The sequence below is a fragment of the Ruegeria sp. HKCCD9138 genome (assembly GCF_057220975.1).
The window spans coordinates 1-56,385 of record NZ_JBWVAZ010000016.1; the positions used below are offsets into that span (position 1 = coordinate 1).

A 56,385-nucleotide genomic window follows, 5' to 3' on the forward strand; every position below is an offset into this window, starting at 1 on the left:
GCCTCTTTGTGCTCGAAGAAAGTTATTTGTGTCCATGCTTCGTGCATCGCACGCTGAGCACCTATTCTCAATGTCAAAGAAGGGCTCGAAGCGGACCAAGCTGCCGTTTGCCCGGACTGAGTACATGATAGTCGAGCGGCACTAGTCCTCATATTTTTGAAAGTCGCTGCGAAAGACACTCAATATGTTCTCACCCAATTCTGTCACCTCAGTACCTTGGTTGTGATGATACTCAATTATTTCGTGCGGTGCCTCAATTCTGATGCCCCAGACTTCGTCGGCAGATGAAAAACCGAAGAAGACAAACTGTGTCGGATTGACGTCAGTTAGACGCCAGTATTCTTGTTCAACCCATAGCCAACGCGTTGTTTTGACGAGCGAACCTATGAAGTCGTTTTCAGTTAGGGACAGGAGGTACTTTGCATTGCCCATAGGCTCCCTAAAACCGTCACACTCAAGATAGAGGTCTCGAAGAGGTTGTGGAAATCTGACCCCCAGCAGTTTTTCGGCGGCGCGGATTTCGTTGACTGTCGCCGGTTTGGACATTCTTGCATTTGGAATTGTAGATTCAATAGACATTCGCTTGGACGTGACCAAATGAGTTTCCCATTAAGGTAGTCATAGCGACTATCTGAACCGGTACAATGGGCTCTAAGCTGTCATTCGAGAAATCGGCATGGATCGTGGTTTTCCCTACCCGGGGTATACCCGGACCCGCGTATACCCCGGGTAGGGAGAAAAGCCCTATGTAACGTATCGTATACGTAGACGCCCTATGTAATGTAACCCGCCTATGTATACGTTAAGGGGGTTGGCCGCGCTGAATGCCTTACCTAACTAGACGCAGCCCATGGTTTGGTTCCTGCGCGCCTACGATTGTATTGAGCCGTGCGGCGTTTTCTTCTGCTGCCTGCCGCACCGGATCATCGGCCAGATGCGCATATCGCATCGTGGTCTGAATCTGGCTGTGGCCCAGCAACCGCCCGACCATCTGAATGGGCATTCCCGAAGATACTGCATTTGACGCATAGGTATGGCGCAAGTCATGAATGCGGACATCATTCAAACCAGCCCGCTTACGTATACGACGCCATGGCTTTTGCAGGTCGGTCGCGTAGTGGCCGGGAACAGCCCCGGCAATCACGTGGGGATTGTCAGGAAGCCGTGGCAGGGCGCTCAGAACCGCTCGGGCCGCTTGGGGCAGGGGAATGCGCCGCGCGCCTGTTTTGGTGTCTGGAAGCTCCATTCCTGCGTCAGTGATGAAAGACCATTGAAGGGTCTGGATTTCACCAAGGCGACACCCGGTCAGGATCAGCAACCGGAAGGCGGCAACAACAAAGGGCGACTCCGAGCCATCCCGTTCCGCGTCTGCCAATACCTGCCCGAGCCGTTGCAGCTCGTCTTGGCTCAGAAACCGTTCCCGTTTCTCTTCGCGATATTTTGGGACATGGCGACAGGGGTTTGATCCGTCAGGCCGCAAGCCCCAGATTTCCGCCAGATTGAAAATCTTGGACAACACGCCCAATGTCCGATTGGCTTGATAGGGTTTGTCCCGAAACTTGTGATGCAGTTCGGCTATGTCTTTCCGTTCCACGTCGACCACTTTGAAGCTGCCGATGGCCGGAAGGATGAATAGATCAATCGCCCTGCGATACTCCCCTTGGGTGGACGGCTTGCAGCGTTCCTTGACGTGGGTGTCAAAGAACCGCTCACACAAGGCCGCGACAGTGGGTGCACGGCGATGCTGGGCAATCTCTTCGGCTGGGTTCTCACCCTTAGCTACTTGCCCCATGAGTTCCTTTGCTAGCTTCCGCGCTTCGTCGACGGTAATCTTGCCATGTCGTCCAATAGAAACGCGCCGTGTCCGTCCGCCTTTGCGATACTGTGCTTGATAGGTTTTTGCCCCGGAGGGCATGACGCGGACACCAAACCCTGCAATCTGACTGTCCCAGACAAAGTAGTCTTTTATATCTATCGGCAGGGCTTCTACAGCGCGTTTGGTCAGTTTGGGCATCACTCATCCTTTCTCTACCGTCGCCCCGTGGAAGCATAATGGAAGCAACTGGAAGCGGTTCATGGCGTAAGAGGTAGGAACGGAGCGTGCCGGTCGTCAATAATAAATAAACGATTCCAATACGATATGGTAAATCAGCGTTTTCCAGAGTAGTTGGTGCAGGTGGGCGTAAGCTATCTCATAACCTGAAGGTCAGAGGTTCAAATCCTCTCCCCGCAACCAACATCCAAACAGCCCGTTCGATCTACAAACAGTCCACTGGACTGTTTGCTTTACGATCTCACCTCGTCAGGCTCATAACCTGAAGGTCAGAGGTTCAAATCCTACTCCCGAAACCAAACTGAACGGTCGGAAAACAACTACTTAGCCTCGCAACCCGCAGGGCTTTTTGCATTCCGCCAACACAAGTGAAAGCACTGTGGAAGCAAGTTGTGAGTTGCAGTTTTGCAACGTCGGGGAAAACCGCGAAAATAGTATGTCAATCTGACTATCTGCGACCCGAAAAGTCAGCGCGTGCCACGCGCAGTTGCATTCAGGGCTAATGTGCCGAGTGTCGAGGCAACGCAATATGCTGGTTGCGACGCCTTGTTTTGGATTGCTGCACTCATCCGGCGCGCATCTTCTCAGGCGGCAATTTGATCGGGAATTTGGAGCGCACCTCTTCGTCCATCTTGCTACCAAAGTAATTTGGGTAGTGGTTGGACAGAATGTCATCCACAACGGATCGGCTCCGTTCAAACAGGTCCTGCCGACCGGCTTTCTCCCAGGTATCGGTCAATTCCCGATCCATCAGGGTTGGATAGACATACTCGATCTCCATGTACTGCAAGGTCTGCGCGTTGCCGAGGAAATGACCCGGATCAATTGCGCAATCATGGATGACGTCAACCGAAAGCGTGTCGTCGCTCACCTCGATTCCTCGAAGCGTCCGGGAGATCATGCCCGCTGCCTCGTTGTCGATGACCATCGATTCAAAGCTGCAGCCCATCAGGCTGCCGAGCATCCCGCCAAACTCGCACAACCGGTTTGCCCCAGCATGGGCCGCCAACGCGAAAGTCAGCGCTTTTTCCAGCCCATATTGGGCGTCGGGGATTTTGGAATCCGTCATGCCACATCCGACGCTGGTGGGCAGGTTGTAGAAATTGCCCATCTGGATTGCTGCGGCGGAAATCAGTGCCTGCTCACCGCTGCCCCCTGTAAACGATCCTGTACGCAGATCGGTGATGAAGGGCCATGCCGCAAACACTACCGGGGTCCCTGGGTTGATCAAGTTGGCGATGGCGACGCATGACAAAGTCTCGGCCACCGCTTGAGCCAAGGTTCCAGCCAATGGCGCAGGAGACGTCGCCCCAGCCTGCGGAGGAACGGCAAGGTCACACACAAGGCCCATCTTCGCTGTATCAATCAGGATTTCCAGATTTTCTTGCCCGAACCGGAGCGGTGAGACGATGGGGCACCCGCCAAAGATTACAGAGGGCTTTTTTAGGAATTTGCCCTCGCCACCCGATGCCAAATCGAACAGATGGATCGCGTCTTTAATATGCTCCCGCGTGCGGAACGTAAGGCAGGATGGTTTCTCACTACCCGCCAGAATTGCGTAGAGCATGCTCATATCATGTTCGTAATCTTGCGGGACATCCGTCGCCAGAACCGTGTCGCCGGTCATATGGATGTTGTCGAGCCGATCGACCAGACGGGTAAAGTCGTAGATATCCTTGAGCGTCGAGGGCCGGTAACTGCATGTTTCCGCGTCGAACGTTGTTACCGCGGTGCCGGAGTTTGCGTAATACACCTTGTCCTTGGTGCAGTGCATGTCGTCCTTACCAGCCCGCGATCCACGAGCATGGACATAGAATTCGCTGGCCGCCTTTGCCAACAGGTCTTCCATCAAGGCGCGGGGGAAGCACAGCCTGCCATGCTCATTCACCGTCGCCCCTTTTGGCAGCACGAGGTCAAGGATTTCCTGCGTGGGATCGCCCACGCCTGTACGCTCCAGAATGCGGAGGGCGGCATCGTGAATGCGCGCCATGTCTGCATCGGACAGCGGTTTGTATCGCCCACCCGGGATGCCCGGCCAGATTGCCTGCGAGGCGGCGTTGCTGGTCCGCACGGCCGCCCGCGCTTCACGCCCGCCCCCGCGCCGCCTTGATCTGCGCTGAGTTAATTCTGTCATGTTTCTTCTCCGAATTCTGAGCGTATCAGATCATGCTGAAGTAATTGCGATAGAAGCCGGGAATGCTCCATTCCATCTCGGACAGCGGTCCGGGTTCGAATCGGTGTGAGTTCACGCCTTCCTGATTGTGCCGGATGATCCGTTCGTCATCGAGCGATGTGACATGCCAGAGCCATGTCAGGGCGTCCCTGTCATAGTCGCGCCCCTCTTCAGCGTCGCCGCGCACGTACCATACGATCTGAATATCCGTTTCCTGCAGGGAGCGCGGGACAAACCGGTATCCGACGACATGATCGGCATAAACAAGGAAATAGTTAAGAGTGCCGATCCCAAGATCAGTGGCCCCGCCGTCATGTCCCTTAAGTTCACCCAGAGGCGGCGCCAAGGGCGCGCCGTCCTTGCTGCCGGTCGTGTAGCCGGGGAACAGCGGGTAGCGCCGCCAATAGACATCTGCACCCGGCGCAACCGCATTTTCTCCGGTCAGGTCGAGCTGCTCAACGGGTACTCCGGCTTCTTGCATTCGCTCATGAAGTGCGCCGCTGAACTCCAGAACCTGAGCGGGGTCTTTCAGGGAATGGCTGCGCGAGTAATCCTGGTGGGACGGGGCGCAATGATAGCATTCCAGATAATTCTCTAGTGCCAGTTTCCAGTTCGCCGGCACTGGGTACGAAGCCTCATGAGCGACCTTCAGGTTTTCAAAGTCGAACGGCTTTGAAAGGGGGGCCAACTTTTCCAATGCTGGGTCCAGCGGCGGAGCGTTTTCCGCCGTGCAAACGAAGATCAGACCCTGAAAGATATTCACCTGAACCGGGAACAACCCGTATTCGCCCGGATCAAAATCCGCTCCCATTGACCGCCCATTGCGCAACCTGCCGTTCAGATCAAAGGTCCAGGCGTGATAGGGGCAGATGAAATTTCGGGCCTTGCCCTTCTGTTCAGTGCAAACTCTCGATCCCCTGTGGCGGCAGACGTTCAGATGCGCGCGCACCTCTCCCGCGCGATCCCGCACGATGATCACGGATTCGGGGCCGTAATCAAACAGGAAGTAGTCACCCGGTTCGGCAACCTGACTTACATGGCCGACCCAGATCCAGTTTCGGTTCCAGAAAGATCGGATGTCATTCTCGTAGACTGCCTGAGACGTGTAAAAATGGCGAGGCAGGGCGAACCCCTCGCGCTGCGTCTTCATCAAGTCGCGCATCACTTGCAAGTCATCTTTCGGCATAGCGCACCTCATGCAGTTTCTAGGGATATGAGTTCCCGACGGAAAAATTCGCGGTCAATATCAACCGCATTACGTTCGAAGTTGCGGGCCGCCATGTGGCCCGAATAAACAGCGTCGGCGATAAGCCCGGGATTTGCGGCATCGCCAATCAACTCCAACGTTTTCAGAGGACTGTCGGTCAAACCGCGCAGTTCATCAAAAAGAGCGGTCTCGCGTGACCGTTGCGTTACTAAAAGAACCGACCCGCATTCGATGTTCCGGGTTCTGTTCGTATAAACGCATTGTACCGTCGCTCGCCCGGGGCCTGCGTCGGCAATGGAATGTGACGTGATTATGCGAACACCTTTTTCCAGAAGGCTGCGCTGCACCCGGGCCTGTTCCAGGGTCAGGTCCGTGAAAGGTGAAACCATCGAAGCCGGGGTAACAATGACAATCTCTTGACCCGCTTGCGCGAGATGATCTGCCAACACACCGCCAAGATACGCCTGATCATCATCGTAGATCAAAACCGGGCCGTCCCCTGGCTGTACGCCCGACATGATGTCGTCCGGTGTGTAAACGTTCGATCCTTGCTGAATGTCGACACCCCCAAATGCGGATTTTCCGCGACCGTCTCTGCGCCAGGTTGCTCCGGTCGCGAGAAAAACGTTTGGAATACCCAATTCAATGACATCGGCTGCAGAAAGGCGACTTTCAGTGAACAACTGAACGTTTCCGCGTTGCTGCAGATCAAAAACCCGATGATCTGCGACTCTTTTCCAGGCTGACAGCCCGGCCAATGACGACTCAAGGGCAACACGCCCGCCTAGCTCGGAACCGGCCTCTGCAAGCATTACGTCATAGCCACGTCGCGCCAATTGCATGGCACATTCCAGGCCGGCAGGTCCCCCTCCGACAACGAGGGCCGCTTGTTCGTCGACCTTGTTTTCAATGATCTCAGGGTGCCAGCCGCGACGCCACTCTTCGCCCATCGTCGGGTTTTGCGTACACCGTATCGGAATCCCCAGTGAGTCGGACGACACACAGATATTGCAGCCGATGCATTCGCGGATCTCCTCGATGCGGCCCTCTTTGATTTTGTTGGGCAAAAACGGGTCCGCTATTGACGGCCGGGCCGCGCCGATGAAGTCCAGCACGCCCTTTTTCACCAATGACACCATCAGATCCGGAGACGTCAGCCGGCCAACACCGACAACAGGCTTGGAAGTGACCTGTTTGACGAACTCGATATAGGGCGTTTGAAATCCGTCGCGCGGCTCGAACCGGGTGGTGGCGGAATCGTTGCTCCAGTTCGCGACATTGACGTCCCACAGGTCAGGTATGTCTGCCAGCATTTCTACAACGGCGCGGCCTTCTTCCTGCGCCTGCATGCCATCCGAACCCAGCATTTCATCTACTGCAAAACGCAAGGCGATGGCGCAGTCGTCACCAACCTCTTCCTTGGTGTCTTCCAGAAGCTCACGGGTCAGCCGTATCCTGTTTTCCAGCGATCCGCCGTATTCATCGGAACGATCATTGAACTGTGGAAGCAGAAAGTGGTGTGGCAACGTCATGTGATGGCCAGCGTAGATGTAGACAATGTCAAATCCGGCCTCACGGGACCGGCGCGCCGCGGCACGGTGCCATTTTCGGAACTCGCGAATGTCGGCTTTGTCCATCGTTCTGGCCTGTTTTGGATAAGGTGTTTGTAAAGCCAGTTCCGATGGGCCGAGCAACGGTGCGCGGCTCAGGTGGTTTTGCGCATGGTGACCGTTGTGCGCCAATTCGATGGCTGCCAGAGAGCCTTTCTGGTGTACAGCGTCGGTCATCAAGCGCAGTGCAGGAATATCTCTCTCATCCCAGATGCGGTTTTCGGCATAAGGGGATAGGTCAGACGTGGGATGAATCTCTGTCTCCTGATTGGATACGACGGCCCAGCCGCCCTCGGCTTTCATCGCCCGCATGGCGGCCTCGGCCCGCGGGCGCAGGTGCCCCATGCCGTTACAGTGAGGCACCTGATAGAACCGATTTCGGGCCGTAACGGGCCCGATTTTCACCGGTTCGAAAAGAATAGAGTATCCGTCAGCGCCTGACATTACCGCGCTTCCTCCAGAAAAATCGGAATTTGTTGATCGGAAATGGGCAACCTTTGCGGATCCGCCCATCCCGGTTTTGCTGGCTTAGAAACCTGCCTTGATGCGCTCGAACTCCTTCAGCATCTTGGCTTCCAGCTCGGGGTTCACAGCGTCGAAGAACAGGCTGCCCTCGAAGAAACTGTCGACGTCCGAGAACCCGTAGGCTTCGATCAGTTCCGGGTCTGCCTGCGCAAAAGCGTCCTGATTGGCGTGTGCATAGCCCCAGCTTTCGATGATGTACTTTCCGCTGTCGGCAGAACTCAACGCGTTGAGCATGTCGTAAACCTGCTCATCCGACTGCTTCGCGGATTTCAGATGGACGTATCCGCAAACCCATGTGGCGATGCCCTTGTCCACGTCACGCATCATGACCGCAGGAGTTTCGTTCCAGATCAGGTTCAACTCTGATTGGTTCCATCCCCAACCCATCGTGACCTCGCCGCTGGCAAGCGCCTGATCAAGCTGACCGGCGTCTGACCAGTAGAACCGTACATTCGGGTGAATCGCGCGCAGATAATCCGCGGCTTTCTGGAATTCCTCGTCGCTCATGTCGGTGTAGCTGGATGCCCCGGTCGCCAGGGCCGCCATGGCAAACGCACTGGACGCAGCATCAGGAATGGCGATTTTGCCCTGATGTGCCGGGTCTGCCAGCAATTGCAGCGAGATATCGTCCGCAGGGATCATGTCGGTGCGATAGATCAGTCCGGTGTTCCCCCATTCGAAAGGAACCATATAGGTCTGGCCGTCGATCGTGATGCCATCGACCTCCTTGATCTTCGGCATCAGCTTGTCCCAGTTCTCCAGCTTGCTGGTGTCGATGGGCTTGAGCATGTCCGCCGCAACCCATTTGCGCAGAGCGTCTGTGCAGGGGTGGGCCAGATCCGCTTCGAAACCGGATTGAAGCTTGGTGAACGCCTCTTCCACGCTGCCGAAATAGGTGTAGCTGGGCGGGCCGCCATATTTCTCGACATAGGCGCCGAAGAACCCCGGGTCTTCGTAACCCGACCAATCGAAAACGGTCAGATCGGCCGCGTTTGCAAGCGCCTGACTCGCTGTGAAGGCAGCGATCGCCGCTGCGGTAAACGTTGTAGTATTAGTCATTTCTCTCCTCCCACAGATTCATGATCCACGCTTTCCAAGATCGATTACCGAGGCGTTTTGAACGCCCAGCCAAACGGTGTCGCCACGGCCGTAATCGACTGTATGAAAGTAGTTTGGAACGGCGACCGAGATACTTTCCGCCAGACCGTCAATTCGAACGTAGTAGTGCACGCTCTCGCCATAAAAGGCGACGTCTGACACCTGGCCTTGGACATAGGCGTCGTATCCGTCCGGTTTGTCTGCCGCGACTTCCAACTGCTCGGGCCGAATTCCGACCAATAGCTTTTTGTCATGCACCCGGACATTTGGGTTCACCCCAATCGTCATTTGCCCAAACCCCTGAACGTCAACTTCCAGCGTGTCCTTGTTTTCGGCGGTTATTTCGGCGTTCAGGAAATTCATTCCGCCAATAAAGGATGCGACTTCGCGGTTGCAGGGTTGGGAATAAAGCACCTCGGGTTTGTCGACCTGCTTGAGCTGGCCCGCAAACATCACGCCAATCCGGTCAGACATGGTCATCGCTTCGTACTGGTCGTGTGTGACCATGACGAAGGTGATGCCAAGTTTCTGTTGAAGGCGGCGCATCTCAAGCTGCATGGCTTCGCGCAGGTTTTTGTCGAGCGCGGACAATGGTTCGTCCAGCAGCAACACCTTAGGACGCATGACAAGCGCGCGGGCCAGCGCCACGCGCTGTCGCTGGCCACCCGACAATTCATTCGCCTTGCGGTCCTGCAATCCGCCAAGTTCAACCATCTCGAGGGCTTCGGCGACTCGTTCCTTGATCTCTTTCCGAGACAGCTTGGTCTTTCGCAGGCCGAATCCGACATTGTCACCAACGTTCAGGTGCGGAAAGATCGCATAGCTTTGAAATACCATATTGGTGGGGCGCTTGTTCGCCGGGACATCGCCCATCGTGCGCCCATCAATTCGAATCTCGCCCTCTTCGTGATCCTGAAAGCCTGCGATGATGCGCAGGGCCGTCGTCTTTCCGCATCCGGAAGGGCCAAGCAGCGAAAAAAACTCGCCCTCCTTCAATTTGAGGTTCAGGTCGGATACAGCCACAAAGGTTCCAAAACGTTTTTCAACGCCCTGAATTTCGATGATGTTCTGTTCACTCATCTTGTTAGTTTCCTTTGGCTTCAATCCGAGGATTGGGTTGAACGGCGGCGGAAATACTCGGCGATCAGCAGCAGCAGAACCGAGGACATCAAAAGCAGTGACCCGAGCGCGAGCGTATTGGGGAGCTTTGCCGGAAAGCGGATCTGGCTCCAGATGTAGACGGGCAGTGTCGGGCTGTTGCCGGACAGGAAAAAGGCCAGAACGAACTCGTCGAAGGACACAGTGAACGTGACCAAAAGGCTGGCGATAATGCCCGGCGCGACAATTGGCAGAGTGACACGTCGGAACGTTCCAACGACGCTTTCGCCCAGATCAAAAGCCGCTTCTTCCAGTGACTGATCGAAATCGTCAAAGGCGGATTTCATGATCGAGACAGCGAAGGGTAACGCCACAAAGACATGGCCAAGGATCACGGTTGTCAGCGACGGTTTCAACCCGATGCTGATGAACAGAACCAGCATGGAACTGGCGACGATGATGCCGGGAATGACCAATGGAAGCATGACCAGCCCTTCGGACAATTCGCGTCCTTTGAACCGATAGCGGACATAGGCACGCGCAGCGAACAGGCCCAGAGAGGTCGCCATCAGGGCGGTCACACTACCGACAATCAGTGAGTTCACCATTGCCTGCAACAGCGTGTCCTGCTGACCAAGTTGTGCGTACCATTTCAGGGTGAATCCCTTGAGCGGAAATGCCACGATGGTTCCGTCATTGAACGAGAAAAGCGGCAGCAGCAGCACCGGCAGATAAAGAAACACCAGATAGGCTACTGCATATACAAGCAACCAGGGGATCCGAATGGCTTGAGTCATCTGATCCTCCGGCCCAATGCTGTGACGAGCACCACGAACAGGATTGCAACGCAGCCAACCGAAATCATGGCAAGCAGAGACAAGGTTGCGCCCAATGGCCAGTTATTGGCAGCGCCAAACTGCACCTGAATCAGATTGGCGACCATCTTGCCCTGAGATCCGCCGACTAGAGCCGGGGTAACGTAATCACCGACCGTTGGGATGAAGATGATCAGGCAGGCTGCGATGATCCCCGGTACGGTCAGCGGCAGTGTTACACGCACAAAACGCTCCAGCCTGCTACAACCGAGATCCGTGGCCGCCTCAAGCAGGCTGCGGTCGATCTTTTGCAGGGACACGTAGATCGGCAGGATCGCAAAGGGCGCCCAAGCGTGCGCGAGGGTCAGCACTACGGCAAACTCGTTGTAGAGCAAAAAGGTCAAGGGTTCCTGTATGATGCCCAGCGAAATCAACGCCGAGTTCATTACACCGTTGAACCCCAGGATCAGCTTCCAGCTAAAAACGCGCAGCAGATAGCTGCTCCAGAAGGGAATGGTGATCAGTAAGAGCCATAGGGTTTTTTTCTGCGTCCGAAAGGCAATGAAATAGGCAATCGGATATGCAAGGCACACGGTTGCCAACGTCACCGCGCCCGCAATTGCCACGGATCGGATCATCAAGTGACGCACCAAAGGGTCGGTAAACGCCTCGTGATAATTCGCCCAGGTCAGCGTGCGATCGACCTCGACATACGTCTGCGTCCAGAAGCTGTAGGCGACCAGAATGCACAGCGGCACCGCGACAAGCAGACCCACATAGAGCGTCGCAGGCGCGCTCAATGCCAGGCCCTTGCCCGATTCACTTCTTATGACTCCAGCCATTCTTCCCTGTCGAACTTTGCTTTCGGTGACGTGCCGACCTCCATCACAAAATGGACAATCGTCCATTTAAATCTGGAATTTTCCGGCAAGCTGTGTCAACTGATAATTTCAATGGTGGATCTGGACGGTTTACCAAACTCCGCTAGAACACAATGCAAGTGACTGAAAACAAATAAGACCACTGGTTGGAATGACAGGAAAGCGCCAACAGATACGCGAACGAAACCGTCTTTCACTGATCGAAGCGGTCCTCGACTCGGTTGCCGAAAAAGGGATTTCGGAGACTTCGGTCAGCGAAATCATTCAGCGTGCCGAGCTGTCTCGCGGCATGATTCACCTACATTTCGGCGGCAAGGATAACCTCGTGGATGAGGCCGCACGATATTCGTCCGAGCAGTATTACAACGGAATTTACGCGTTGCTGGAAACGACCGGCCAGACCGGCCAGGAACATATCGAGATGATTATCCGTGGCGATCTGAGTGAGGACATCCTCAACAAGAAGAATGTGTCGATTTGGTATGCCTTCCGTGGTGAAGCCCGCAATAGGGCGGCTATAGCCGCGTTCTCGGACACGCGGGACGCGAAACTTCGGAACATGGTGTACAACGCGTTTGTTCGCATCGCGAAAGAAGCAGAAGCCGATTTGCCACATCAGATTGCACGTGACGCGACCCACGGCACGCTCGCCATGTTGGAAGGCATGTGGACAGACTACCTGCTGCACCCGGATTCATTTGATCGTTCGGAAGCACTAAGAATTGTTTTCCGGTTCTTGAGCGCGATGTTCCCGACGCATTTCGATATCAATGGCGCTTTGTGCCCACGTTGAATCATGAACTTATGAAGAGGCCGGATTGTGCTCGCAAAACCGCGCTCGCTGACCAAAAATCGCAGTAATTGTGAACAGAGTGATGATGTACAAGAGCAGCTGAGGTTGAACCATCTGGGAATAAGATCCACGGATACCGTCGGACAACTTGAAATCTAATAAGCGGCGCAGTGACCATTCACTCTGGTCTAACCGAAGCTTGGATAATCATTGCATAGAAGGCCGAACACGGTGAGGAAAGGACTGTGAAGATACTCATTCGGGAACATTGCGAGGCAATGCCAGCCGCGTGGTCGGCACCCTGACTTCGAAGCGCGCCGCAGTTCTGGTTGCATTGACTGCCTGCTACTGGTCAATTGGCTGAAGGCCGCGCGCAGCGAAACACGACGCATACCAAGGTTGGCATATATGGCTTTGGCATGTTCCCTTTTGTGATGATCGGCAAATAGAAAGACGACTCAGATCGGGTCAAGGTGGATCGGAAAATGGCAACACCCTCTGGTTTGAGCCTTCGGCAATTGCAGGCGCTGGAAGCTGTCGCACGCACAAAGAGCTTCACCGCCGCCGCTGTTGAGCTGGGTGTTTCGCAGCCCACGGTTTCTAACCTCGTCGTCTCAGCAGAGCGACAGACAGGGCTGAAATTTCTGCATCGGCAGGGCAATCTGATCAGGCCGACCGAGAATTTTGAAATCATCCGCCCAAAGATACGGGCATTGTTGGCGTTGAAATCCGAGGTCGATCTGCAAGTGTCGGATCGGTCGGAGTTGAAGTCCGGTCCATTTTGGGTCGGGTACTCGACCCAGCAGATTGCGATGCCGTGTATTGCCAGATTCATTCATGCCCACCCAAATGTGATGCTGAATGCGCGGTCGCTGGCGTCTTTCGACCTGTTTCCGCTGTTGCGCAATGGCGAGATTGATGTGGCATTTATCACCGCGCAACAACCGCCGGAGGATTTTCATTGTCTGGAAATTGCCGATTGCCGTATCGGCATTGTGACTCCGGCAGATGGGCCATTCGGTGATACAGACCTGTTGAGTTGGTCGGACCTGGACGGAGTAAGACTGATTCAGCGCGAGCCGCAGGCAGGAACGCGGCGAATTTTCGATGATGCCGCTGTTCAGGCCGGCGCAAGCGTTCAGACTGTCCTGGGGCTTGGCTCCTGGGGGTCCATTACTTCTCTGGTGCGCGAGGGAATCGGCCACGGAATCGGTTTGGACAAGGAGATGACGCGAACCGATCGGGATTTGCGTTTTGTACCGATTGACGATGAACTGCTTCGTGCCCGACAGTATCTGGTCACTGTCCCGACGATGGCAGAAACATCTTCGGTGCGTCTGTTCTTTGAAATGGCAGAGAAATTTTGCGCAGAGCAGACGTTGGACGATGAGCCGTAGAACTCAGCTCTGGGGTTTTGGATTTTGTTTCCGTCACTTTCTTTCGCTAACAAACGGCTGCACATGATGCCTGCCCGTCCAGGTTAACCTTAAACTTGGGGGAATTTCTCTGACTGCCGCGAAAATCGGTTGAGATGGGGTAGGGAAACGTATACGACGACCATAGAGATAGGCTATGTTTTTAACAAAGTCATGCATGACATGAATGGAAAGATGATGCCAGAAACAGCACTGCCAAGGCCATCTCAGGGTGAGCCCTATCTGTTGACACCGGGTCCTCTGACGACGTCGGTGCAGGTCAAGCAGGCCATGCTGCGTGATAGGGGCAGTTGGGACGGTGATTTTCGCGCAATGACCGCGGAAATGCGCCGGCGTTTGATTGCATTGCTGGGTGAAGGACACCAGGACTATGACTGTGTGCCTCTGCAAGGCAGCGGAACATTTGTTGTCGAGGCAATGCTGTCTTCCTTTGTGCCGAAAGATGGCAGGGTTCTTGTGTTGTGCAACGGAGCCTATGGCAAACGCGCTGTCGAAACGTTGGGCTATCTCGGTCGGGCGTGTGCTGTCATCGACATGGGCGACTACCTTCCTCCGCGCGGAACTCAGGTTACCGAAGCATTGGCCGCAAATCCGGAAATCACGCATGTGCTGGCAATCCATTGCGAAACAAGTTCGGGTATTCTGAATCCCTTGCAGGAAATTGCGGATGCAACTGCAGCCGCTGGGCGCAAGTTGCTGATTGACTCGATGTCCGCCTTCGGGGCAGTTCCGCTCGAACCCAACAAAACACCATTTCAGGCGATGGTCAGTTCAGCCAACAAATGTATCGAAGGCGTTCCCGGCTTCGGGTTTGTCCTGGCAGAAAAATCCGCATTGAAAGACGCTAAGGGGAACAGCCATTCCCTGAGTTTGGATGTTCACGCGCAATGGGCGGCGATGGAAAAGACCGGGCAGTGGAGGTTCACACCACCAACGCACGTGGTCGCGGCTTTCCTCGAAGCGCTCAAAGCGCACGAGGCCGAAGGTGGCGTGGCAGGGCGCGGTGCGCGGTATGCGCAAAACCGGGACGTGCTGGTCGCGGGTATGCGTGGACTCGGGTTCGAGACGCTGTTGCACGACGAATGGCTGTCACCCATCATCACCACCTTCTTTTGCCCCGCCGATCCGAACTTTGAGTTTGGCGTCTATTACGAACTGATGAAGGATCGGGGGTTTATCCTGTATCCCGGCAAACTGACCAGATCGGAAAGTTTCCGCATTGGCCATATCGGACAGGTGGACGCAGCCGTGATGCAGGCTGTCGTCGACAATACAGGCGAAGTGTTGCAGGAAATGGGCGTCCAAAGCGCCGCGCCGTCCCCATCGGACCTCAAGGAAAAACAAGCCGAACCGGCCTGATCTAAGGAGAAGAACATGAGCAAATTCAAAGCGGCCGTTTTTGACTGGGCCGGAACGATTGTTGATTTCGGGTCTTTCGCGCCGATGGGTGTCTTCGTGAAAGCCTTTGCCGAATTCGGCATTGAGGCAACGATCGAACAGGCGCGTGCACCGATGGGCGCCCCGAAATGGGATCACATCCGGACCATGATGGACATGGAGGATATCGCCGCGCAGTGGGAGGCGAAACACGGCAATCGCCCGACGGATGCGGATGTGGACAAAGTTTATGAAGTCTTTGTCCCGATGAATGAGAAAGTTGCCGCCGACTATGCTGACCTCGTTCCCGGTGCCAAAGCCGCGATCGACGAGTTGCGGTCCATGGGTCTGAAAATCGGATCGACGACGGGTTATACCCGCTCGATCATGGAAAATGTCATTCCGGTTGCCGCCGAACAGGGTTACGAGCCCGACAACCTGGTCTGTTCCGATGATCTGCCCGAAGGCCGCCCCGGTCCGCTGGGCATGTATAAGTGCATGGTTGATCTGGTGGCCTATCCACCCCAGGCCCTAATCAAGGTGGACGACACCGAGCCGGGCATCAAGGAAGGTGTTGCAGCCGGGTGTCTGACTGTCGGTGTTGCCTTGTCCGGCAATGCGGTCGGCAAAACACCGGAAGAGCTGGCGGCATTGCCCGAGGCCGAAGTCGACGCTTTGCGCACCCACGCCACGAATATCCTGAAAGAGGCCGGCGCAGATTACGTTATCGACACCGTTGCCGACCTTCCGGCGCTTGTAAGGCAGCTGGACGCCACCGCCTGAGTGCGCTTACGTGATGTCTGAAGACCAAAACCTTCTTTTCGTGGTCATTGACCAGTTCCGGGCAGATTTGCTGTCCGGAGCTTTTGCTGATCTCGTAGCGCTGCCCAACCTCCGGCGGCTTGAGGCGAGAAGTGTGGTCTTCAGCAATCACCACACGGTGACTGTGCCATGCGGTCCTGCACGGGCCAGTCTGCTGACCGGGCAATACGCCATGACGCATGGCTCGCGGCACAATGGAACCCCGCTGTCAAACAGGACACCTAACATCGCAACCAGCCTGCGCCAGGTGGGACGAGAGTTGTTGTTGTTCGGGTATACGGACACACAGCCGGATCCCTACGGGCGTGCGCCGCTTGACCCGGCGCATCGCTCTTATACAGGGCCGATGGACGGCATCACCGAAGTGCAGGAAATGCGCGAAGAAGCCTGGGCCTGGTTGGCGTATCTGCGGGGCAAGGGATACGATGTCCCGGACGCGGGGGCTTCGGATTTCGAGCGGCTCTACCGACCGGTGGACGGCGCTCTGGGCAATCCGGCCCTTTATGCGTCCGAGGACAGCGACACCGCCTTTCTGACCGACCGGGTGATCGAGCAACTGGACGTGCGCAAGGCGCGGCCATGGTCTGCCTTGGTCACCTACATTCGGCCGCACCCTCCGTTTGTCGCCCCTGATCCGTGGCACCGATTGGTTGATCCGGCGGCAATGCCCGCACCAGCCGTTGCCGAGTACGAGCACCCGTTCTTTGCAGCGCATCATGCGGAACCCAGTATTCATGATCTATTCTGGGGATTCGACGGAGATCAGGTGGCGATGACGCCCGAGCAGATTGCGCTGTGCCGGTCGACATATTTGGGTCTGGCAGCGGAAGTCGATCATCACATCGGCCGGCTTCTGGACTGGCTGGAGGCCTCGGGGCAGGCGGACAGCACTGTGCTGGTGTTGACCGGTGATCATGGCGAGATGCTGGGCGATCTGGGCCTTTGGGGCAAGGTTACGCCGCATCGTGCCGCATCGCATGTTCCGCTTATGATAAGCGGACCGGACATTGCGCCCAACCGGATTGACCGCCCCACACAGTCGATTGATGTCACGCCAACAATATTGCGCCATTTTGGCGCTTCTGTTCCTGCACAGATGCAGGGTGCGGATTTGCTAAATGGCGAGGTAGGGCGCAACAATACGGCAATGACCGAGGTTCACTTTGGCGGTCTGGAAGGTCCAGGTCGTTTTGAGCGTGCCTGGAACCTGCCGACCCGGGCTTGTCAGGCCGTCGCATTCGAAACGGTAGACCATCGGTTCGTGCATTTTGCTTCCGGCCAGGCGCCGATGCTGTTTGACACAAATGTCGATCCGGGGTGCCAACGCAATCTTGCCGGTAACGAGCCGGAATTGGTTGCGGATTTGCAGCGTGCGTTGCTGAACCACCGTATGCAAGCGCTCGGGTAATTCGGACACTTGGTTTCAGCGGCGGTTCAAGGCCTGTTTCAACGCGTGGTACGATGCCTTTGGAGTCCGCTTCAGGGTGTCGAAGTCCACATCGACCAACCCGAACCGCTTTTCGTATCCCAGCGCCCATTCGTAATTGTCCAGCAGTGACCAGATAAAGTACCCGTTGACGGGCACCCCTTCGCTTAGGGCATGCAGAACTTCCGCAAGGTGGAGATTCAGGTATTCAATTCGGTCTTCATCCTGACTGCGTTCGCTGCTGGCCATACCGTTTTCTGTCACGTAGATTGGCAAATCCCCGGTATATTCGCGAGCAGTCCGTATCAAAAAACGCGACAGCGCAGCCGGGTCGATCTCCCAACCCATCTGGGTCTTGGGCAGGGGGCCGGGGACCTCTTTCAGGCTCGGCCAGGCGCTGTTGTCGGGCGCGATAAGTTTGCGGGTGTAGTAATTCAGCCCGCACCAATCCACCGGTGCGCCTATTGTGTCGAAGTCATCCTGCCATCCGTCCGGTAGATGCGCTTCGAGCCCGTCCAGAACAATCGGCGGGTAGGATTTTTTGAAGACACCGCCCAGAAAAAACTGGTTGTAGATTCCGTCATAACGGCCCGCCGCCAGCCGCGCCGCGTCGCTGTCGTCCACCGGTTCGGCCCATTCAAGGTTGAACACAGCGCCCAGATTCGTCATCCCCAGTCCCCGCATCGTTTCGATGGCGCGGCCGTGGGCCAGCAGGACATGGTGCATGGCGCGGGCTGTCGCGCGGATGTCTCGCAATCCGGGCGCGTGATGCCCTTCGAAATGGCTCAACCAACTGACGCACCAAGGTTCGTTGATCGGCGCGACGCTGTACATCCTATCACCAATCCGGCCCATGATGATGTCGGTGAAATCGGCAAACCATCCGGCAATGTCCCGATTGCGCCATCCGCCCAGGTCGGCAAGAGGCGAAGGCAGTTCCCAGTGGTACAACGTTGCGCATGGTCGAATACCGCGCTCGAGCAGCGCATCTGTCAGGCGGTCATAATAGTCCAGACCTTCCTGATTGACTGGCCCGCGCCCCTCGGGCATCACGCGTGCCCAGCTTGTGGAAAAGCGGTAGCAGTCAAACCCCGCGTTCTGGATCAGGTCGAAATCCTGTTCAAATCGATTGTAATGATCGCAGCCCACGTCGCCGTTTTCAGCCCGAACCACGTTGCCGGGCGTGGCGGAAAAACTGTCCCAATGTGTCGTTCCTGCGCCGCCCTGCGCGTGACCCTCGATCTGATAGGCCGAAGTCGCGACCCCAAACAGGAAATCATCAGGGAAGTCTTCACGTGTGTATTTCATTTCAGGACCTTTGCGGGGCTGGGCCGGTTGAGCTGCCAACGACCAGTTCAGCCTCGAGCAACTTGGTTTTGGGGGGATCGTCGGGGGCATCTATTCTCTCGATCAGCATTTCCGCCGCCAGTTCCCCGGCATGGCGGACCGAGGATCGGGTGGCGGTAAATATCGGCACGTCCTGCCCGTTTTTCATATACGACAACTCATCATCATGGGCGATGACGGACATGTCGCGGCCCATGCGCAGGCCGTTCTCTTCCAGCGCCCTGCGGACACCAACAGCCGAGATGATGGAAGACGCCAGAATGGCCGTGGGGGGCTCATCCATCCTCAGCAGCTCGCACATTGCCTTATGGCCATAAACTTCGGTCATTTCGGCGCTGCGGAGCAGGGTGGGATCCGGCGACAGACCGGAGGCCTTCAAAGCGGCCATGTATCCATTGCGCCGCCTTTGAGCAAAATCCATATCCTCCAACCCGTTGATCAGCGCGATGCGCTGATGGCCAAGGTCAATCAGAAACTGGGTCGCGCGCTCGAAGGAACGTTGGTTGTTTACGTCGATCCAGTCATAAGTCTCGGTTGCCCCGGTCGAACGGCCGTGCACGATGAACGGCACGCCCATTTTGGACAGAACCGATATGCGCGGCTCGTCCACTTTTGGGCCCTGCAGAACGATTCCGTCCACCGCGCCGCGCTTGAACAAGCTCTGATACGCCTCTTCGACCGAGGTGTCGGCGGCATGTGTGAACATCATGTCATAACCGTTATCGGCGTATTTCTTTGCGGCACCCGCAACGAAATCACCGAAGATCGGGTTTACCATTTCGTGCCGGGATGAGCTGGGAATCACGTGCCCGATCACCATCGACCGTCCGGTCGCCAACCCTTTTGCGCGGCTGTTCGGACGGTATCCATGCTTGGCGGCTGCAGCCTGAACCCGAACACGCGTCTTCTCGTTAACCTCCGGATAGCCGTTCAGGGCGCGGCTGACTGTCGTCTGCGACAGACCGAGAATTTCAGAGAGCTGTTTAAGGTTCATAGTCTCAAAGCGCCTTCAAATTCGCGTTCTGTTTTGTTTTGTGTGTAAATTGGCAATCCGTCAACCCGTTTCGGCGGTTTTGGCGATATTGTTAATAATAAGGGCAATATGAAACACATCATTGACAGGCGCCGAATGTTAGCGGATAAAGTAGTTCATCCAAAGCGCTTTGGAAACTGAGTCTCGAAAGCGCATGTCAACGTTGGGAGGAGAATTCATGAAACACTCGCTTTACGCAGGCGCGGCCACGTTCGCCCTGATGGCGGGCGCGGCTCAGGCTGAGAAAGTCACCGTGTTTGGCCCTTGGCTGGGGCCGGACCAGGAAAACGTCCAAAAAGTGCTGGATGGCTTTGCCGCGGCCACCGGTCATGAATACGCCTATGTCGGTTCGGACAGTTTCGAACAACAGATCCGCATTGATGCCGAGGCGGGGTCAGCGCCGAACGTCGCTGTGTTTCCTCAGCCGGGTCTGGCCGCTGATATGGCGCGGTCGGGTTTCCTGACACCCCTGAGCGATGGCACTGCCGATTGGATTCGCGACAATTACGCCGCCGGTCAGTCGTGGGTCGATCTGGGTACTTACCCGGGACCGGACGGCCAGGATCACCTGTACGGCTTTTTCTATAAGGTCGATGTGAAGTCGCTGGTCTGGTACGTGCCCGAGAACTTCGAGGACGCAGGTTATGAAGTGCCGACCACGATGGAAGAGCTTAAGGCGCTGACCGACCAGATCGTGGCCGACGGTGAAACCCCATGGTGCATCGGACTGGGGTCCGGCGGTGCGACCGGTTGGCCGGCGACCGACTGGGTCGAGGATATGATGCTGCGCACTCAGTCACCGGAAGACTATGACGCCTGGATTTCGAACGAGATGAAGTTCAACGATCCGAAAGTTGTCGCCGCGATCGAGGAATTTGGCGCATTTGCACGGAACGACGATTACGTGGCAGGCGGTGCAGGTGCGGTCGCAACCACCGACTTCCGCGACAGCCCCAAAGGCATGTTCAGCTCGCCCCCACAATGCTACTTGCACCGTCAAGCCTCTTTCATTCCGGCGTTCTTCCCGGAGGGAACGGTTGTCGGCGAAGATGCGGATTTCTTCTATTTCCCGGCTTATGAAGGCAAGGATCTCGGCAGTCCGGTACTGGGCGCAGGTACCGTGTGGGCGATCACCAATGACAGCCCCGGCGCGCATGCTCTGATCGAATATCTGCGGACACCCGAGGCGCATGAGACCTGGATGGCATTGACCGGGTTCCTGACGCCGCACAAGGGTGTGGATACCGCCGTCTTCTCGGACCCGACGCTGAAGAAGATGAACGATATCCTTTTGGGTGCGACGACTTTCCGGTTTGACGGGTCGGATCTGATGCCCGGTGGCGTTGGAGCGGGCACATTCTGGACCGGGATGGTCGATTACGCCGGCGGTAAGTCCGCGCAAGAGGTTGCGGATGAAATCCAGTCCTCCTGGGATGCGCTGCAATAACCGCATCTGAAACCGGGCGGTTCATCAATTTGGACCGCCCAACCCCTCCTTGGAAACGGAGAGCGTTATGCATCCGGCACTTCAGGGCCTGCTGACGATCGCCATCGGCGTGTCGGGCTGTGTGGGCTACTTCTATCTATCCAATCAGTTTCTGGACAAGGTTCTGTTCCCGCCACGCGGACCCAATGCGGGCCGCAACATCAACCGTGCGAACATCATCCGTCCTTGGCTGTTCCTGTTTCCTGCGCTGGCCGCGCTGGGCCTGTATCTGGCGTATCCGGTGGTCGAGACCCTACGTCTGTCGCTGACGGATCGTCTGCCTGGCGGCGGCTATGAATGGGTCGGTCTGGAAAACTACAAGCAGATGGTGGCAGAGCCGAAATTCTGGGAAGCCATGCGCAACAACATGCTGTGGCTGATTGTAGTGCCCGCCCTGTCGACATTTCTTGGCCTGCTGGTTGCGCAGCTGACCGACCGCATTCGCTGGGGCAACCTCGCCAAAGCGCTGATCTTCATGCCTATGGCTATTTCATTTGTCGGGGCCGCCGTGATCTGGAAGCTGGTCTATGACACGCGCCCTGTGGAACAGGATCAGATCGGAATTCTGAACGCCCTGTACCTCTTCTTCGGTGGGGCCGAGCCACAGACATGGCTGACCATCCCGCTCTGGAACAGCTTTTTCCTGATGATCGTATTGATCTGGATTCAGACCGGCTTCGCCATGGTCATTCTGTCGGCCGCGCTGCGTGGTATTCCCGAGGAAACCGTCGAAGCGGCCATTCTGGATGGCGCGAACCCGTTTCAGATCTTCTTCAAGATCAAGGTGCCGCAGATCAAGACAACCATTCTGGTGGTCTGGACCACGATCACCATTCTTGTCCTCAAAGTCTTCGACATCGTGTTCGCCATGACGAACGGCCAGTGGGAGACACAGGTTTTGGCAAACTACATGTATGACAAGCTGTTCCGCGCCAACGATTGGGGCGTGGGCTCGGCCTCGGCCATGGTGATCATGCTGCTGGTGACACCGATCCTTGTCTGGAATGTGCGCAATGCGCGCAATGAAATGAAATAGGGGTGTGGCATGACTGATATTGCAGGAACCAAACCGGCACTTCGTTGGGTCGTCCACGCCTCGGTCATCTTTCTTGTCGTGCTTTGGGTGGTGCCGACGCTGGGGCTGTTTATTTCGTCCTTCCGCACGGCCGACCAGATCGCGACCAGCGGGTGGTGGAAGTCCTTATTCCCGTCCGAGCAGAACCTGACCCTGCGGACCGCCGCACCAGAGACTCAGGTGCTGGAAAACGGGATGTATGTGATCGAAGGCAACCTGTTTGAGGAAGACCAGAAAGCAACGATCTCAAAATGGGGTGTAAGTTCCCGGGCTGTCGATGCGTTTGAGCCCGGCCAGACGGCCGAGTTGCGCCGCGGCGGCGCGATCACTGTTGATGCCAGTGGCAACTATCGGATGGAGAACGCGGAGGAATTCACGGGCAGCCGCGGCGCGCGTGTCTTCGTGACGGCCGAGCTTCCGCCCGAGTTCACGTTGGACAACTATCACACAGTGCTGTTGGCCGAAGACAGTACCGACAGCATGAGCAAGGCCTTCTTCAATACTCTGACCGTGACGATTCCGGCCACGATCATCCCGATCCTTGTTGCGGCCTTTGCGGCCTATGCGCTGGCTTGGATGGAATTTCCGGGCCGGGCACTGTTGATTGCCGCCGTGGTGGGTCTGCTGGTTGTACCGTTGCAGCTGGCTCTGATCCCGCTTTTGAAATTTCACCTTGGGATCGGCATTGGCAAAGGGTATCTGGGCGTCTGGTTGGCGCATACCGGGTTCGGAATGCCACTGGCGATTTACCTGCTGCGGAATTACATGGCCGGGCTGCCGCGTGACCTGATCGAAAACGCGCGGGTTGACGGCGCGACCGAGTTCCAGATCTTCACCAAACTCATTCTGCCGCTCAGCTTTCCGGCTCTGGCTTCGTTTGCGATCCTGCAATTCCTGTGGACATGGAATGACCTGCTGGTCGCCAAAGTGTTCCTGATCGATGCATCGGGCCAGACCACCGTGATGACCAACAGCATTGTCGAGCTGCTGGGCACGCGCGGCGGCAACTGGGAAATCCTGGCCACGGCGGCGTTTGTCTCGATCGTCGTGCCGCTGATTGTCTTCTTTGCAATGCAAAAATACCTCGTCCGCGGCCTGTTGGCCGGGTCAGTCAAATAAAGGCGTGTCATGAACGTGCAGAACAACCTGAATCAAAACACAGCAACCAAAGCATCCGCCGACTGGTGGCGGGGCGGGGTGATCTATCAGATCTACCCGCGCAGCTTTCAGGACAGCAACGGCGACGGGATCGGCGACCTTAAGGGGATCACCAGCCGGCTTGGCTACATTGCCTCGCTTGGGGTGGATGCGATCTGGATTTCGCCCTTCTTCAAATCGCCGATGAAAGACTTCGGCTATGACGTCAGCGACTATTGCGATGTTGATCCGATGTTCGGCACGATGGAGGATTTCCGCGAACTGCTGGATCAGGCCCATGCGTTGGGGTTGAAAGTCATGATCGATCTGGTGCTCTCGCATACTTCGGACCAGCATCCGTGGTTCAGCGAAAGCCGCGCCAGCCGGGATAATGCGAAATCCGACTGGTATGTCTGGGCCGATCCCAAACCCGACGGCACGCCGCCCAACAACTGGCTGTCGATCTTCGGCGGTTCGGCCTGGCAGTGGGATTCGCGCAGGCTGCAATACTACCTGCACAATTTCCTGACGTCGCAGCCGGATCTGAACTTCCACTGCGTTGAAGTTCAGGATGCCCTGCTGGACGTGGCGCGGTTCTGGCTGGATCTGGGCGTCGATGGGTTTCGGCTGGACACGATCAACTTCTATTTCCACGACAAGCTACTGCGCGATAACCCCGCGTTGCCGATCGACCAGCGCAACGCCTCGATCGCGCCGATGGTCAACCCGTATAATCATCAGGATCACCTGTTCTCGAAAAGCCAGCCCGAAAACATCGCTTTCCTGGAACGGCTGCGCGCGCTGACCGACGAATACGAGGGACGCGCCTGTCTGGGCGAGATCGGTGATGCGCAGCGCGGGCTTGAGATCATGGGCGAATATACGACCGGCGATAAGCGTATGCACATGTGCTACGCGTTCGAGTTTCTGGAAAAGCGCGCGCTGACGGCGAGTTATGCCAAACAGGTCTTTGACGAGCTTGAAGACAAGGCGGGCGATGCATGGGCCTGCTGGGCGTTTTCGAACCACGACGTGCAGCGCCACGCCACACGCTGGAACCTGTCCGAGGACGCAATTCGCCAGCATATCGTTCTGATGATGTGCCTGCGCGGCTCGGCCTGCCTGTATCAGGGCGAGGAACTGGGCTTGCCCGAGGCCGAGGTCCCGTTTGACCGGCTGCAGGACCCGTATGGCATAGAGTTCTGGCCCGAGTTCAAGGGCCGCGATGGTTGCCGGACACCGATGGTCTGGATTGCTCAGGATCAGGAGATGGGGTTCAGCACCGGCGATCCATGGCTTCCGGTCAGCGCCGAGCAGGCCGAGAGGGCGGTGGATCAGATGGAGCGCGAACCAAACTCGATGCTGCACCATTACCGCCGTGCCATCGCGCTGCGCCACGCGCATCCGGCGCTGATGACAGGTGCGCAGACACGGATGGAGCAGAACGGTCCGGTGCTGACCTTCCTGCGCGAAACAGGCACAGAGCAGGTGTTCTGCGCATTCAACCTCGGTTCAGATACGGCAAGCATCACTTTGCCGGATGGTAAATGGCGCATGATCGGCGAGGAATTGGGCAGCGTCTCAGGGTCGGGGAATGTGACACTGGATGCTGCTCGATTCTGTTTGATGGTCAGGGAAAAGGAATAGGACATGTCGGAACTTAATCTTACGGATGTGGCCAAAACCTATGGCCCGGTCGATGTTCTGAAGAACATTAATCTGGATATCGAAACCGGCGAGCTGATCGTTTTTGTTGGTCCCTCGGGGTGCGGGAAATCCACCCTGTTGCGGATGATCGCGGGGTTGGAGAGGATCTCGGGTGGAACGCTTGAGATCGAAGGCCAGGTCATGAACGATGTGCCGCCGGCACAACGCGGCATTGCGATGGTGTTCCAAAGCTATGCGCTTTATCCGCATATGACCGTACGCGAAAACATGGCCTTTGCCCTGAAAATTGCCAAGATGCCAGCGGGCGAGATAGACGCCGCCGTTAATCGCGCCGCGCAGATCCTGCAGTTGGAACCGTTTCTGGATCGTCTGCCCAAGGAACTGTCCGGTGGTCAGCGGCAGCGGGTTGCCATCGGTCGTGCCATCGTGCGCGATCCGAAAGTATACCTGTTCGACGAACCGCTTTCGAACCTCGATGCCTCGCTGCGGGTCGCTACGCGGATCGAAATCGCCCGGCTGAAAGAGGCGATGCCCGAAAGCACGATGATCTACGTGACCCATGATCAGGTCGAGGCGATGACCTTGGCCAGCCGAATTGTTGTGCTGGCCAACAAAGGTATCGCACAGGTTGGCACGCCGCTGGAGCTGTATGAAACACCGGACAATGAGTTCGTGGCGCAGTTCATAGGTTCACCGGCCATGAACCTGTTGCCGGGTGTTATTTCCGCGACCGGGGAAACCACCTCGGTCGCGCTGGAGGCCGGCGGGACCGTGGTTTCCTCGATCCCTACCACTCCCGACCAAGTGGGGTTGCAAGTGAATATCGGCGTCCGGCCCGAGGATTTACTTCCGGATGAGGCAGGTTTTTTCGAAGGCGCGGTCGATTTCACCGAAGCCCTGGGCGAGGTCACGCTGTTGTATTTCGCAAACCAGAAAGGCGCCGAGGGGGTTATCGCAAAACTGCCGGGGATCGAGCGAAACCTGCGCGGGCAGACTGTCAGGCTTTCGGCAGACCCGGCCAAGGTGCATATGTTCCACAACGGTCACTCGCTGCGGCCATGACAACTCCTTGACGCATATGTGACGTGACACTGGCTGCGGGGCGGTTAGGCTCCGCCTCATGTTGTACCGACTGATCTGCCTGGTCCTGATGGTGGCGACGCCAAGCGTTGCGATGGGCCCGTGGAATACCGAGTGTCATGGCGATACCGCCTGCAAGCTCGACGACCGATCCTATCACGTATTGGAACCCGAAGGATGGGATGGTGAGACCCCCTTGCCCGTCTTGCTTCACTTTCATGGCTGGGCGCGGCAGGGAAATGTCGTTGTGAACCATGAACGGATTGCCGGTGCAACCACGCGCAGAGGCGTATTGCTGGTTGCCCCCAATGGCTTGGGCAAAAGCTGGAATTTCTGGGCGGCTGATACGGCGGATGTCGATTTCGCAAATCGCGTGCTGGAAGATGTAGCCCAACGCTATCCGGTGGACTCCAATCGAATTTACGTATCGGGTTATTCTTTCGGCGGAGCGATGGCTTGGCGCTTTGTTTGTCAGTCAGGAAATGACATCGCGGCCCTGCTGGCGGTTGCCGGTAGCATTCGCCAGACTGAGGACTGCCCCCAGGCCCCGCGGCAGGCCCGCCATGTGCACGGGACCGACGACACCGTGATGGATTTCCCCTTTGGTCCCGGAGGCGACACGACCTATCCCGTCGCACTGTGGCGCCAGAAATACGATTGCGATGCTGCCATTCCGCGCGGCGATTGGAGCGTCGTACCATTTCTGACGCTCAGCCGGGTAGAATGGTCCGACTGCGCGTTGGGGCAGGTGGTTCTGGATACACATCCGGGCGGGCATTTCATCCCGCATGGCTGGATCGGACGCCAGCTGGACGAGCTGATGGGCCGCACGCCAACTTATCCCTGATCGTTGACTTCGCGGCTGCGCCAAGGTCACCTGCATGGGCACGAAACAGGAGCCCCCCCGTGAAATCGTTGTTGCTCAGCGCCTTGATCCTTGCCGCCGCCCCTGCATTCGCCCGCGACACCTATCCTCCGGTCGAGGTGCTGCTGCAGACCCAAACTTCGGTCATTGGAGAGCCGCTGGAATATCCCGGTGGAACGCCCGAAGTGACGGTGGCGATCGTCACGATGCAGCCCGGTCAGGATACGGGCCCGCACCGCCACGACGCCCCTTTGGTCGCTTACGTACTGGAAGGAGAGATCACGGTCGATTACGGCGAGGCGGGAACCCGGACCTACAAAACCGGCGACGCATTTGTCGAAGCGTTCCAATCGCCCCATTCCGGAGTGAATTCCGGCGACGGCATTGCCCGGATTCTGGCTGTATTCGCAGGCTCGGACAACGTGTCGAACACGGTTGCGGAAGAGTAGCAGCCGGGGGCCAAGCTGCCTCTTTCCCCTATGCGCAATATCCGCTAAACGCGGGCTGACCCAAGATGACTGGCGGATGACGACCGATGAAATTCACTCTTTCCTGGCTGAAAGACCACCTCGACACTGATGCCTCGGTTGAGGAAATTGCCGAGGCCCTGACCGACCTTGGGCTCGAGGTTGAGGAAATCGTCAACCCGGCGGACCGGCTGGCGGGCTTTACGCTGGGCTATGTGAAACATGCCGAGAAACACCCCGATGCCGACAAGCTGCGCGTCTGCAAGGTCGACACCGACGAGGGTGAGTTGCAGATTATCTGCGGCGCCCCGAATGCGCGCGAGGGCATCACCGTCGTGGTCTGTAAGCCCGGCATGTACATCCCCGGTCTGGACCTGACAATCAGCGTCGGCAAGATCCGGGGCGTCGAGAGCTTTGGTATGATGGCGTCCGAGCGCGAGCTGGAGTTGTCGGACGAGCATGACGGCATCATCGAACTGCCTTCGGGTGACGTTGGTGACCGTTTCGTTGACTGGCTGGCCGAGAATGACCCGTCGAAAGTCGATCCGATGATCGAAATCGCGATCACGCCGAACCGACCGGATGCGCTGGGCGTGGCCGGGATTGCGCGTGATCTGGCGGCACGGGGTATCGGCAAGCTGAAAGAGCGTGACTATGTGCCGGTGCCGGGTGATTTCGAAAGCCCGATCAAGGTGACAATCGACAAGGATACGCTGGACGGTGCGCCGCATTTCACAGGGCGTCTGATCAAGGGTGTGAAGAACGGACCCAGTCCTCAGTGGTTGCAGGATCAGCTGAAGGCGATCGGTCTTCGCCCGATCTCGGCGCTGGTAGACATCACCAACTACATGACCTTCGACCACAACCGCCCACTGCATGTGTTCGATGCCGACAAAGTACAGGGCAACCTGCGGGTGCATCGCGCCAAGGGTGGCGAGAAACTGGTGGCGTTGGATGAGAAGGAATACACCCTTCAACCCGGCATGATGGTGATCTCGGATGACAACGGTCCGGAATCCATAGGTGGAATCATGGGCGGTCTGGAAACCGGCTGCACCGCGGACACGGTGAACGTCTTTCTCGAAAGCGCCTTCTGGGATCACGTGCAGATTGCCCTTACGGGGCGGGCGCTCAAGATCAACTCGGACGCGCGGTATCGGTTTGAGCGTGGTGTTGATCCCGAATACACGCTGGAAGGGCTGGAGCACGCGACGCAGATGATTCTGGATATTTGCGGCGGCGAAGCCTCGAACGTTGTCGAGGCGGGCAAGGCGCCAAACCATGCGCGCGCCTACAAGCTGGATGCCGAGCGGGTGCAGTCTCTGGTCGGGATGGACATTCCCGAAAGCGATCAGCGTCAGACCCTGACACGTCTCGGCTTCCGCCTGGAAGGTGAGATGGCGCATGTTCCAAGCTGGCGCCCCGATGTCATGGGAGAGGCCGATCTGGTGGAAGAGGTCGCACGGATTGCGTCGCTGACCAAGCTTCAGGGCAAGCCGCTGCCGCGTGTGTCTGATGGCATTCCCAAACCGGTGATGACCCCGACGCAGCGCCGCCAGTCGATGGCGCGGCGCACCTGCGCGGCGCTGGGCTATAACGAATGCGTTTCGTACACGTTCATCGATCAGGCTTCGGCAAAACTCTTTGGCGGAGGCGATGATGCGACCAGGCTGGAAAACCCGATCTCGTCCGAGATGAGCCATATGCGCCCCGACCTGCTGCCCGGTCTTTTGCAGGCCGCGGCCCGCAATCAGGCGCGCGGCTTTGCCGATCTGGCATTGTTCGAAGTTGGACCGGTCTTCCATGATGGAGAGCCCGGAGAGCAACAGACCCAGATCACGGGCCTGCTGGTGGGCCGCAACGGTCCAAAGGATGTGCATGGTGCCTCGCGCCCGGTCGACCTGTATGACGCCAAGGCGGATGCCGAGGCCGTTCTGACCGCAATCGGAGCGCCGGCGAAGGTGCAGATCATGCGCGATGGAGAGGGCTGGTGGCACCCGGGGCGGCACGGCAAGATCTGTCTGGGTCCGAAAAAAGTGCTTGGCGTCTTCGGCGAATTGCACCCGCGTGTTCTGCAGGCCATGGATGTCAAAGGTCCGGCAATGGCGTTCACCATCTGGCCGGATCAGGTTCCGTTGCCGCGCAAATCGGGCGCGACACGCTCGGCTCTGGAACTGCGGGACCTGCAGGCCGTCGAGCGTGACTTTGCCTTTGTTGTCGATGCCGGTGTCGAAGCTTTGACGTTGGTCAATGCCGCGGCCGGCGCCGACAAAGCACTGATCGAAGATGTGCGCGTGTTCGACGAGTTCATCGGCGGCAGCGTTGGCGAGGGCAAGAAATCGCTGGCGATAACGGTGCGATTGCAACCTTCGGACACGACTTTGAAAGAGAAAGACATCGAAGCGGTCGCCGAAAAGATCATCGCCAAAGTGGCCAAGGCCACCGGCGGGGTCCTGCGCGGGTAACACTGCACGAGAAATGAATTGAACGACGCGCCTTTGGGCGCGTTTTTCATTTGGACAGGAATTCCGCCAGCAGGTCAAAGACCAACCGAATTCGTCGGCTGGTATGCAGCTCGCGATGGGTGGTCAGCCAGATCGGGAACGTGATGGGTTCCATACCGGGCAGTACGCGTTCGATACCGGGTGTCGCGTCGCCGACAACCTGAGACATTGGCGCGATGCCAAAGCCCTGCCTGGCGTATTCCCATGCCACGATTCCGTTCTGAGACCCGAGCCGGAAATTGTCTTCGTTCAGATCGATGCCGAACGGTTTCAGGTAGGCGATCATCTGTTCGGTGTCACCAAAGCTGATGAACTCATGCTGAGATAGGTCGCGCTTGGACCTGGGGCGCCCCGCACGGTTCAGATACTCGGTCGTGGCATAGAAACGGCCCGACGCCTCCTGCACAAGACGGGCGATCAGATCGGGTTGATCCGGGCGGACATGGCGGATGGCGATATCCGCCTCGCGCCGCATCAAGTCGCGGATATCGTTCGAGGCAATCACGTCGATCCGAAGACGCGGGGCCTGCGCCCGGACCTGGCGCAAAAGATCCGGTAGAATATAGGCCGACATGATGTCGCTGGCAGTAATTCGAACACGCCCTTCGATCGACTTCGCCTGACCTGATGCGGTCAGGGCGATGCGATTGGCAGCCTCGCCCATTGCACGGGTGTGATCCAGAAGTTCAACACCGGCCTGTGTCATCTGCAGCGTGCGGCCGATGCGTTCGAACAGCATGACACCCAAATCGCCCTCGAGCGCGGCGATCTGGCGGCTGAGCGTTGGCTGGGTCTGTCCCAACTGCCGCGCAGCAGCCGAAAGCGAACCGGTTTCTGCCGTCGCCAGAAAGGCGCGGATGTGGTTCCAGTCGAAGCCCCCAAGGTTTTTCATGAAAATACGTATAAGAGTTCTGCGATTTTCCGCAATTCCTCTTCGATCTGTGCATGAGTAGATTTGCGGCAAAGGAGATTGACCATGACGACAGCTGCAAATTTCTGGGACGGCGTTGCCGCGAAGTATTCACGCACTCCGATCCGGGACATGGAATCTTACGAATACACTCTGGGGCGGACGCGGTCCTACCTGTCCAAGCACCACCGGGTTCTGGAGCTAGGCTGCGGAACGGGTTCAACGGCGCTTCTGCTTGCAGCCTCGGTCGCACACATAACCGCCAGCGATTTTTCCGAAGCTATGCTGAAGATCGGCCAGGAGAAGGCCAAGGCCGAAGGGGTCGAAAACATTTCGTTCAGAACGATTGATATCACCAAGCCGATGGACGGGCAGACTTTTGACGTCATACTTGGCTTCAACCTGTTTCACCTTGCGCCGGATATCAAAGGTGTCTTTGCGGACATTCATGCGCAACTGTCCCCCGGCGGTTTGTTCATTTCCAAAACGCCGTGTCTTGCCGAAGGAGGGTTGGGGTTCAAGTTTGGAATGCTCAAGCTGATGTTGCCGGTGATGCAACTTTTTGGCAAAGCCCCATTTGTCAATCAGTTTAGTGTCGAAACTCTTGAGACCGCGGTTAGCAAGGCCGGGTTCGAGGTGATCGAAAGCGGGAATTTTCCTGCGCAGCCTCCGTCGCGGTATCTGGTGGCTCGAAAGATCTAGAATGCACTGCCGGTTTCTTTGATTTCCGCATTGGGCTTTGCGCGATTGCGCCTTAAGTAGGCTTTGTGCAATTGCGGAGGAAGTCATGGGCCTGAACGTCTATTTGTCCGGGGAAATCCACACCGACTGGCGCGAACAGATAATCGATGGGGCGCAAGGGCTGGATGTGACCTTCAACAGCCCTGTCACCGATCACGCGGCCAGTGACGACTGCGGCGTCGCCATCCTGGGGGGCGAGCCGAAAAAATACTGGCACGATCACAAGGGCGCGATGGTCAACGCGATCCGTACCCGCAAGGGCATTTCGGACGCGGATGTCGTTGTTGTCCGGTTCGGCGACAAGTACAAACAATGGAACGCAGCCTTTGATGCGGGGTATGCGGCCGCGTTGGGCAAGTCGATCATCGTTTTGCACGGTCCGGACCACCAACACGCGCTGAAAGAAGTTGATGCCGCGGCTCTTGCTGTTGCCGAGGAACCGCGTCAGGTGGTCGAAATCCTGCGCTACGTTCTGACTGGAAAACTTCCGGGTTGAACTGTCTGGTGGATGCTGGGGCCAGCACCCACCATCTTGCTTAATCCCGCGCGGGGATCGTCAAACCCTTCTGCACGGCAGGTCGCCCGAGAAAGCGGTCGAGATACGCCGCGACATGCGGATAAGTGTCCCATCCCAGCAATTCTTTTGCTCCGTAATAGTCCAGCCCGCGCAGCCAGGGCGCGATCGCGATGTCGGCGATTGAGTAGTCTCCGGCGATCCACTCCTGACCGTCAAGCTGCGTGTTCAGGACATTCAGCAGGCGTTTTGCCTCGGCGACATATCTGTCGCGCGGGCGGGGGTCGTCGATTTCGCTACCGGCAAATTTATGGAAATAGCCGAGCTGTCCGAACATCGGCCCCACGCCGCCCATCTGAAACATCAGCCATTGGGTTACGCGGTGCTTGTCGGCCTTGGTCCGTCCGAGAAACTTGCCGGACTTCTCGGCCAGATACAGCAGGATCGCGCCGCTTTCGAACAGAGCCAGTGGGGTTCCATCGGGTCCGTCCGGGTCGATCATCGCCGGGATTTTGTTATTGGGGTTCAGGGACAGAAACTCGGGACTTTTGACATCCGCATCTGCCAGCGTAACCAGATGCGGTTCATACGGCAGGCCGGTTTCTTCCAGCATGATCGAGGCTTTGACGCCATTGGGCGTGGGGTAGGAGTAGAGCTGAATTCGTTCTGGCGATTGTGGTGGCCATTTGGCCATGATCGGAAACGAGGTGGTGTCCAGCATTTGAGGTTCCTTGGTCTGTCTGATGCTTGCCACATTGCCAAGTTCGGACCGCGCTGTCAGGTCCAAGACTGTGCATGACCGGTCAGTTGCTGTTTGCTGAAGAACAAGAGGGGGAAAAGTGAGGAAACACGCCCCTAGACCCAGGCGGGATTTTGGCCCAGATTGCTGCAATCCCCGCGCTTTTGGCGCGGGTTTGCTATTGGAGCAAAGGAGATCCGCGTGGAAGACGTTGTAACACAGGTGGGCGCGTTCGGCCCGCTGATCATAAGCGCAATCAAGGCATTGATTGTACTGGTATTGGGGTGGATCGTTGCCGGTGCGATCAGCGGCATGGTTCGCCGCCGAATTAATGCGACCCCGCATATTGATCCGACACTGGGCAATTTTGTCGCCAGCATCGTCAAATGGGTGGTTCTGGCGATCGTCTTCGTGGCCGTTCTGGGCATCTTCGGAATCGAAGCGACCAGTATCGTTGCCATCCTTGGTGCAGCCTCGCTGGCGATCGGCCTCGCCCTGCAAGGCACGCTGAGCGATCTGGCGGCTGGTGTGATGCTGGTTGTGTTCCGCCCCTACAAGCTGGGTCAGTACGTTGATATTGGCGGGACTGCTGGAACGGTAAAGGATCTGAACCTGTTTACCACCGAACTGGTCACTCCGGACAACGTGCAGATCATTGTGCCGAACGGACAGTCCTGGGGGTCGATCATTACCAATTATTCGGCACATGACACGCGCCGGGTGGATCTGGTGTTCGGTATTGACTATGGCGACAGCGCGGATCAGGCGATGGAAATCATTCTGGACGTTGCCAAGGCCGATGAGCGTATCATGAGCGACCCGGAGCCATGGGTGCGGGTCACCAACCTCGGCGACAGCTCAGTTGATCTGACGGCACGCTTGTGGTGTGCCGCCGCGGATTATTGGGATTTGAAATTCGAACTGACGAAGGCGGTGAAGGAGGCCTTTGACGCCAAGGGCATATCCATCCCTTATCCCCATTCCGTCGAGATCCAGAAAAAGGGCTGACGGCTCCCGCCCGTCGAACGGGCATTGGAAATGCCCTTCTCCGGTTGGGCCCGGCGCCGCGCTGTTTGCGCGGCGTCTTTTTCTTGAGGTCGATCGGAAATCCAGCGCCGCGCCTTTGGTGCGGCACCCGACCCAACTCCGGACAGCACCTTCGCAAGAGGGCGCTGTCCGGCGCGGGAGGCCTTACGACTTGATGACCACGGCTGGGGAGACAACGTCGATCCCCAGGGCCTTGCCGACGGCATAATAGGTCAGCTGGCCCGCATGGACATTCAGCCCGGCCATAAGATGCGGGTCATCCTGGCAGGCCTGTTTCCAGCCTTTGTCGGCAAGGGCCAGCAGGAACGGCATCGTTGCGTTGCCAAGTGCAATGGTTGATGTGCGTGCAACAGCGCCCGGCATATTGGCCACACAGTAGTGCATGATGCCGTCGACCTCGTAAATCGGGTCGGCATGCGTGGTCGCCTTGGAGGTTTCGAAGCAACCGCCCTGGTCGATGGCAACGTCCACAAGTACCGCACCCGGTTTCATGGTCGACAACTGTTCACGTGTAACCAGCTTGGGGGCTGCTGCGCCGGGGATCAGAACCGCGCCAATTACCATGTCTGCATCGCGGATCAGTTCAGCTGTCGCACCGGCGGTCGAATACTGGTTCTTGAACCGTCCGCCAAATACGTCGTCCAGATAACGCAGCCGGGGCAATGAGCGGTCCAGCACGGTGACATCTGCGCCCATACCCGCCGCGATCTGGGCCGCGTGGGTGCCAACAACGCCGCCACCGATTACGACAACCTTGGCCGGCCCCACGCCGGGAACGCCGCCCATCAGTACACCACGTCCACCGTTGGCCTTTTGCAATGTCCAGGAACCGACTTGCGGAGCCAGACGGCCAGCCACTTCGGACATCGGTGCCAGAAGCGGCAAACCGCCATTTGCGTCCGTAACGGTCTCGTAAGCAATGGCCGTGCAGCCGGAGGCCAGCAGGTCATGGGTCTGATCGGGATCGGGCGCAAGGTGCAGGTAGGTGAAAAGCAGTTGACCTTCGCGCAGCATCTTGCGCTCGACGGCCTGCGGTTCCTTGACCTTGACGATCATTTCAGCCGACGCAAAAACCTCGGCTGCCGTGTCAACGATACGTGCGCCGGCAGCGATATAGGCGTCGTTGTCAAAGCCGGATCCCATACCGGCTCCGGTTTCGATAATGACGTCGTGGCCGCGGGCCACGGCTTCTTGCGCGGCATTCGGTGTCATGCCGACACGGAACTCCTGTGGTTTGATTTCCTTGGGGCAACCGATTTTCATGTCTCTCTCCGTACATAAACTGCCTAAATTATGGGCATTCAGCGACGCAATTTCTGTGAAACCCTGCTTGCCAAAGGACGATTCAGTGGGAGATTATTCGACAAATTTGAAATCACACGCAATGGATGTGCGCCGATGAGTATTGATGCAACTGATCGAAAGATTCTGGCCGCCTTGCAGCGCAAAGGGCGGCTATCGAACGCAGAGCTGTCCGATCAGGTGAATTTGTCTCCGTCGGCCTGTCATCGGCGCGTTCAAAGGCTGGAGGCCGAGGGCTATATCAGGGATTACGTCGCTTTGCTGGACGCCCGCAAGATGAACGTCCCGACCACGGTATTTGTCGAAATCACTCTGCAAGGCCAGGCCGAAGAAGTGCTGGATGCCTTCGAAAAGGCAGTGGCCCGCATTCCAGACGTGTTGGAATGTCACCTGATGGCGGGAACGGCGGATTACATCCTGAAAGTCGTTGCCGAAAACACCGAAGATTTCGCGCGCATACACCGGCAATACCTGTCGCGCCTGCCCGGCGTGGCGCAGATGCAAAGCTCGTTCGCGCTGCGTACCGTATTCAAAACAACGGCTCTTCCGGTCTGAGGTTGCTCAGGCCGGTCCGGGATAGGTGAACAAGGTCAGATGCAGAAAATTGAACGCGAAATGCATCAGCACCGGCACCCACAGGCGTCCCGTTGCGAAATACCCCAAACCACAGGCCAGACCAAGCAGAGCCGCAAACCCCATTAAGACGGGGCCGCCGGTTACATGCGCAGCGCCGAACAGGGCACTTGCTGTGACCAACCCGATCAGAGGCCCCGTACGTGCGCCAATTGCTGATTGCAGGTAGCCGCGAAAAAAGGCTTCCTCGGTGAGGCAGGTCAGAAACAGATTTGACAAGGCGAAGATCATCCACCAGGGGGGCAGGCCGAATTCAGGACGGACTGCCCCGGACAGTGCGCCTGACAACAAAAGGGCGGGCAGCAGCATCAGACCCGCTGTCAGCGGCCAAATTTTGACGGGTGCGTTCGGAATCAACATCGCGGGCCACGCCAGTAGGACCGCAAAAAAGACCATTGGTTTGTCCAGATTGAGATACATCGTGAATGGCGCGCTGTCCGGTCCTGCGTGAACGTGATCCAGAACCAGCAGATTGTGCACCCCGGGCAACAGATGCGCGCCCAGAACGAGGCTCCAGGCAATCAATGCGATGTGCCCGATCAAGGCTGCAGGACCACGCAGTCGAGGAAGGCGGGCCGCGCCGAGAAGGCCAAGACCAACAAAAATCGCCGCAGATGCCGAAATCAGACCGCTGACCAGCGCCACAAGACCGAAGGCACATATCATTCCGACGGCCAATGTGCGCTGTCCGGCAAACGCGGCGACCTGGGCGACAATCAGGATCAGCCACGGCCAGAATTTTGGAAGGAAGGAAAGAAAGAACGCCACGATGACCTCCGGTTCATTCCGGCATTGATGCAGGCGGGACGGATGCAAAAGCAAGTGCCTGTTTTGAGGGCGCAAGATATGGCCTTGCGTCAATTCCACCGCTTGAATCCCGCGCCTGACCGGGTCACATTCAGGTTTTGCAGCATATATATATTCGTCAGATGGCGGACCGGGATTCAGGCACCATCTGCGGGAGCGGTGACATCTGCCGGTTACACTGCCCCGATACGGTGCGAACCCGATGAATGATAAGGAGCCGAACTTGGCACACGATAGAAACGACGCGCCCAAAGATTGGCTGGAAGCCGAGCTGGAAGACACGCTGGATGAAGATTTCGAGATCGAATTCAGCGAGCCGATGCTGTCGATGGAGGTCCGCAAGATCTATAAGGACCAGCATCCGGATATGCTGGACCGCAAAGTGTACTTCCGCAATCTGCTGCGATTGCAGGCCGAATTGATCAAGGTACAGGACTGGGTGCAGCACACCGGCGCCAAGGTTTGCATCTTGTTTGAAGGACGCGACAGCGCCGGCAAGGGGGGCGTGATCAAACGGATCACGCAGCGTCTGAACCCGCGTGTGGCCCGTGTCGTCGCCTTGCCTGCGCCCAGCCGCCGCGAGCAGAGCCAGTGGTATTTCCAGCGCTATGTCCCGCACCTGCCTGCGGCGGGTGAGATCGTTCTGTTCGACCGGTCCTGGTACAACCGGGCCGGGGTCGAGCGTGTAATGGGATTTGCCAACGAAGATCAGGTCGAGCAATTCTTTCAAGACGTTCCTGAATTTGAACGTATGCTGGTCCGCTCGGGGATCATTTTGCTGAAATACTGGTTCTCGATCACCGATGAAGAACAGCAGTTGCGATTCCTCATGCGTATCCATGACCCGATGAAGCAGTGGAAACTGTCGCCGATGGATCTGGAATCCCGTATCCGGTGGGAGGCGTATACAAAAGCCAAGGAGGACATGTTCTTTCGCACCAACATCCCCGAGGCGCCATGGTATATCGTCGAAGGGAATGACAAGAAACGCGAACGCCTGAATTGTATCGAACACCTGTTGACCAAAATCCCGTACGAGGATGTCCCGCAGGAAAAGGTCACCTTGCCGGATCGCCGCTATAACCCGGAATACGAGCGCCGGATTTTGCCCGACGAACTCTACGTACCAAAGATCTACTAAATCTCGGATTCAAATGTGCGGGGGCGGATGGACCCCCGCACATCTGATTGGATCAGGCGAAATCCATCATGCAGGTCGTGTGAATGTAGGTGAATTCGCAGTAGTCGTCCGTGGTTACGTCGGTCCCATCCGAAATGATAGGCATATCGTCGTCACCCTCGTCCATCGTCACCAGCTCGAATTCATCGACCTCAGGTTCGGGCTGGTATGGTGACTCCCAATCGAACTGATCGAAGTGCGCCTGAAGGGCTTTCACGAAAGCCTCGATTTCTTCAAGGAAGGCCTGAACGTCAAAACACTCATCCTCCGGTGTTTCCACTTCAGCCACGGGTTCTTCGACCGGAGTGTCTTCAACGACTTCAGGATCATCGGCTTCGGCGACCGGGATGTCCTCGCCGGTGGTTTCGTCCCCGGGCGTTTCCGCTTCAGCGACAGGTTCGTCGTCGGGGGTTTCATCGTCGGCGCCCGGATCATCCGTTTCGGCGACCGGCGTCACTTCCTCCGGGGTTTCGTCGTCGGGTGTTTCCACTTCGGCAACGGGTTCTTCGCCAGGGGTTTCTTCGTCGACCTGCGGGTCATCGGCCTCTGCCACAGGCGTCTCTGCTTCGGGCGCCTCGTCGTCAGGTGTTTCCACTTCGGCGACCGGGTCTTCTGCCTCTGGCTCAGGCTGCTCGGTTTCGGTGACATCGGTTGGTGTCTCATCCACCGGCGTCGTCGGTTCGTCCACGACCGGAGCCGGTGTCTCAGGCTCTGGCACGACAGGCTGCGCCACCTCTTCGTCTGTCGGGGCGGGTGGAGTTTGTGGTGTCCCGTCGTCGGGCAGAACCGCCGCGTCCGTCTTGGCAAAGTTTTGTGTGACCATTACAGCGTCAAAGCCCTGCATGTCGCCGGTTTCGATTCCAATCCCGATATACTTGAATTCAGGGTTCAGGATGTTGGCACGGTGGCCTGGGCTGTTCATCAGGTTCTGGTGCAATTGCGCGACATCGTCACTGATGCCTGGCGCGCCGCGTTCGGATTGCCAGGCAATGTTTTCACCGGACCGCCAGTTGCCCGAGAAATCGAACCCGGCTGCTTCCATCCGCTGCGTCGCCGTTGATCCGCCGGATCCGGTGTGGCTGAACCTGTCCGTGTCCAGCATCCAGGTGCTGTGATCTTCGGACGATACGTTCAGTTGCCTTTCAAGTTGCAAAGGGTCCAGCCCACGGGATGTGCGCTCTTGGTTAATCAGCGCCAGCATTTCCCGCTCAACCGTGCTTGCTGTAGACATGTTTTGCCTCCGTATTTTGTTATGTCTGAGTGGACGGCCTCAGTTACTGAGTGACATTGGACACTGAACAGTGGGGCGGCAAAATCGGGCGTATTTCGGCGAAGGAGTGCAACCGGGCCGGGATTCGCTGTGCCGTAATATGCCGACCAAGCGGGTTGGTCCTCCATCGGCGGGTTGCCGCGTTGCAAAAAACGGGCAAACGGCAAGTTCTGACTTACCTGAAAACGACAAACCCCCGGGCGGGGCCTCGGGGGTCGTCAAATAGTGTCATCCAAAGCTGGACGAGGAAAGTCTTAGAGCAGACCTTCGCGCTGGGCTTTCTTGCGTGCCAGTTTACGGGCACGGCGGATCGCTTCAGCTTTCTCGCGCGCTTTTTTCTCGGACGGTTTCTCGAAATGTTGCTTCAGCTTCATTTCACGGAACACGCCTTCGCGCTGCAGCTTTTTCTTCAGGGCACGAAGCGCCTGATCGACATTGTTGTCGCGAACACTAACCTGCATGTGGTTGTCACCACCTTTCTAGATAGAGTTGCAAGGAAATTGCAGGAAGTGGCCGTATAGCAAAGCATGCCTAACTTGTCTAGTACTGGCCCCGAGAACCGGAGAACCGCCATGACCGTGACCTATGAAGAAGCGAAACAGCAATTATTGGATGCCATGCTGGACCATGTGCCGTTCGATGGCTGGTCTGAATCCAGCTTTCGCGAGGCGATTACCGACAGCGGCCTGGACGAAGGGCTGGCGCGCGCCATCTGTCCGCGCGGCGCGGTGGATCTGGCGCTGGCCTTTCACGCGCGCGGCGACGCATTGATGCTGGAACGAATCGAATCCGAGGACCTGAGCGGCCTGAAATTCCGCGACAAGATCGCTGCCGCCGTCCGCTTTCGCCTGCAGGCAGTTCAGGACAAAGAGGCGGTGCGCCGTGGCGTGACGCTGTTTTCGCTGCCGATATATGCGGCCGATGGCGCAAAAGCCGTGTGGGGCACCTGTGACCTTATCTGGAACGCGCTGGGCGACACGTCGGAGGATGTGAACTGGTACACGAAACGGGCCACATTGTCCGGCGTGTATTCCTCGACCCTGTTGTATTGGCTGGGCGACGACAGCACCGATCATCAGGCCACGTGGGAGTTTTTGGACCGGCGCATCGAAGGTGTGATGCAGTTCGAAAAATTCAAGGCGCAGGTGAATGGCAATCCCTTGCTGAAACCATTCCTTGCGGTGCCCAACTGGCTGGCGGGACAGGTGAAGGCACCAAACAGGTCCGGCGCGGGGCTGCCGGGGTCGCTGACGCCCCGAAAGTAGTCGAATAATCGGCTGGGTCTTTGCACGGATGCCTGCTAGCCATTGAAAAAAAGAGGAGCTGCGGATGAGCCAGACGATGCGTGCCGTTGAAATCACGACGCCCGGTGGACCGGACGTATTGCAGTTGACCGAGCGGCCTGTGCCGGTGCCCGAAAACGGTCAGGTCGTCCTGAAGGTCGCCTATGCCGGTGTGAACCGCCCGGATGCCCTGCAACGCGCCGGTGCCTACGATCCGCCCCCCGGCGCCAGTGATTTGCCGGGGCTTGAGGCGTCGGGTGAAGTGGTGGCCTTGGGCTCCGGGGTCGAGGGCGTGTCGGTCGGCGATAAGGTTTGTGCGTTGCTACCGGGTGGCGGCTATGCCGATTACGTCGCAACGCCCGCTGCGCATTGTCTGCCGGTTCCGGCCGGAATGAGTATGAAAGAAGCCGCGTGCCTGCCGGAAACCTTCTTTACCGTCTGGTCCAATGTCTTCACCCGCGGCGGTCTGAAAGCCGGGGAGAGATTCCTGGTCCACGGCGGCTCCAGCGGGATCGGCACGACAGCGATTCAATTGGCCAATGCCTTTGGCGCACGCGTTTTTGCCACCGCAGGATCGGATGAGAAATGTGCGGCCTGTGTCGAACTTGGCGCGGAAAAAGCCATCAACTATCGTGACGAGGATTTCGTGGCCGCCATGCGGGCCGAGGGTGGGGCGAACCTGATCCTGGACATGGTTGGCGGTGACTATATTCCCCGCAACGTCAAAGCCTTGGCCGAGGATGGGCGTCTGGTTCAGATTGCTTTTTTGCAGGGTCCCGTGACCGAGCTGAACTTCGCGCTGATGATGGTCAAACGGTTGACCCTGACCGGCAGCACGTTGCGACCGCAAAGCGATCTGGCCAAAGCGAAGATTGCGCAGGACCTGCGCGAGGCCGTCTGGCCACTGCTTGAGGCTGGGAAAGTCGCGCCTGTCATGGATAGCGAGTTTGATCTGGCTGACGCCGCTGCCGCCCACGCACGCATGGAAAGCTCAGGCCATATCGGAAAAATTGTCCTTAAAGTAGCTGGTTGAGGCTGGCGCGCGAGCTTGTCTCGCGCGCATTTTTCAGTCAGGCGACAGCCCTGCGATAAAGGTGCCAGGTAGCGTGGCCGAGCACCGGCATGACGACGATCAGCCCGAGCAACATCGGAATTGCTCCTATCACCAACAGCGCGGCAACGATGAACCCCCATGTCAATATGACCCCGGGGTTGTGGCGCAAAACGCGCACCGAGGTAACCACTGCCACCGGTAATCCCACTTTTCTGTCCAGAAGCAGGGGAAAACTGACGACACTGACGGCCAGAGCAACTAGGGCGAACAGGAATCCGATGGCTGTTCCGACAATTATCATTGTCCACCCAGCACCGGTGGTGAAGACGTCAGCGGCAAATGCGCTTAGCGATGCCGGAGGTTCGGGCCCCAGCGTCAGGACATAGACGCCCTGCGCCACCAACAGCCAGACCAGCAGCAACATGACAAGGTAGAACCCGAGCGCCAGTATGGCTCCAAAAGATGGGGACTGGAAAACGCCGAACGCGTCCAGCCAATGCACGGCACCGCCCTGTTCCCGTTTGCGGCTGATTTCATATAGACCTACCGCGGCCACCGGACCTATCAGCGCAAAACCTGCAATCAAGGGCGCCAGCAGGGGAACCATGTCCATGTTCATCCCGATGCCAAACATCAACAACCCCGCAATGGGATAGATCAGCACGATGAAAATTGCGTCAGCGCGTGTTTCGAGGAAGTCGTGATAACCAGCCTGCAGACAGGCACGCAAATCCTGCAGCGTCAGCGTTTGAACCATCGGCAGTTGCTGCGTTTCCGAACTGCCGATGGTCGAAACGCTTTCGACCATATGATCGCTGCTCGCGCCGAGGTGGCGGGCGATCCAGCTGATTGGGTTGCCGATTGTCTTGTCCATCTTCATCCCCTTGCCTGGCGTGGGTGCGTGGCGGGATGCATCCGGTATCCAAGTTGTCGTAACCGGATGATCCGGCAACGCCAGATACAACCTTAGCACATTTTCCTTTATTTGTCTGCTCATTGATGCGTGACCGAGTGGATTGCTCTGTCGTGCAGGCGTGTTAGCTTTGCAACAAACCAGCAGGGAGAGCATCATGCAGCAGACGGCAAGAACTGTAGTCATCCATGAAACCGGCGGTCCCGAGGTCCTGCGGATCGAAGATCGCGAGGTCGGTGATCCGGGTCCCGGCGAGGTGCGTATCCGCCACTATGCCTGTGGGCTGAATTTCATTGATGTCTATCAGCGCAGTGGTTTGTACCCACTGGAACTGCCCCATGCGTTGGGAATGGAAGCTGCGGGAGTGATCGAAGCCGTTGGCGAAGGCGTGACGCACTTGGAGCCCGGACAACGAGCAGCATATGCTGCGGCGCCGGCTGGCGCCTACACTCAGGCGCGCGTGATGCCGGCCGCGCAGGTCTGTCCATTGCCGGAAAGCATTTCCTTCAAGACCGCGGCGGCGATGATGCTAAAGGGAATGACGGTTGAGTACCTGTTCCACCGCACAACCCCGCTGAAGCGCGGCGATACGGTTCTGTTTCACGCTGCAGCCGGGGGTGTCGGGTTGATCGCCTGCCAGTGGGCCAAATCCGAAGGAATCACCCTGATCGGCACGGCCGGAACCGATGAAAAGTGCAGCCGGGCCCATTTCAACGGCGCCGCCCATTGCATCAATTACAGGACCGAGAATTTCGTGGATCGCGTGGCCGAAATCACTGGCGGCAAGGGTGTGGATGCCGTGATGGACTCGGTCGGCGCTGATACGTTTCAGGGCTCGCTCGATTGCCTGAAACCCCTTGGCATGATGATTTCATACGGCAACGCCTCGGGGCCGGTGCCGCCGCTGGATATCGGGGTATTGGCACAGAAGGGCTCTCTGAAGCTGACGCGGCCAACCTTGTTTACCCATATCGCAGACCCGAACGTCTGTCAGGCGATGGCGCGTCGATTGTTCGGTAAGGTGGACGGGCGAGAGGTCAAGATTCACGTCGATCAGATTTTTCTGATGGATCAGGTGGCCGATGCCCACCGCGCGTTGGAGGAGCGTCAGACAACCGGCAGCACGATCCTCGAACCCTGATTGATACGGCCCTGGCATGTTGCACCAGGGCCGTTCAGACTTATCAGAACCGGTATGCTGCGCGGATCTGGAAAGTGGTTGCATCCACATCCACGCCGCTTGAATTGAAATTGTCAAACTCGTGGTACAGAATCTCACCCGCGACACTGATATTCGGCGCCACGATCTGTTCGTAGCCGGCACCGATGAACCAGCCATCGTCACTTCCCAGCGTGTCGGTATCCGCATCGGCGTAGCCTGCCGTACCATACAGCAGGCCCTGGGGATTCACTTTGTACCCGGCCCGGGCCTTCAGGCGCCAGACATTCTCGACCGTGGCTGCGCCGGACAAATCAACATCCGTCCAGTCATAGTCAAACCCACCACCGACGACCCAATCGCCCAGGTCGTAGTCGTAACCCAGAATAATACCACCGATGACACCATCGCCGTCAACGCCGGACAGGCTGGTGTCGATATCGGCATATCCGATTTGCGCGCCGCCATAAAAGCCGGTCCAGTTTCCTGAAGATTGCGCCATTGCCGAACTGGCGGCCAGAGTTGCGACCACGGTGGCCAATGCCAATTTTCCTGCCATTTCTTATTCCTTTCGATCAAATGGTGACCATCGCAGCTCAACCACGACGGCCTTGTACCGAGACATACGTTCTGGCCCTGCGACCAGATCACTGGATTTCCTAATTCCGGCCCGATTTCGCGCAGCCTTCAACGCTGGCGGCGCTGGTCCATTTCAACTGAACGCTTATCTGAAAGTTCAGATATGTCCCGGACGTTGTGTCTTCAAACGACAATCGGCGACGGATACAATCCGCCGCCGACGCGCTGGAATTATTCAGCAGATTATTGCTGCTGCAGTTCCGCAGGGGTCTTGTCAGCAATGGTTTCCCAGTTTGTGCTGGCCTGCTCGATAAAGCCGGGGATATCACCTTCCCAGCGCTTCTGGATGCCTTCGGACAGGTTCAGATACAGCTTGTCGTCAACAATCTTCCAGTAGTTCGGGTCGCCGTCGAACTTGAAGCCCATCGCCGCACCGAAGGCGCAGTAACCGCCATAGGCCGGCAGGTAGGCCTCGGGGTTTTCTTCGAACGCTGCTTTGTTTTCTTCGTTGGCAAAGCGATACATTGCGTCATTGTGGATCGCGGTGATTTGCCAGTCGCCCTTGGTTGGCGCTCCTTCGGTGAAGTAGGCGACCGGGTCGTAGCCCTGCAGCGCCAAACCGGTGGTGGTGGTGTTCAGCTCGACGCCCGCAGCCAGAGTCGAGCTTGCGATGGCAACTGACAGCGCTACGCCACCAATAATGGATTTGATCTTGTTCATGATATTACCTTTCGTGAACAGAGCCGCTGTCGGAGCACCATAATTTTGCTCGGGCGACCCGGATTGATTTCTGTGCCGGCCGTAATTGGCGGTCACAAAACCCGAGTTGGGCAACGGCCCGTTCACGTTCAAAGCAATCAATTGTGAATGTGCGGTCGTGAATATCAGGTGTTCATTTCCGCAGGTCTGGCCGAAAGGCCATGACAAAATCCACAACCTTTTCAACCGGCATTTCGCAGGGCCGCAACAATGATCCGCTATTTCGTGTCAGGTACAGATTAAGGCTGATGTAGTCTGTTCCGCCCAGTTCATGCGCAACCAGCTTGTGAGACTTTCCGCCTGCCAGTGAGGAACGGGTGGCAACGTACCGTCTGGGGCCGGCATTCCCGGTAAATGTCCCGGTCGGCAGGGCAAAAAACGCATTCAGAAACGGTTCGGTTGCAGTCACGACTTGCCGATTTTCGGCTCGGTTCCGGCTTTGATACGGGCAAGATTCGCGCTGTGCCGCCAATAGACAAGGACGGTCAGGAACAATCCCAGAATGAACGTCGATCCATTCGTCAGGACCATTACCCAGGTCGTCGACAGTGCGGCCGCGGCCAGTGCGCCCACGGACGAGATTCGCCAGATCGCGGCGGCAGCCAGCCAGGTCAGGCAGCAGGCAACGCCGACGCGCCAGTCCAGCGCCAGCCACAGGCCCAGAAAGGTCGCGACCCCTTTGCCACCCTTGAAACCCAGCCAGATAGGAAAGCAGTGACCCAGAAACGCAGTTGCCGCCGCAAACTGGGCGGCGTCTTCCCCGGCAAAGGTGCGCGCAAGCAGAACCGCTGCTGCGCCCTTGGCCCCGTCAAGGATCAACGTCAGTGCTGCCGCACCTTTATTACCGGTGCGCAGGACGTTGGTCGCACCGATATTGCCGGATCCGATTTTGCGCAGATTGCCCAGCCCCATGACGCGCGCAATGATCATGCCGAAGGGGATCGAACCCAAAAGATAACCCAGAACAGCCCATTGAAGCAGTTGGACGACGGTGCTGTCGAGTTGGGGCATCAGGCTCTCCGGTAGACTTCTTTTCCAGCGACATAGGTTGCGGTGACCTTACCCTGCATGCGCTGGCCGTCAAACGGCGTATTCTGGGATTTCGATTTCAGGGTGAAACGGTCCAGAACAAAGGGGACATCGGGATCAAAAAGAACCAGATCGGCGGGCGCACCCGCGGACAGACGACCCGTCTCCAGGCTCAGTCGTTTTGCGGGGTTCAGTGCCATTGCGCGGAACAGTGTCGGCAAATCCAGCTGATCCGCATGATACAGTCGCAAGGCCGCCGGCAACAGCGTCTCAAGCGCAACCGCGCCCGAGGCTGCCTCTTCAAATGGCAGTCGCTTGCTTTCCTCGTCCTGCGGGGTGTGCATCGAACTGATCGTGTCGATCAGACCGCTGCGCACTGCATCGATAACCGCCTGTCGGTCATCCTCGGATCGCAACGGCGGCTTGACCTTGAAGAAAGTGCGATAGTCGGCGACGTCCAGTTCATTCAAGGTCAGATGGTGGATCGAGGTGCCTGCGGTGATGTCCAGCCCATTCCTCTTGGCCCGTTCCAGCGCGGGCAAAGCGCGGGCGGTGGTGATCTGATCGGCGTGATAGGCCGCGCCGGTCATCTCAAGCAGCGCGATGTCGCGGTCCAGCCCCATCCGCTCGGCCATCGGCGATACGGCGGGCAGACCGCGCAGGGCGGCGAATTTTCCACTTGTCGCCGCGGCGCCATTGCTGAGACCCGGGTCCTGAGGATGGGCAATAACCAGCGCACCGCAGGATTTTGCATAGGTCAGAGCGCGGGAATACACCTTGGTATTGGCAACGACATGATCGCAATCCGTGAAGGCTATGGCACCTGCATCTTGCAAGAAACCGATCTCGGTCATCTCACGCCCTTCGCGGCCTTTGGTCAGTGCTGCCATCGGCAACACGTTGACCGGCGCATCGGCTTGCGCGCGGCGTGTCGCAAACTCCAGTGTTTCGGGCGTATCGACCGCCGGAATGGTGTCCGGGCGGGTGACAATCGTGGTCACTCCCCCGGCTGCGGCGGCGAGGCCTGCGGACTTGTAGCTCTCCTTATGACGCTCACCGGGCTCACAAACCTTGACGCCGATATCAACAATACCCGGAGCCAGGCAGTGTCCGGCGCAGTCAATGGTTTGCCCATCACCTGAAGGAGCTTCCCCGTCGCCTTTTCCAACGATCCGACCGCCGGCGACCTGCAACCATCCGATCGAGTCCTCCCTGGCCTCGGGGTCGATCAGTCGGGCGTTGGTGAAAAAAAAGTTGCTCATCTGATCGACCTTTCGATGGCGGCTTTCGTGGCGGCGGGGTCTGCCTGATATTTGATCAGGTGTTTGTCGCCGCCTTTGGTGACGACCTGGACAAAGCTGCCGATGGTGTTGACCGCCTCGATCTGGCTCAAGGCAACCTTTCGTGCGCCGGGACCGGAGAGAGCGGTGTCGGTCATCTGCCATGTGGCGACCAGTTCTTCCGACGCCAGATACCAGGCCCGGATACCGATCGCGGCAAGTCCGGCGGGTGCGCCAGTCCAGACATAGGGGCTTCCAATCAGCCAGAGCACGACCATCGCGCCCGCCATGGCTACCGCAGCAAGCCATGCGTTGGTGCGAACGTAGGCCCCTTTGTCAGGGGCGAAGGTTACAGGATCAGCCACAAGGCGCCTCCGAGAACCAGAAGGATCAAAAGGGCCAGAACAGCCGACCCGACGCGATTTTGTTTGTTTTCCTCAGGAGCGGATTGCGGTGCTGAGAATGGTTTGGCGCTTTCGGTCTCGATCATGCCGCCGGTCCAGTTGGTGGCCTCTTCGGTGTAGAGCCCGATCAGGTGCACCCGACGGTCGGGGATCAGCGTTGCCGCCCGTCCGCCAAACGCGGCGCTGCGCAGGACCATGACCCAGCCTTCGACGGCGTCCAAGGTGGCCCGGTTCAGTTGATCATCTGATACGCCGCAACCTTCGCTCAGGTATCCATAAAGGCCCAGATCTTCGAGGTCGGAGACCGGGAAAACGTCGATCTGCTCGGGGTCCAGCCCGGCGACACCCAGAACCTGGTCGGCGGCACCGGGTTCGCGCAGAAACTTCGCCTCTTCCGGGCGCATGTCCAGTGAAAACAGGCGCAACACGCCGCGTTCATGGGGGGCGACGGTCAGATTACTCATGCGGCATCCCTCAGATTGCGGGCCAACAGTTCCATTGCGGCCATTCGGACCGCAACACCCATTTCAACCTGCTCCTGAATGACCGAGCGGTTGATGTCGTCGGCCAGCGTGCCGTCAATCTCGACCCCCCGGTTCATCGGTCCGGGATGCATGACGATGGCATCGGGCTTGGCCAGCGCCAACTTGGCGGCGTCCAGACCGTAGCGGTGGTAGTATTCGCGTTCCGAGGGGATGAAGCCGCCGTCCATGCGTTCCTTCTGAAGGCGCAACATCATGACGACATCGACGTCTTTCAGGCCCTCGTTCATGTCGTCGTAGATCTCGGCTCCGAACTCGCCAAATTGCGACGGCACTAGCGTTGGCGGGCCGATCAGGCGGATGCGGTTCTCCATCTTGCCGAGCAGGATCAGGTTCGATCGCGCCACCCGGGAATGGGCGACATCCCCGCAAATGGCGATGTTCAACCGGTGCAGACGCCCCTTGGCGCGGCGGATCGTCAGCGCGTCCAACAGAGCCTGTGTCGGGTGCTCGTGCCGCCCGTCGCCCGCGTTCAGCACGGCGCAGTTCACCTTTTGCGCCAGCAGGTCGACCGCGCCGGAATGGGGGTGCCGCACCACCAGCAGATCGGGATGCATCGCGTTCAGCGTCATCGCCGTGTCGATCAGCGTTTCACCCTTTTTGATCGAGCTGGCCTGCATTGCCATGTTCATCACGTCCGCTCCCAGCCGCTTGCCGGCCAGTTCGAAACTGGCCTGCGTGCGGGTCGAGTTTTCGAAGAACATATTGATCTGCGTGAGGCCCGACAGAACGTCTGAATGCTTGGCCGATTGCCGGTTCAGGTCGACGTATTTTTCGGCAAGGTCGAGAATGGCGGTGATATCGGATTGCGACAGATGCTCGATGCCAAGAAGGTGACGATGGGCGAAACGCATGGGCGGGCTCCTGTCTGACAATCGGCCCGCTTATAGAAAGCCGCGCGCGCCTAGGCAACCTAAGGTTCGGTTCCTTCGGGCAGTTTCTCGCATCCGCCTTCGGGCAGGCAGCGCTCGTCGGGTTTGCACCATTTGCCGTAGCCGCAGTCAATCGCTTTGATCGGTACGCAGCCCTGATGTTCCGAGCATTTGAATCCGGGTCGACACTGCGATCCGGTTTCTTCGCACAGAAACCATCCGGGTCGCGAGCATCCGCCGCCCGGCAGGCAGGACGATCCCGCAGCGCAGGTTCGCCCGTCCTCGCAGGCAGTGGGCAGGCCCGGAGCGGCCGCACCCGGGTTGAATTCAGGGGTGATCCGTTCACATTCACCGCGCCCGTTGCAGAAACTGCCGCCGGGGCAGTCGAGCCGCGAGGTACATTTGTTTGCTCCTGCGGGCGCACAGCGCGTGCCACCTGCCACGCAGCGCTCGAATGGCCCGCAGGTGCGCCCTCCGCCGCAATAAGTGTGGCCCGGCGGGATGCATCTGCCGTCAAAGCTGCATCGCTGTCCGGCCGGGCAGCAGTTTCTGCCGCACTTGATCTGACCTGCCCGGCATTGGCCGGTTTTGTCATGGAAATGGGCCGCAACGGGATCGTTGCCTGCAACGGCAAACACCAGTCCGATCAAAAGGATTCGCATAGACAGCAACATGAATGCGGCCATGGTCGGTGCGACCGAGCGACATGGCAAGGTCTATTCGCTTCCCCTCAGCCCTCAGGCGAGTAAATTGATCGTATGGAATCGGGTTTGGACTATCACACTGCGCGGGCCCTGCTGGAATGGCAGGTGGAACTCGGCGTGACTGATGCTGTGGGAGACGCTCCGATTGACCGTTATGCGCTTCCGGATACAGCGCCCAAGGTCAAAAAGCCCGTGGCCGCAGCCGCGACACCGTCCAAACCCAAAAAAGTCGATGCGGCCGAAGTGGCGCTACAGGCCGCAAAATCGGCGAATTCGCTGTCTGAGTTGCGCGATGCGATGGAGGCTTTTGACCTTTGCGAATTGAAACGCGGCGCGCGGCAGTTGGTTTTCGCTGACGGTACTCCGGGCGCGCCGGTGATGATCATTGGCGAGGCACCCGGTCGCGACGAGGACCGTGAAGGAAAACCGTTTGTCGGCCGCGCCGGGCAACTTCTGGACCGAATGCTGGCGGCGATCGATCTGGATCGCAACCGGAACGTCTATATCACCAATGTCCTGCCTTGGAGGCCGCCGCAAAACCGCGATCCAAAGCCTGAGGAAATCGGGATGATGAAGCCGTTCCTGGAACGGCACGTCGCGCTGGCAAAGCCCGAAATTCTGGTGGTCATGGGAAACATCAGCTGTCAGGCCGTGCTGGGCAAACGAGGCATAACCCGCCTGCGCGGCCAATGGGACCAGGCGTTGAACTTGCCGGTGATTCCAATGTTCCACCCCGCCTATCTGCTGCGCCAACCGCAGATGAAGCGGCAGGCATGGGCGGATCTTCTGGAGCTGAAGGCAAGGATGGAGACCACGTCATGAAGATATTGGCCTTTTCCGACTTGCATATGGCCCGCAACAGGGCTGCGGATCTGGTTGCCGCCAGTGTCGACGCGGATCTGGTGATCGGAGCTGGGGACTATTGCAACATGCGTCAGGGGCTGGACGAAGCGATGGCAATGCTGTCGGGTATTTCGGCGCCGCTGGTTCTGGTGCCCGGCAATGCCGAAAGCGCCGGCGAATTGACCGATGCGGCGCCCGAAGGGGTGCATGTCCTGCACGGCTCGGGCATGACCGTGGATGGGGTGCGCCTGTTTGGGCTGGGCTACGGAGTGCCCGTAACACCGTTCGGAGACTGGTCCTGCGACCTGACTGAATCAGAGGCTACCGAGATGCTGGATCGCTGCGATACGGCGGACATAATGATCGTGCATTCCCCGCCGAAAGGCTATGGCGATACCACGTCACAGGGCGTGTCTGTGGGGTCTGTCGCGGTCAGGGACGCGATTGAACGGGTTCAACCCGTATTCGCCCTTTGCGGTCATATTCATGACAGTTGGGGTTATCGGGGCGCAATTGGGCGAACACAGGTGGCCAACCTCGGGCCAAGGGTAAGCTGGTTCGAGGTCGCGGCATGATCGAAACCGTTACCTTGCTGGCATTTGTGCCGGCCGCGCTGGTTCTGAACCTCACGCCCGGGGCGGATATGATGTTCTGTTTCGGACAGGGGCTGCGGTCCGGATCCGGATCGGCTCTGGCCGCCAGCGCCGGAATATCTGTTGGGTCCATGGTGCATGTCTTGTTGGCCGGGCTTGGGTTGGGCGCTGCGGTGTCCACAATGCCATGGCTTTTCGACGTCATCCGTTGGTTGGGGGTCGCCTACCTGCTTTACCTTGCGTGGGGTGCAATCCGAAACGGGGCGGTATCGGTTGATGGCCCTGCCAAGCCAACTCGATTTGCCTTCCGGGATGGTTTGGTCGTGAACCTGACCAATCCCAAGGTCATTCTGTTCGTTCTGGCCTTCATTCCTCAGTTCGTTGACCCGGCGCAGGGTTCGATCCTGCTGCAGTTCCTGATCTTCGGAGCCATCATCTCACTGGGTGGGTTCGTGGTGAATGGATTCGCCGGTATTTTTGCCGGGGGTGCGGGGCGGGTGCTGATCTCCAACCCCCGGGCATCTCGTATTTTGGGTTGGGTCACAGGCAGTATTTTTGCTGCTCTGGCGATCCGGCTTGCCATCATGGAAAGGGCCTGACGCCTTATGTCGCGAATTGATGAAAGCATGGAGTTCATTCCTGTCCGGATCGCCATTCTGACCGTTTCAGACACGCGATCAATTGAAGACGATCGGTCGGGCCAGACATTGGCGGATCGGATTGAACGGGCCGGGCATGTGCTGATTGATCGCCAGATCATTCGGGATGAACGCACCGAAGTTGCTGCTCAGCTACGCCTTTGGGTTGCGGACCCGGAGATAGATGTCGTGATCTCGACCGGCGGCACCGGCCTGACCGGTCGCGACGTCACCGTCGAGGCGCACAGAGACGTATATGAAAAGGAAATCGAGGCTTTCGGTACCGTGTTCACCATTGTTTCCATGGAAAAGATCGGCACCTCGGCCGTACAGTCCCGCGCCACGGGTGGCGTGGCTGGTGGCACGTATCTTTTTGCCCTTCCGGGAAGTCCCGGCGCCTGCAAGGATGCGTGGGATGCCATTCTGGAAAAGCAGTTCGATTACCGCCACCGGCCCTGTAATTTCGTGGAAATAATGCCCCGATTGGACGAAAATCTGCGACGGAAGTAGACTGGTTCAGCGTTTAACGCATCATAACCGCTTTGTGGCTTGGCAATTTTTGCCCTGCGGCTACCATTTGCGTCAGGCAGCATGTGCGACCGGAGTATAGTGATCGATGCGATTTCTGCGGCAAAGCCTTGTGGGTGTTTTCCTGGCGTTTTTGACGCTGGGCCTGTTGCTTGTGGCCGCTCAGATGATCGTTGGGGCGGTTCAGGATGTAATGACGCGTGACGCTCCGCCGACCGAGGCGCGGGAACGGATATTTGCGGTCACCGTCCGGACGGCGGAACCGGAAACGGTAACACCTTACCTGGAAGCTTTTGGTCAGGTCCAAAGCCGCCGCAGGCTGGAACTGCGCGCGGCCCTGGGCGGGCGCGTCATATCGCTGGCCGATGATTTCGAAGATGGCGGCACGGTGACCGCTGGCGAATTGCTGGTCGAGCTTGATCCTGCCGACATGCAATCGGCGCTGGATCGCGCCAAATCCGATCTGTTGGATGCGCAATTCGAAGAGCGTGACGCGGAACGCTCGCTGCTGCTGGCGCAGGACGAATTGAAATCGGCCGAAGCACAGGCCGAGCTTCGGGAACGGGCGTTGCAGCGCCAACGGGATCTGCAATCGCGCGGCGTTGGGGCAGCTGCCAGCGTTGAAGAGGCGGAACTGGCCGCGACCTCCGCCCAACAAGCCGTGCTGTCCAGCCGTATCAACTTGGCGCAGGCAGAGTCACGGGTCGATCAGGCAACGACTCTTCTGTCCCGCGCTCGGATCGCGCTGGAAGGGGCCGAGCGTGATCTGGAGGACATGACCATACACGCCCGATTTGCCGGAACTCTGACGGGGGTCACTCTGGTCGAAGGTCGGCTTGTTGCAGCGAATGAAAAACTGGCCGAGTTGGTGGACCCGAATGCGCTGGAAGTCGCATTCCGGGTTTCAACTGCGCAATACGTGCGATTGTTGGACGATGCGGGCGATCTGATCGCCGCGCCGGTCACCGTTTCACTGGAGGTGACCGGGACTGACTTGGTGGCTACAGGACGCATCAGCCGCGACAGCGGTTCGGCAGGCGAAGGACAGACAGGGCGTCTGATTTATGCGCGCCTGGATGAAGCGCCGGGGTTCAAACCGGGGGATTTCGTCACGGTCTCGGTGCAAGAGCAAGCATTGGACAATGTCGTGCGGTTGCCGTCCTCGGTGTTGGACGCGACTGGCAATGTTCTGGTTCTCGGCGCGGATGACCGGCTGGAGCCGTTGCCGGTGCAGCTGATCCGACGTCAGGGTGACGAGGTTCTGTTGCGGGGCGAAGGTCTGGCGGGGCGCGAGGTTGTGATTGGCCGCACGCCGCTGCTGGGTTCGGGTGTTCGCGTGCGCCCGCTGCGGGTCGAGGCCGGTGCCGGGCCTGACATGGTCGAGTTGTCGGACGAAAAGCGCGCTCAGTTGATGGCGCAGGTCGAAGCCAGCGAAGCCATGCCGCAGGCCGACAAGGACAAAGTGCTGGGCCAGCTTCGAGAAAGCAGCGTGCCCGCATCGCTTGTGCGCCGGCTTGAAACCCGCGCCGGGGGTTAACGGGCATGATGCGCGAGATTCCCGGTGCGGCAGGCGGCGTCCTCAGCTATTTCACCCGCCACCGGACGGTCGCGAACCTGTTGCTGCTGGTTATGCTGGTTCTGGGCGCTGCCGCCATTCCGAACATGCGGGCGCAGTTCTTTCCGGATGTGATCCTGGAATCTGTCATTGTGGACATCGAATGGGAGGGCGCGGGCCCCGAGGATGTGGACAATGGCATCATACAATTGCTGGAACCCGCGCTTTTGGCGGTCGAAGGAGTTGCCGCGACTGAATCGACCTCTCGCGAGGGATCGGCGCGTATCGATCTGGAGTTTGAGCCTAACTGGGACATGTCCCGCGCCGTTGAAGAGGTTCGAACCGCTATCGACGGTGTGACAAACCTGCCTGCGGATTCCGAAGAACCCACAATCCGACGCGCGGCCTGGCGGGACCGCGTAACAGACGTCGTTATCACCGGGCCGATTGAATCGGAACAACTGGCGAAATTCACGGATGAGTTGATCAACCGCCTGTTTGCAGCGGGCGTGACCAGGACCACAATCCGGGGTCTGGCTGCCCCGCGTATCGTGGTTGAGGTTCCCACAGCACAACTGATCGCCAATGACATTTCGCTGTCCGAAATCTCCTCGGCCATCGCGGCCGAAGTGACGGCCAATCCGGCCGGAGACGTGACCGGGGCAAACGCCCGTATTCGGACCGGCGCGGAAAAACGCACACCTGAAGAAATCGAAGGAATTGCGCTTCGCACATTCGCGGACGGTTCCAAACTGGTCGTCGGGGACGTTGCGGAAATCCGCGTTGAAGGGGTCAACCGCAACCGAAGCTATTTTGTCGGCGATAACCCGGCAATGTCCATCCGGGTGGACAGGTCCAACCTGGGAGATGCGATCGGGATTCAGCGCACGGTTGAAGACGTGGTGCAGGAAATGCAGGCCAGCCTGCCGGAAGGGATCACAATCGAGCTGATACGCACCCGGGCGCAGGCCATCACTGACCGTCTGGATATTTTGGTCGACAACGGCCTCGTCGGGCTGGGCCTTGTTGTCTGCCTGCTGTTTCTGTTCCTCAACGCGCGCATTGCCTTTTGGGTGGCGGCGGGTATTCCCGTGGCGATGTCCGCTGCAATTGCGTTGATGTATCTGGGCGGTCTTTCGATCAATATGGTGTCGCTGTTCGGCCTGATCATCACACTTGGGATCGTGGTGGACGATGCCATCGTTGTGGGCGAACACGCCGATTTCCGCGCCCGCCGTCTGGGCGAGGCACCCATGGTTGCCGCTGAACGCGCTGCGCGTCGTATGGCGATGCCGGTCTTTGCCGCGACCCTGACCACCGTTATCGCATTTTTCGGGCTGACGGCGATTGGCGGACGGTTTGGTGAGCTGATCCGTGACATTCCTTTCACCGTGATTGCCGTGCTGATCGCCTCTTTGATCGAGTGCTTCCTGATCCTGCCCAACCACATGGCCCATGCCATTGCGCATTCGGCCAAGGAACACTGGTACGATCTGCCTAACCGCGTGGTGAACCGGGGGTTCCGCTGGGTTCGCGATCACCTGTTCCGCCCGCTGGTCGCCTGGGTTGTCTGGGCGCGCTATGTGGTCGTGGCGCTGATGTTGGTGATACTCGCCAGTCAGATTGCGTTGTTTATCAGAGGCGACGTGAACTGGCGGTTCTTCAATGCGCCCGAACGCGGTTCGGTCACCGGCAATTTCATCATGGTCGAAGGCGCCACCCGGTCGGATACGCTGGAAATGATGCGCATTGTTCAGCAGGCGGCTGAAGAACTGGGCCAGATTTACGAAGAGCGCCATGGACTCAATCCCATTGACTATGTTCTGGCCGAGGTCGGAGGCTCCGCTGGATGGGGTCTGTCCGCCGCTGACGGCAAGGATACCGACTTGTTGGGCGGAATCTCGATCGAGCTGATCGATGCCGACCTGCGACCTTATTCCAGTTTCGAGTTTGTGGGCGAGTTGCAGGACTTCGTGCCGCGCCATCCCAAGGTCGAGCTGCTCAGCTTTCGGGGCTGGCGTTCGGGGCCGGGCGGTGACGCCATTGAAGTTCTGTTCTATGGGGCGGATGTAAACACGCTGAAATCAGCGTCCGAGGACCTTCAGACGGCCTTGTCCAAGTACACTGAGGTATCCGCGCTCGAGGATGACCTGGCCTATGACAAGGAAGAGTTTATCCTGGACCTGACCGCACAGGGCGAGGCGCTGGGTTTCCGCATTGAAACCCTGGGTCGCGTTTTGCGGGATCGGCTGAACGGTGTCGAGGCCGCCACCTTCCCGGATGGGCCACGCAGTACCGAGATTCGCGTGGAACTGCCCGAGAATGAGCTGACCGCCGATTTCCTGGAGCGCACGCTGATGCGGTCGCCGGACGGCGTCTATGTGCCGCTGGCCGATATCGTCTCGGTCGAGCGGAAGTCGGGTTTTTCAATCATTCGTCGTGAAAACGGTCTGCGGGTGATAACCGTGGGCGGTGACATTTCCGAAGATGATCCGGCGCAGGCCGCAGAAATCGCGCGGGCCATACGCGAA

At 58.1% G+C, this 56,385-nt stretch carries 54 protein-coding genes (1 of these 54 only partly in view); 27 read left to right on the forward strand and 27 right to left on the reverse strand.

Annotation, left to right across the window (positions count from 1 at the left end):
• Positions 1-141: 141 nt before the first annotated feature.
• The 9 genes from AC2TEL_RS20110 to AC2TEL_RS20150 all read right to left on the reverse strand — a co-directional run bounded on the left by AC2TEL_RS20110 (position 142) and on the right by AC2TEL_RS20150 (position 11,421).
• Positions 142-546, reverse strand: coding sequence for an SMI1/KNR4 family protein (locus AC2TEL_RS20110; RefSeq protein WP_480906509.1), 405 nt, complete (start codon positions 544-546; stop codon positions 142-144).
• 283 nt (positions 547-829) lie between these two features.
• A complete protein-coding gene (locus tag AC2TEL_RS20115) occupies positions 830-2,014 on the reverse strand; it encodes a tyrosine-type recombinase/integrase (protein ID WP_480906512.1) in 1,185 nt (394 codons plus the stop codon).
• A gap of 604 nt (positions 2,015-2,618) precedes the next feature.
• Positions 2,619-4,187 carry a trimethylamine methyltransferase family protein gene (locus AC2TEL_RS20120; RefSeq protein ID WP_480906514.1) on the reverse strand — a complete coding sequence of 523 codons (1,569 nt, stop codon included), beginning with the start codon at positions 4,185-4,187 and terminating at the stop codon, positions 2,619-2,621.
• A 25-nt stretch (positions 4,188-4,212) separates the two neighbouring features.
• On the reverse strand, positions 4,213-5,412 hold the full coding sequence (locus AC2TEL_RS20125) for an aromatic ring-hydroxylating oxygenase subunit alpha (RefSeq protein WP_480844281.1): 1,200 nt from the start codon (positions 5,410-5,412) through the stop codon (positions 4,213-4,215).
• An 8-nt stretch (positions 5,413-5,420) separates the two neighbouring features.
• Positions 5,421-7,487, reverse strand: coding sequence for an oxidoreductase (locus AC2TEL_RS20130; RefSeq protein ID WP_480906517.1), 2,067 nt, complete (start codon positions 7,485-7,487; stop codon positions 5,421-5,423).
• Between the two features lie 84 nt (positions 7,488-7,571).
• Positions 7,572-8,627 (reverse strand): extracellular solute-binding protein, encoded by a 1,056-nt coding sequence (locus tag AC2TEL_RS20135; protein ID WP_480844283.1) that lies wholly within the window; start codon positions 8,625-8,627, stop codon positions 7,572-7,574.
• A gap of 18 nt (positions 8,628-8,645) precedes the next feature.
• The gene (locus AC2TEL_RS20140; RefSeq protein ID WP_480844284.1) at positions 8,646-9,746 is read right to left on the reverse strand and encodes an ABC transporter ATP-binding protein; all 1,101 of its coding nucleotides are present in this window, start codon (positions 9,744-9,746) and stop codon (positions 8,646-8,648) included.
• Positions 9,747-9,766: 20 nt separating this feature from the next.
• Positions 9,767-10,561, reverse strand: coding sequence for an ABC transporter permease (locus AC2TEL_RS20145; protein ID WP_480906520.1), 795 nt, complete (start codon positions 10,559-10,561; stop codon positions 9,767-9,769).
• A complete protein-coding gene (locus AC2TEL_RS20150; protein ID WP_480844286.1) occupies positions 10,558-11,421 on the reverse strand; it encodes an ABC transporter permease in 864 nt (287 codons plus the stop codon). Before AC2TEL_RS20150 ends, AC2TEL_RS20145 begins: the two co-directional genes overlap by 4 nt.
• Before the next feature lie 190 nt (positions 11,422-11,611).
• Between AC2TEL_RS20150 and AC2TEL_RS20155 the strand changes: the two genes are divergently transcribed.
• The 5 genes from AC2TEL_RS20155 to AC2TEL_RS20175 all read left to right on the forward strand — a co-directional run bounded on the left by AC2TEL_RS20155 (position 11,612) and on the right by AC2TEL_RS20175 (position 17,296).
• The gene (locus tag AC2TEL_RS20155) at positions 11,612-12,253 is read left to right on the forward strand and encodes a TetR family transcriptional regulator C-terminal domain-containing protein (protein WP_480906523.1); all 642 of its coding nucleotides are present in this window, start codon (positions 11,612-11,614) and stop codon (positions 12,251-12,253) included.
• Positions 12,254-12,738: 485 nt separating this feature from the next.
• A complete protein-coding gene (locus tag AC2TEL_RS20160; protein WP_480844288.1) occupies positions 12,739-13,650 on the forward strand; it encodes a LysR substrate-binding domain-containing protein in 912 nt (303 codons plus the stop codon).
• A 201-nt stretch (positions 13,651-13,851) separates the two neighbouring features.
• Positions 13,852-15,048 carry a 2-aminoethylphosphonate--pyruvate transaminase gene (locus AC2TEL_RS20165; protein ID WP_480906525.1) on the forward strand — a complete coding sequence of 399 codons (1,197 nt, stop codon included), beginning with the start codon at positions 13,852-13,854 and terminating at the stop codon, positions 15,046-15,048.
• A 15-nt stretch (positions 15,049-15,063) separates the two neighbouring features.
• Entirely contained in the window at positions 15,064-15,849 is a 786-nt protein-coding gene (phnX, locus tag AC2TEL_RS20170) for a phosphonoacetaldehyde hydrolase (protein WP_480906528.1), read from the forward strand.
• A gap of 13 nt (positions 15,850-15,862) precedes the next feature.
• Positions 15,863-17,296 (forward strand): sulfatase-like hydrolase/transferase, encoded by a 1,434-nt coding sequence (locus AC2TEL_RS20175; RefSeq protein ID WP_480906531.1) that lies wholly within the window; start codon positions 15,863-15,865, stop codon positions 17,294-17,296.
• A 15-nt stretch (positions 17,297-17,311) separates the two neighbouring features.
• Here AC2TEL_RS20175 and AC2TEL_RS20180 read toward each other — a convergent pair whose 3' ends face one another.
• Positions 17,312-18,622: a GH1 family beta-glucosidase gene (locus AC2TEL_RS20180; RefSeq protein ID WP_480906533.1), complete on the reverse strand. Its 1,311-nt coding sequence runs from the start codon at positions 18,620-18,622 to the stop codon at positions 17,312-17,314.
• 1 nt (position 18,623) lies between these two features.
• Entirely contained in the window at positions 18,624-19,655 is a 1,032-nt protein-coding gene (locus AC2TEL_RS20185; RefSeq protein ID WP_480906536.1) for a LacI family DNA-binding transcriptional regulator, read from the reverse strand.
• A gap of 217 nt (positions 19,656-19,872) precedes the next feature.
• Here AC2TEL_RS20185 and AC2TEL_RS20190 point away from each other — a divergent pair, with 217 nt between their 5' ends.
• The 8 genes from AC2TEL_RS20190 to pheT all read left to right on the forward strand — a co-directional run bounded on the left by AC2TEL_RS20190 (position 19,873) and on the right by pheT (position 29,937).
• Entirely contained in the window at positions 19,873-21,141 is a 1,269-nt protein-coding gene (locus tag AC2TEL_RS20190; RefSeq protein WP_480906539.1) for an ABC transporter substrate-binding protein, read from the forward strand.
• A 67-nt stretch (positions 21,142-21,208) separates the two neighbouring features.
• On the forward strand, positions 21,209-22,216 hold the full coding sequence (locus AC2TEL_RS20195) for a carbohydrate ABC transporter permease (RefSeq protein ID WP_480844295.1): 1,008 nt from the start codon (positions 21,209-21,211) through the stop codon (positions 22,214-22,216).
• Between the two features lie 9 nt (positions 22,217-22,225).
• A complete protein-coding gene (locus tag AC2TEL_RS20200; RefSeq protein WP_480844296.1) occupies positions 22,226-23,374 on the forward strand; it encodes a carbohydrate ABC transporter permease in 1,149 nt (382 codons plus the stop codon).
• Positions 23,375-23,383: 9 nt separating this feature from the next.
• Positions 23,384-25,039, forward strand: coding sequence for an alpha-glucosidase (locus tag AC2TEL_RS20205; RefSeq protein WP_480844298.1), 1,656 nt, complete (start codon positions 23,384-23,386; stop codon positions 25,037-25,039).
• Positions 25,040-25,042: 3 nt separating this feature from the next.
• Positions 25,043-26,122: an ABC transporter ATP-binding protein gene (locus AC2TEL_RS20210; RefSeq protein ID WP_480844299.1), complete on the forward strand. Its 1,080-nt coding sequence runs from the start codon at positions 25,043-25,045 to the stop codon at positions 26,120-26,122.
• A gap of 58 nt (positions 26,123-26,180) precedes the next feature.
• Positions 26,181-26,987 (forward strand): CE1 family esterase, encoded by an 807-nt coding sequence (locus tag AC2TEL_RS20215; RefSeq protein WP_480906542.1) that lies wholly within the window; start codon positions 26,181-26,183, stop codon positions 26,985-26,987.
• A 59-nt stretch (positions 26,988-27,046) separates the two neighbouring features.
• Positions 27,047-27,454, forward strand: coding sequence for a cupin domain-containing protein (locus AC2TEL_RS20220; RefSeq protein WP_480844301.1), 408 nt, complete (start codon positions 27,047-27,049; stop codon positions 27,452-27,454).
• Between the two features lie 86 nt (positions 27,455-27,540).
• Positions 27,541-29,937 (forward strand): phenylalanine--tRNA ligase subunit beta, encoded by a 2,397-nt coding sequence (gene pheT / locus AC2TEL_RS20225; protein WP_480844302.1) that lies wholly within the window; start codon positions 27,541-27,543, stop codon positions 29,935-29,937.
• 46 nt (positions 29,938-29,983) lie between these two features.
• Here pheT and AC2TEL_RS20230 read toward each other — a convergent pair whose 3' ends face one another.
• Complete coding sequence (locus AC2TEL_RS20230) at positions 29,984-30,868, reverse strand: LysR family transcriptional regulator (protein WP_480906545.1); 885 nt, start codon at positions 30,866-30,868, stop codon at positions 29,984-29,986.
• Positions 30,869-30,952: 84 nt separating this feature from the next.
• On the opposite strand from AC2TEL_RS20230, the gene AC2TEL_RS20235 reads away from it, so the two are divergent.
• Positions 30,953-31,588, forward strand: a complete 636-nt coding sequence (locus AC2TEL_RS20235) for a class I SAM-dependent methyltransferase (protein ID WP_480906548.1) — start codon at positions 30,953-30,955, stop codon at positions 31,586-31,588.
• A gap of 85 nt (positions 31,589-31,673) precedes the next feature.
• Positions 31,674-32,123: a YtoQ family protein gene (locus tag AC2TEL_RS20240; protein ID WP_480844305.1), complete on the forward strand. Its 450-nt coding sequence runs from the start codon at positions 31,674-31,676 to the stop codon at positions 32,121-32,123.
• A 40-nt stretch (positions 32,124-32,163) separates the two neighbouring features.
• Here AC2TEL_RS20240 and AC2TEL_RS20245 read toward each other — a convergent pair whose 3' ends face one another.
• The gene (locus tag AC2TEL_RS20245; RefSeq protein WP_480844306.1) at positions 32,164-32,862 is read right to left on the reverse strand and encodes a glutathione S-transferase family protein; all 699 of its coding nucleotides are present in this window, start codon (positions 32,860-32,862) and stop codon (positions 32,164-32,166) included.
• Between the two features lie 219 nt (positions 32,863-33,081).
• On the opposite strand from AC2TEL_RS20245, the gene AC2TEL_RS20250 reads away from it, so the two are divergent.
• Positions 33,082-33,888, forward strand: coding sequence for a mechanosensitive ion channel family protein (locus AC2TEL_RS20250; RefSeq protein ID WP_480906551.1), 807 nt, complete (start codon positions 33,082-33,084; stop codon positions 33,886-33,888).
• A gap of 183 nt (positions 33,889-34,071) precedes the next feature.
• Here AC2TEL_RS20250 and ald read toward each other — a convergent pair whose 3' ends face one another.
• On the reverse strand, positions 34,072-35,190 hold the full coding sequence (gene ald / locus AC2TEL_RS20255; protein ID WP_480906554.1) for an alanine dehydrogenase: 1,119 nt from the start codon (positions 35,188-35,190) through the stop codon (positions 34,072-34,074).
• Between the two features lie 135 nt (positions 35,191-35,325).
• Between ald and AC2TEL_RS20260 the strand changes: the two genes are divergently transcribed.
• Entirely contained in the window at positions 35,326-35,784 is a 459-nt protein-coding gene (locus tag AC2TEL_RS20260; protein ID WP_480906556.1) for an Lrp/AsnC family transcriptional regulator, read from the forward strand.
• 6 nt (positions 35,785-35,790) lie between these two features.
• Here the strand turns inward: AC2TEL_RS20260 and AC2TEL_RS20265 are convergent, their stop codons facing one another.
• Positions 35,791-36,630 carry a CPBP family intramembrane glutamic endopeptidase gene (locus AC2TEL_RS20265; protein WP_480906559.1) on the reverse strand — a complete coding sequence of 280 codons (840 nt, stop codon included), beginning with the start codon at positions 36,628-36,630 and terminating at the stop codon, positions 35,791-35,793.
• Between the two features lie 262 nt (positions 36,631-36,892).
• Between AC2TEL_RS20265 and ppk2 the strand changes: the two genes are divergently transcribed.
• Complete coding sequence (ppk2, locus tag AC2TEL_RS20270; RefSeq protein WP_480844311.1) at positions 36,893-37,810, forward strand: polyphosphate kinase 2; 918 nt, start codon at positions 36,893-36,895, stop codon at positions 37,808-37,810.
• Positions 37,811-37,862: 52 nt separating this feature from the next.
• On the opposite strand, the gene AC2TEL_RS20275 is transcribed toward ppk2, so the two are convergent.
• Both AC2TEL_RS20275 and rpsU read right to left on the reverse strand, forming a co-directional pair.
• Complete coding sequence (locus tag AC2TEL_RS20275; RefSeq protein ID WP_480906562.1) at positions 37,863-39,080, reverse strand: CAP domain-containing protein; 1,218 nt, start codon at positions 39,078-39,080, stop codon at positions 37,863-37,865.
• Positions 39,081-39,373: 293 nt separating this feature from the next.
• Entirely contained in the window at positions 39,374-39,580 is a 207-nt protein-coding gene (gene rpsU / locus AC2TEL_RS20280) for a 30S ribosomal protein S21 (RefSeq protein ID WP_005614280.1), read from the reverse strand.
• A gap of 111 nt (positions 39,581-39,691) precedes the next feature.
• Between rpsU and AC2TEL_RS20285 the strand changes: the two genes are divergently transcribed.
• The gene (locus AC2TEL_RS20285; protein ID WP_480844313.1) at positions 39,692-40,384 is read left to right on the forward strand and encodes a COQ9 family protein; all 693 of its coding nucleotides are present in this window, start codon (positions 39,692-39,694) and stop codon (positions 40,382-40,384) included.
• Between the two features lie 64 nt (positions 40,385-40,448).
• Entirely contained in the window at positions 40,449-41,435 is a 987-nt protein-coding gene (locus tag AC2TEL_RS20290) for an NAD(P)H-quinone oxidoreductase (RefSeq protein ID WP_480906565.1), read from the forward strand.
• Positions 41,436-41,472: 37 nt separating this feature from the next.
• On the opposite strand, the gene AC2TEL_RS20295 is transcribed toward AC2TEL_RS20290, so the two are convergent.
• On the reverse strand, positions 41,473-42,330 hold the full coding sequence (locus AC2TEL_RS20295) for a DUF2189 domain-containing protein (protein WP_480844354.1): 858 nt from the start codon (positions 42,328-42,330) through the stop codon (positions 41,473-41,475).
• A 196-nt stretch (positions 42,331-42,526) separates the two neighbouring features.
• On the opposite strand from AC2TEL_RS20295, the gene AC2TEL_RS20300 reads away from it, so the two are divergent.
• Positions 42,527-43,510, forward strand: coding sequence for a quinone oxidoreductase family protein (locus AC2TEL_RS20300; RefSeq protein ID WP_480844315.1), 984 nt, complete (start codon positions 42,527-42,529; stop codon positions 43,508-43,510).
• A 43-nt stretch (positions 43,511-43,553) separates the two neighbouring features.
• On the opposite strand, the gene AC2TEL_RS20305 is transcribed toward AC2TEL_RS20300, so the two are convergent.
• The 9 genes from AC2TEL_RS20305 to AC2TEL_RS20345 all read right to left on the reverse strand — a co-directional run bounded on the left by AC2TEL_RS20305 (position 43,554) and on the right by AC2TEL_RS20345 (position 49,655).
• Positions 43,554-44,087 (reverse strand): outer membrane protein, encoded by a 534-nt coding sequence (locus AC2TEL_RS20305; protein ID WP_480844317.1) that lies wholly within the window; start codon positions 44,085-44,087, stop codon positions 43,554-43,556.
• 263 nt (positions 44,088-44,350) lie between these two features.
• The gene (locus tag AC2TEL_RS20310; RefSeq protein WP_480844318.1) at positions 44,351-44,827 is read right to left on the reverse strand and encodes a YHS domain-containing (seleno)protein; all 477 of its coding nucleotides are present in this window, start codon (positions 44,825-44,827) and stop codon (positions 44,351-44,353) included.
• Between the two features lie 172 nt (positions 44,828-44,999).
• Positions 45,000-45,275 (reverse strand): hypothetical protein, encoded by a 276-nt coding sequence (locus tag AC2TEL_RS20315; RefSeq protein ID WP_480862904.1) that lies wholly within the window; start codon positions 45,273-45,275, stop codon positions 45,000-45,002.
• Complete coding sequence (plsY, locus tag AC2TEL_RS20320; protein WP_480844319.1) at positions 45,272-45,877, reverse strand: glycerol-3-phosphate 1-O-acyltransferase PlsY; 606 nt, start codon at positions 45,875-45,877, stop codon at positions 45,272-45,274. The genes AC2TEL_RS20315 and plsY overlap by 4 nt, the downstream gene beginning before the upstream one ends.
• Entirely contained in the window at positions 45,877-47,157 is a 1,281-nt protein-coding gene (gene pyrC, locus AC2TEL_RS20325; RefSeq protein WP_480906568.1) for a dihydroorotase, read from the reverse strand. Before pyrC ends, plsY begins: the two co-directional genes overlap by 1 nt.
• Complete coding sequence (locus AC2TEL_RS20330; protein WP_480844321.1) at positions 47,154-47,540, reverse strand: hypothetical protein; 387 nt, start codon at positions 47,538-47,540, stop codon at positions 47,154-47,156. Before AC2TEL_RS20330 ends, pyrC begins: the two co-directional genes overlap by 4 nt.
• The gene (locus AC2TEL_RS20335) at positions 47,525-48,043 is read right to left on the reverse strand and encodes a hypothetical protein (RefSeq protein ID WP_480844322.1); all 519 of its coding nucleotides are present in this window, start codon (positions 48,041-48,043) and stop codon (positions 47,525-47,527) included. Before AC2TEL_RS20335 ends, AC2TEL_RS20330 begins: the two co-directional genes overlap by 16 nt.
• Complete coding sequence (locus AC2TEL_RS20340; RefSeq protein ID WP_480844323.1) at positions 48,040-48,975, reverse strand: aspartate carbamoyltransferase catalytic subunit; 936 nt, start codon at positions 48,973-48,975, stop codon at positions 48,040-48,042. Before AC2TEL_RS20340 ends, AC2TEL_RS20335 begins: the two co-directional genes overlap by 4 nt.
• 59 nt (positions 48,976-49,034) lie before the next feature.
• A complete protein-coding gene (locus AC2TEL_RS20345; RefSeq protein ID WP_480906571.1) occupies positions 49,035-49,655 on the reverse strand; it encodes a scavenger receptor class F, member 2 in 621 nt (206 codons plus the stop codon).
• 96 nt (positions 49,656-49,751) lie between these two features.
• On the opposite strand from AC2TEL_RS20345, the gene AC2TEL_RS20350 reads away from it, so the two are divergent.
• The 6 genes from AC2TEL_RS20350 to AC2TEL_RS20375 all read left to right on the forward strand — a co-directional run.
• Entirely contained in the window at positions 49,752-50,519 is a 768-nt protein-coding gene (locus AC2TEL_RS20350) for a uracil-DNA glycosylase (RefSeq protein ID WP_480906574.1), read from the forward strand.
• Positions 50,516-51,115: a metallophosphoesterase family protein gene (locus tag AC2TEL_RS20355; protein WP_480906577.1), complete on the forward strand. Its 600-nt coding sequence runs from the start codon at positions 50,516-50,518 to the stop codon at positions 51,113-51,115. The genes AC2TEL_RS20350 and AC2TEL_RS20355 overlap by 4 nt, the downstream gene beginning before the upstream one ends.
• Positions 51,112-51,732, forward strand: coding sequence for a LysE family translocator (locus AC2TEL_RS20360; RefSeq protein WP_480906580.1), 621 nt, complete (start codon positions 51,112-51,114; stop codon positions 51,730-51,732). The genes AC2TEL_RS20355 and AC2TEL_RS20360 overlap by 4 nt, the downstream gene beginning before the upstream one ends.
• Before the next feature lie 6 nt (positions 51,733-51,738).
• Positions 51,739-52,281 (forward strand): molybdenum cofactor biosynthesis protein B, encoded by a 543-nt coding sequence (moaB, locus tag AC2TEL_RS20365; protein ID WP_480906583.1) that lies wholly within the window; start codon positions 51,739-51,741, stop codon positions 52,279-52,281.
• Positions 52,282-52,387: 106 nt separating this feature from the next.
• The gene (locus AC2TEL_RS20370; protein WP_480862906.1) at positions 52,388-53,836 is read left to right on the forward strand and encodes an efflux RND transporter periplasmic adaptor subunit; all 1,449 of its coding nucleotides are present in this window, start codon (positions 52,388-52,390) and stop codon (positions 53,834-53,836) included.
• A gap of 5 nt (positions 53,837-53,841) precedes the next feature.
• Positions 53,842-56,385, forward strand: the 5' portion of a protein-coding gene (locus tag AC2TEL_RS20375; RefSeq protein ID WP_480844330.1) for an efflux RND transporter permease subunit. Its footprint extends 858 nt past the window's final position; only the first 2,544 of its 3,402 coding nucleotides appear in the window; its start codon is at positions 53,842-53,844; its stop codon lies beyond the right edge, outside the window.

What these genes read in the sequence shown, in the direction of transcription:
- ald (WP_480906554.1), bottom strand. Translation starts at nt 35,190, where the DNA reads ATGAAAATCGGTTGCCCCAAGGAAATCAAACCACAGGAGTTCCGTGTC.
- AC2TEL_RS20360 (WP_480906580.1), top strand. Translation starts at nt 51,112, where the DNA reads ATGATCGAAACCGTTACCTTGCTGGCATTTGTGCCGGCCGCGCTGGTT.
- AC2TEL_RS20335 (WP_480844322.1), bottom strand. Translation starts at nt 48,043, where the DNA reads ATGAGTAATCTGACCGTCGCCCCCCATGAACGCGGCGTGTTGCGCCTG.
- AC2TEL_RS20305 (WP_480844317.1), bottom strand. Translation starts at nt 44,087, where the DNA reads ATGGCAGGAAAATTGGCATTGGCCACCGTGGTCGCAACTCTGGCCGCC.
- AC2TEL_RS20240 (WP_480844305.1), top strand. Translation starts at nt 31,674, where the DNA reads ATGGGCCTGAACGTCTATTTGTCCGGGGAAATCCACACCGACTGGCGC.
- pyrC (WP_480906568.1), bottom strand. Translation starts at nt 47,157, where the DNA reads ATGAGCAACTTTTTTTTCACCAACGCCCGACTGATCGACCCCGAGGCC.
- AC2TEL_RS20355 (WP_480906577.1), top strand. Translation starts at nt 50,516, where the DNA reads ATGAAGATATTGGCCTTTTCCGACTTGCATATGGCCCGCAACAGGGCT.
- AC2TEL_RS20150 (WP_480844286.1), bottom strand. Translation starts at nt 11,421, where the DNA reads ATGGCTGGAGTCATAAGAAGTGAATCGGGCAAGGGCCTGGCATTGAGC.
- pheT (WP_480844302.1), top strand. Translation starts at nt 27,541, where the DNA reads ATGAAATTCACTCTTTCCTGGCTGAAAGACCACCTCGACACTGATGCC.
- AC2TEL_RS20185 (WP_480906536.1), bottom strand. Translation starts at nt 19,655, where the DNA reads ATGAACCTTAAACAGCTCTCTGAAATTCTCGGTCTGTCGCAGACGACA.
- AC2TEL_RS20205 (WP_480844298.1), top strand. Translation starts at nt 23,384, where the DNA reads ATGAACGTGCAGAACAACCTGAATCAAAACACAGCAACCAAAGCATCC.
- rpsU (WP_005614280.1), bottom strand. Translation starts at nt 39,580, where the DNA reads ATGCAGGTTAGTGTTCGCGACAACAATGTCGATCAGGCGCTTCGTGCC.
- moaB (WP_480906583.1), top strand. Translation starts at nt 51,739, where the DNA reads ATGTCGCGAATTGATGAAAGCATGGAGTTCATTCCTGTCCGGATCGCC.
- AC2TEL_RS20155 (WP_480906523.1), top strand. Translation starts at nt 11,612, where the DNA reads ATGACAGGAAAGCGCCAACAGATACGCGAACGAAACCGTCTTTCACTG.
- AC2TEL_RS20310 (WP_480844318.1), bottom strand. Translation starts at nt 44,827, where the DNA reads ATGAACAAGATCAAATCCATTATTGGTGGCGTAGCGCTGTCAGTTGCC.
- AC2TEL_RS20275 (WP_480906562.1), bottom strand. Translation starts at nt 39,080, where the DNA reads ATGTCTACAGCAAGCACGGTTGAGCGGGAAATGCTGGCGCTGATTAAC.
- AC2TEL_RS20210 (WP_480844299.1), top strand. Translation starts at nt 25,043, where the DNA reads ATGTCGGAACTTAATCTTACGGATGTGGCCAAAACCTATGGCCCGGTC.
- AC2TEL_RS20195 (WP_480844295.1), top strand. Translation starts at nt 21,209, where the DNA reads ATGCATCCGGCACTTCAGGGCCTGCTGACGATCGCCATCGGCGTGTCG.
- AC2TEL_RS20300 (WP_480844315.1), top strand. Translation starts at nt 42,527, where the DNA reads ATGCAGCAGACGGCAAGAACTGTAGTCATCCATGAAACCGGCGGTCCC.
- AC2TEL_RS20175 (WP_480906531.1), top strand. Translation starts at nt 15,863, where the DNA reads ATGTCTGAAGACCAAAACCTTCTTTTCGTGGTCATTGACCAGTTCCGG.
- AC2TEL_RS20180 (WP_480906533.1), bottom strand. Translation starts at nt 18,622, where the DNA reads ATGAAATACACACGTGAAGACTTCCCTGATGATTTCCTGTTTGGGGTC.
- AC2TEL_RS20285 (WP_480844313.1), top strand. Translation starts at nt 39,692, where the DNA reads ATGACCGTGACCTATGAAGAAGCGAAACAGCAATTATTGGATGCCATG.
- AC2TEL_RS20115 (WP_480906512.1), bottom strand. Translation starts at nt 2,014, where the DNA reads ATGCCCAAACTGACCAAACGCGCTGTAGAAGCCCTGCCGATAGATATA.
- AC2TEL_RS20295 (WP_480844354.1), bottom strand. Translation starts at nt 42,330, where the DNA reads ATGGACAAGACAATCGGCAACCCAATCAGCTGGATCGCCCGCCACCTC.
- AC2TEL_RS20370 (WP_480862906.1), top strand. Translation starts at nt 52,388, where the DNA reads ATGCGATTTCTGCGGCAAAGCCTTGTGGGTGTTTTCCTGGCGTTTTTG.
- AC2TEL_RS20140 (WP_480844284.1), bottom strand. Translation starts at nt 9,746, where the DNA reads ATGAGTGAACAGAACATCATCGAAATTCAGGGCGTTGAAAAACGTTTT.
- AC2TEL_RS20135 (WP_480844283.1), bottom strand. Translation starts at nt 8,627, where the DNA reads ATGACTAATACTACAACGTTTACCGCAGCGGCGATCGCTGCCTTCACA.
- phnX (WP_480906528.1), top strand. Translation starts at nt 15,064, where the DNA reads ATGAGCAAATTCAAAGCGGCCGTTTTTGACTGGGCCGGAACGATTGTT.
- AC2TEL_RS20130 (WP_480906517.1), bottom strand. Translation starts at nt 7,487, where the DNA reads ATGTCAGGCGCTGACGGATACTCTATTCTTTTCGAACCGGTGAAAATC.
- AC2TEL_RS20230 (WP_480906545.1), bottom strand. Translation starts at nt 30,868, where the DNA reads ATGAAAAACCTTGGGGGCTTCGACTGGAACCACATCCGCGCCTTTCTG.
- AC2TEL_RS20125 (WP_480844281.1), bottom strand. Translation starts at nt 5,412, where the DNA reads ATGCCGAAAGATGACTTGCAAGTGATGCGCGACTTGATGAAGACGCAG.
- AC2TEL_RS20120 (WP_480906514.1), bottom strand. Translation starts at nt 4,187, where the DNA reads ATGACAGAATTAACTCAGCGCAGATCAAGGCGGCGCGGGGGCGGGCGT.
- AC2TEL_RS20200 (WP_480844296.1), top strand. Translation starts at nt 22,226, where the DNA reads ATGACTGATATTGCAGGAACCAAACCGGCACTTCGTTGGGTCGTCCAC.
- plsY (WP_480844319.1), bottom strand. Translation starts at nt 45,877, where the DNA reads ATGCCCCAACTCGACAGCACCGTCGTCCAACTGCTTCAATGGGCTGTT.
- AC2TEL_RS20345 (WP_480906571.1), bottom strand. Translation starts at nt 49,655, where the DNA reads ATGCGAATCCTTTTGATCGGACTGGTGTTTGCCGTTGCAGGCAACGAT.
- AC2TEL_RS20350 (WP_480906574.1), top strand. Translation starts at nt 49,752, where the DNA reads ATGGAATCGGGTTTGGACTATCACACTGCGCGGGCCCTGCTGGAATGG.
- AC2TEL_RS20145 (WP_480906520.1), bottom strand. Translation starts at nt 10,561, where the DNA reads ATGACTCAAGCCATTCGGATCCCCTGGTTGCTTGTATATGCAGTAGCC.
- AC2TEL_RS20235 (WP_480906548.1), top strand. Translation starts at nt 30,953, where the DNA reads ATGACGACAGCTGCAAATTTCTGGGACGGCGTTGCCGCGAAGTATTCA.
- AC2TEL_RS20160 (WP_480844288.1), top strand. Translation starts at nt 12,739, where the DNA reads ATGGCAACACCCTCTGGTTTGAGCCTTCGGCAATTGCAGGCGCTGGAA.
- AC2TEL_RS20340 (WP_480844323.1), bottom strand. Translation starts at nt 48,975, where the DNA reads ATGCGTTTCGCCCATCGTCACCTTCTTGGCATCGAGCATCTGTCGCAA.
- AC2TEL_RS20290 (WP_480906565.1), top strand. Translation starts at nt 40,449, where the DNA reads ATGAGCCAGACGATGCGTGCCGTTGAAATCACGACGCCCGGTGGACCG.
- AC2TEL_RS20260 (WP_480906556.1), top strand. Translation starts at nt 35,326, where the DNA reads ATGAGTATTGATGCAACTGATCGAAAGATTCTGGCCGCCTTGCAGCGC.
- AC2TEL_RS20110 (WP_480906509.1), bottom strand. Translation starts at nt 546, where the DNA reads ATGTCCAAACCGGCGACAGTCAACGAAATCCGCGCCGCCGAAAAACTG.
- AC2TEL_RS20215 (WP_480906542.1), top strand. Translation starts at nt 26,181, where the DNA reads ATGTTGTACCGACTGATCTGCCTGGTCCTGATGGTGGCGACGCCAAGC.
- AC2TEL_RS20245 (WP_480844306.1), bottom strand. Translation starts at nt 32,862, where the DNA reads ATGCTGGACACCACCTCGTTTCCGATCATGGCCAAATGGCCACCACAA.
- AC2TEL_RS20190 (WP_480906539.1), top strand. Translation starts at nt 19,873, where the DNA reads ATGAAACACTCGCTTTACGCAGGCGCGGCCACGTTCGCCCTGATGGCG.
- AC2TEL_RS20165 (WP_480906525.1), top strand. Translation starts at nt 13,852, where the DNA reads ATGAATGGAAAGATGATGCCAGAAACAGCACTGCCAAGGCCATCTCAG.